General features: G+C 65.1%; 40 protein-coding genes and 1 pseudogene (1 of these 41 cut by a window edge). 17 read left to right on the top strand and 24 right to left on the bottom strand.

Going from position 1 to position 49,020, the window contains the following annotated elements; genetic code table 11:
* A partial coding sequence (locus tag PVZ80_RS06780) for an aldehyde dehydrogenase family protein (RefSeq protein WP_273863578.1) occupies positions 1 to 1,316 on the bottom strand: 1,316 nt, incomplete at its 3' end.
* A 267-nt stretch (positions 1,317 to 1,583) separates the two neighbouring features.
* Between PVZ80_RS06780 and PVZ80_RS06775 the strand changes: the two genes are divergently transcribed.
* On the top strand, positions 1,584 to 2,441 hold the full coding sequence (locus PVZ80_RS06775; RefSeq protein WP_124355081.1) for a GNAT family N-acetyltransferase: 858 nt from the start codon (positions 1,584 to 1,586) through the stop codon (positions 2,439 to 2,441).
* A 61-nt stretch (positions 2,442 to 2,502) separates the two neighbouring features.
* On the top strand, positions 2,503 to 3,228 hold the full coding sequence (locus tag PVZ80_RS06770) for a cupin domain-containing protein (protein WP_041983640.1): 726 nt from the start codon (positions 2,503 to 2,505) through the stop codon (positions 3,226 to 3,228).
* A gap of 68 nt (positions 3,229 to 3,296) precedes the next feature.
* On the opposite strand, the gene PVZ80_RS06765 is transcribed toward PVZ80_RS06770, so the two are convergent.
* The 9 genes and pseudogenes from PVZ80_RS06765 to PVZ80_RS06725 form a co-directional block, all read right to left on the bottom strand.
* Positions 3,297 to 3,545: a hypothetical protein gene (locus PVZ80_RS06765; protein ID WP_041983638.1), complete on the bottom strand. Its 249-nt coding sequence runs from the start codon at positions 3,543 to 3,545 to the stop codon at positions 3,297 to 3,299.
* A 195-nt stretch (positions 3,546 to 3,740) separates the two neighbouring features.
* Positions 3,741 to 4,640: a polysaccharide deacetylase family protein gene (locus PVZ80_RS06760; RefSeq protein ID WP_028684093.1), complete on the bottom strand. Its 900-nt coding sequence runs from the start codon at positions 4,638 to 4,640 to the stop codon at positions 3,741 to 3,743.
* Positions 4,641 to 4,797: 157 nt separating this feature from the next.
* Positions 4,798 to 5,484 carry a phosphoribosyltransferase gene (locus PVZ80_RS06755; protein ID WP_038632651.1) on the bottom strand — a complete coding sequence of 229 codons (687 nt, stop codon included), beginning with the start codon at positions 5,482 to 5,484 and terminating at the stop codon, positions 4,798 to 4,800.
* A gap of 23 nt (positions 5,485 to 5,507) precedes the next feature.
* Positions 5,508 to 6,398, bottom strand: a complete 891-nt coding sequence (locus tag PVZ80_RS06750; protein WP_016705147.1) for a universal stress protein — start codon at positions 6,396 to 6,398, stop codon at positions 5,508 to 5,510.
* A 130-nt stretch (positions 6,399 to 6,528) separates the two neighbouring features.
* On the bottom strand, positions 6,529 to 7,296 hold the full coding sequence (locus tag PVZ80_RS06745) for an ABC transporter permease (RefSeq protein ID WP_124313635.1): 768 nt from the start codon (positions 7,294 to 7,296) through the stop codon (positions 6,529 to 6,531).
* Positions 7,296 to 8,495, bottom strand: a complete 1,200-nt coding sequence (locus PVZ80_RS06740) for an ABC transporter substrate-binding protein (RefSeq protein WP_273863577.1) — start codon at positions 8,493 to 8,495, stop codon at positions 7,296 to 7,298. Before PVZ80_RS06740 ends, PVZ80_RS06745 begins: the two co-directional genes overlap by 1 nt.
* A 141-nt stretch (positions 8,496 to 8,636) precedes the next feature.
* On the bottom strand, positions 8,637 to 9,443 hold the full coding sequence (locus PVZ80_RS06735) for an ABC transporter ATP-binding protein (RefSeq protein WP_016705144.1): 807 nt from the start codon (positions 9,441 to 9,443) through the stop codon (positions 8,637 to 8,639).
* Positions 9,440 to 10,509, bottom strand: a pseudogene (locus PVZ80_RS06730) (acyl-CoA dehydrogenase family protein). The gene PVZ80_RS06735 and the pseudogene PVZ80_RS06730 overlap by 4 nt, the downstream one beginning before the upstream one ends.
* A 63-nt stretch (positions 10,510 to 10,572) precedes the next feature.
* Entirely contained in the window at positions 10,573 to 11,133 is a 561-nt protein-coding gene (locus PVZ80_RS06725; protein ID WP_273863575.1) for a carboxymuconolactone decarboxylase family protein, read from the bottom strand.
* 104 nt (positions 11,134 to 11,237) lie between these two features.
* Here PVZ80_RS06725 and PVZ80_RS06720 point away from each other — a divergent pair, with 104 nt between their 5' ends.
* Entirely contained in the window at positions 11,238 to 12,161 is a 924-nt protein-coding gene (locus PVZ80_RS06720; protein WP_101282560.1) for an AraC family transcriptional regulator, read from the top strand.
* A 24-nt stretch (positions 12,162 to 12,185) separates the two neighbouring features.
* Here the strand turns inward: PVZ80_RS06720 and PVZ80_RS06715 are convergent, their stop codons facing one another.
* Positions 12,186 to 13,133, bottom strand: a complete 948-nt coding sequence (locus PVZ80_RS06715) for an ABC transporter substrate-binding protein (RefSeq protein WP_273863574.1) — start codon at positions 13,131 to 13,133, stop codon at positions 12,186 to 12,188.
* A 338-nt stretch (positions 13,134 to 13,471) separates the two neighbouring features.
* Here PVZ80_RS06715 and PVZ80_RS06710 point away from each other — a divergent pair, with 338 nt between their 5' ends.
* From PVZ80_RS06710 to PVZ80_RS06690, 5 genes are all read left to right on the top strand, one after another.
* Entirely contained in the window at positions 13,472 to 14,464 is a 993-nt protein-coding gene (locus PVZ80_RS06710; RefSeq protein WP_273863573.1) for an aliphatic sulfonate ABC transporter substrate-binding protein, read from the top strand.
* 64 nt (positions 14,465 to 14,528) lie between these two features.
* Positions 14,529 to 15,377 carry an ABC transporter permease gene (locus PVZ80_RS06705; protein ID WP_009049195.1) on the top strand — a complete coding sequence of 283 codons (849 nt, stop codon included), beginning with the start codon at positions 14,529 to 14,531 and terminating at the stop codon, positions 15,375 to 15,377.
* A gap of 18 nt (positions 15,378 to 15,395) precedes the next feature.
* The gene (locus PVZ80_RS06700; RefSeq protein ID WP_016705137.1) at positions 15,396 to 16,109 is read left to right on the top strand and encodes an ABC transporter ATP-binding protein; all 714 of its coding nucleotides are present in this window, start codon (positions 15,396 to 15,398) and stop codon (positions 16,107 to 16,109) included.
* A gap of 133 nt (positions 16,110 to 16,242) precedes the next feature.
* Entirely contained in the window at positions 16,243 to 16,404 is a 162-nt protein-coding gene (locus tag PVZ80_RS06695; RefSeq protein ID WP_009049197.1) for a hypothetical protein, read from the top strand.
* A 53-nt stretch (positions 16,405 to 16,457) separates the two neighbouring features.
* Positions 16,458 to 17,048 (top strand): helix-turn-helix domain-containing protein, encoded by a 591-nt coding sequence (locus PVZ80_RS06690; protein ID WP_371356831.1) that lies wholly within the window; start codon positions 16,458 to 16,460, stop codon positions 17,046 to 17,048.
* 142 nt (positions 17,049 to 17,190) lie between these two features.
* Here PVZ80_RS06690 and PVZ80_RS06685 read toward each other — a convergent pair whose 3' ends face one another.
* Positions 17,191 to 17,700, bottom strand: a complete 510-nt coding sequence (locus PVZ80_RS06685) for a hypothetical protein (RefSeq protein ID WP_273863572.1) — start codon at positions 17,698 to 17,700, stop codon at positions 17,191 to 17,193.
* Between the two features lie 66 nt (positions 17,701 to 17,766).
* Between PVZ80_RS06685 and PVZ80_RS06680 the strand changes: the two genes are divergently transcribed.
* Positions 17,767 to 17,940: a hypothetical protein gene (locus PVZ80_RS06680; protein ID WP_155499990.1), complete on the top strand. Its 174-nt coding sequence runs from the start codon at positions 17,767 to 17,769 to the stop codon at positions 17,938 to 17,940.
* Between the two features lie 129 nt (positions 17,941 to 18,069).
* On the opposite strand, the gene PVZ80_RS06675 is transcribed toward PVZ80_RS06680, so the two are convergent.
* Positions 18,070 to 18,285, bottom strand: coding sequence for a TOBE domain-containing protein (locus PVZ80_RS06675; RefSeq protein ID WP_009049200.1), 216 nt, complete (start codon positions 18,283 to 18,285; stop codon positions 18,070 to 18,072).
* A gap of 207 nt (positions 18,286 to 18,492) precedes the next feature.
* On the opposite strand from PVZ80_RS06675, the gene PVZ80_RS06670 reads away from it, so the two are divergent.
* From PVZ80_RS06670 to PVZ80_RS06645, 6 genes are all read left to right on the top strand, one after another.
* Positions 18,493 to 19,314 (top strand): aldo/keto reductase, encoded by an 822-nt coding sequence (locus PVZ80_RS06670; RefSeq protein WP_009049201.1) that lies wholly within the window; start codon positions 18,493 to 18,495, stop codon positions 19,312 to 19,314.
* Positions 19,315 to 19,460: 146 nt separating this feature from the next.
* Positions 19,461 to 22,289, top strand: coding sequence for a response regulator (locus PVZ80_RS06665; protein WP_028684101.1), 2,829 nt, complete (start codon positions 19,461 to 19,463; stop codon positions 22,287 to 22,289).
* A complete protein-coding gene (locus PVZ80_RS06660) occupies positions 22,276 to 23,466 on the top strand; it encodes an EAL domain-containing response regulator (protein ID WP_009049203.1) in 1,191 nt (396 codons plus the stop codon). The genes PVZ80_RS06665 and PVZ80_RS06660 overlap by 14 nt, the downstream gene beginning before the upstream one ends.
* A gap of 111 nt (positions 23,467 to 23,577) precedes the next feature.
* Positions 23,578 to 26,793 (top strand): hybrid sensor histidine kinase/response regulator, encoded by a 3,216-nt coding sequence (locus PVZ80_RS06655; protein ID WP_273863571.1) that lies wholly within the window; start codon positions 23,578 to 23,580, stop codon positions 26,791 to 26,793.
* A 74-nt stretch (positions 26,794 to 26,867) separates the two neighbouring features.
* Positions 26,868 to 27,515, top strand: coding sequence for a response regulator (locus PVZ80_RS06650; RefSeq protein ID WP_009049205.1), 648 nt, complete (start codon positions 26,868 to 26,870; stop codon positions 27,513 to 27,515).
* A gap of 43 nt (positions 27,516 to 27,558) precedes the next feature.
* Complete coding sequence (locus tag PVZ80_RS06645; protein WP_028684103.1) at positions 27,559 to 27,972, top strand: TIGR03067 domain-containing protein; 414 nt, start codon at positions 27,559 to 27,561, stop codon at positions 27,970 to 27,972.
* A 25-nt stretch (positions 27,973 to 27,997) separates the two neighbouring features.
* On the opposite strand, the gene PVZ80_RS06640 is transcribed toward PVZ80_RS06645, so the two are convergent.
* Positions 27,998 to 28,624, bottom strand: coding sequence for a TetR/AcrR family transcriptional regulator (locus PVZ80_RS06640; protein WP_009049207.1), 627 nt, complete (start codon positions 28,622 to 28,624; stop codon positions 27,998 to 28,000).
* A gap of 73 nt (positions 28,625 to 28,697) precedes the next feature.
* On the opposite strand from PVZ80_RS06640, the gene PVZ80_RS06635 reads away from it, so the two are divergent.
* The gene (locus PVZ80_RS06635; RefSeq protein ID WP_273863570.1) at positions 28,698 to 29,906 is read left to right on the top strand and encodes a serine hydrolase domain-containing protein; all 1,209 of its coding nucleotides are present in this window, start codon (positions 28,698 to 28,700) and stop codon (positions 29,904 to 29,906) included.
* Here PVZ80_RS06635 and PVZ80_RS06630 read toward each other — a convergent pair.
* Both PVZ80_RS06630 and PVZ80_RS06625 read right to left on the bottom strand, forming a co-directional pair.
* On the bottom strand, positions 29,891 to 32,179 hold the full coding sequence (locus PVZ80_RS06630) for an ATP-dependent DNA helicase (protein WP_273863569.1): 2,289 nt from the start codon (positions 32,177 to 32,179) through the stop codon (positions 29,891 to 29,893). The two genes, PVZ80_RS06635 and PVZ80_RS06630, sit on opposite strands and share 16 nt — an antisense overlap.
* On the bottom strand, positions 32,176 to 33,828 hold the full coding sequence (locus tag PVZ80_RS06625) for a VRR-NUC domain-containing protein (protein WP_273863568.1): 1,653 nt from the start codon (positions 33,826 to 33,828) through the stop codon (positions 32,176 to 32,178). Before PVZ80_RS06625 ends, PVZ80_RS06630 begins: the two co-directional genes overlap by 4 nt.
* A gap of 218 nt (positions 33,829 to 34,046) precedes the next feature.
* Here PVZ80_RS06625 and PVZ80_RS06620 point away from each other — a divergent pair, with 218 nt between their 5' ends.
* The gene (locus PVZ80_RS06620; protein ID WP_273863567.1) at positions 34,047 to 34,271 is read left to right on the top strand and encodes a YgdI/YgdR family lipoprotein; all 225 of its coding nucleotides are present in this window, start codon (positions 34,047 to 34,049) and stop codon (positions 34,269 to 34,271) included.
* Positions 34,272 to 34,292: 21 nt separating this feature from the next.
* Here PVZ80_RS06620 and PVZ80_RS06615 read toward each other — a convergent pair whose 3' ends face one another.
* The 8 genes from PVZ80_RS06615 to PVZ80_RS06580 all read right to left on the bottom strand — a co-directional run.
* Positions 34,293 to 34,685 carry a hypothetical protein gene (locus PVZ80_RS06615; RefSeq protein WP_016705125.1) on the bottom strand — a complete coding sequence of 131 codons (393 nt, stop codon included), beginning with the start codon at positions 34,683 to 34,685 and terminating at the stop codon, positions 34,293 to 34,295.
* 311 nt (positions 34,686 to 34,996) lie between these two features.
* The gene (locus tag PVZ80_RS06610) at positions 34,997 to 36,850 is read right to left on the bottom strand and encodes a polyurethane esterase (protein WP_273863566.1); all 1,854 of its coding nucleotides are present in this window, start codon (positions 36,848 to 36,850) and stop codon (positions 34,997 to 34,999) included.
* A gap of 106 nt (positions 36,851 to 36,956) precedes the next feature.
* A complete protein-coding gene (locus tag PVZ80_RS06605) occupies positions 36,957 to 38,657 on the bottom strand; it encodes a polyurethane esterase (protein WP_103330678.1) in 1,701 nt (566 codons plus the stop codon).
* Positions 38,658 to 38,694: 37 nt separating this feature from the next.
* Entirely contained in the window at positions 38,695 to 41,778 is a 3,084-nt protein-coding gene (locus PVZ80_RS06600) for an autotransporter serine protease (RefSeq protein ID WP_273863565.1), read from the bottom strand.
* Positions 41,779 to 41,974: 196 nt separating this feature from the next.
* Positions 41,975 to 44,962 (bottom strand): autotransporter serine peptidase EprS, encoded by a 2,988-nt coding sequence (gene eprS / locus PVZ80_RS06595; RefSeq protein WP_273863564.1) that lies wholly within the window; start codon positions 44,960 to 44,962, stop codon positions 41,975 to 41,977.
* A 73-nt stretch (positions 44,963 to 45,035) separates the two neighbouring features.
* Positions 45,036 to 46,391: a TolC family outer membrane protein gene (locus PVZ80_RS06590; protein ID WP_009049216.1), complete on the bottom strand. Its 1,356-nt coding sequence runs from the start codon at positions 46,389 to 46,391 to the stop codon at positions 45,036 to 45,038.
* 2 nt (positions 46,392 to 46,393) lie between these two features.
* On the bottom strand, positions 46,394 to 47,710 hold the full coding sequence (locus PVZ80_RS06585) for an HlyD family type I secretion periplasmic adaptor subunit (protein WP_009049217.1): 1,317 nt from the start codon (positions 47,708 to 47,710) through the stop codon (positions 46,394 to 46,396).
* Positions 47,711 to 47,724: 14 nt separating this feature from the next.
* Positions 47,725 to 49,020, bottom strand: partial view of a type I secretion system permease/ATPase gene (locus tag PVZ80_RS06580; RefSeq protein WP_273863563.1) — the 3' portion only. 531 nt of this gene lie beyond the right edge of the window; only the last 1,296 of its 1,827 coding nucleotides appear in the window; its start codon lies off the right edge, out of view; the stop codon is at positions 47,725 to 47,727.

Raw genomic sequence — 49,020 nt, 5'->3', positions numbered from 1 at the left:
TCCAGGCGCCGGACCAGGCGCAGGGCGCGGTTGATGTCGGCGGTGTGCACCCCGGCGGCCAGGCCGTAGGTGGCGTGCTCGGCCAGGCCCAGGGCCTCGGCTTCGTCGTCGAAGGCCTGCACCGTCAGCACCGGGCCGAAGATCTCCTCGCAGACCGCCGGATTGCTGTTGTCCAGGCCGGTCAGCAGGGTCGGCTGGTAATAGGCGCCGCCCAGGCCATCGAACAAGCCGCCGCCACAGAGCACCTCGGCGCCGGCCTGGCGCGAACGCTGGACGATGCCGTCGATGCGGTTGGCCTGCTGCCGGGAAATGATCGGCGACAGCGTGCTGGCCGACGACCAGGTCGGCCCCGGGCGCAATTGTTCGAAGTACGTCCGCAGGTGCTCGACGAAGGGCTGCATGATCGAGCGTTCGATCAGCAGCCGCGAACCGGAGACACAGACCTGCCCGGCGTTGCCGGTAATGGCCATGGCCACGGTGCGCGCGGTCCTGGCGATGTCCGGCACGTCGGCGAACACCAGTTGCGGGCTCTTGCCGCCCAGCTCCAGGGTCACCGGCTTGGGCCCGACCAGGGCGCAGGTGGACATGATGCTCGAACCGGTGGCGGTGGAGCCGGTAAAGGTCACCTTGGCCACCCGCGGATGGCGACACAGGGCATCGCCAGTGACCCGGCCGTCGCCCTGTACCACGTTGAAGATGCCCGCCGGGATCCCCGCTTGCAGCGCCAGTTCGGCGAAACGCAGGCTGGAGTACGGCGTCAGTTCCGACGGCTTGAGCACCACCGCGTTACCGGCGGCCAGGGCCGGGGCGACTTTCCACGAGGCCATGCTCAGCGGGAAATTCCACGGCGCGATGGCGGCGATCACCCCATAGGGTTCGGCGATCTGCATGCCCAGGCGGTCGGTCTGGGTGGCGGCCAGCGAACCGCCGTGCTTGTCCGCCAGCTCGGCGAAAAAGCGGATACCTTCGGCGACATAAGGAATGTCCCAGGCGATCACGTCCTGGTGCGGGCGGGTCGAACCCACGGCCTCCAGCGGCGCGAGGATCGCCGCGTCTGCTTCCACCAGGTCGGCCCAGCGCCGCATCACCCGCGCCCGCTCCCGGGGCGGACGGCTGGCCCAGTCGGAGCGGGCGAAGGCCTGCCAGGCGTTGTTCACCGCCTCGTCCACCCATTCGGCGTCGGCGATCGGCAACTGCCCGTAGGCCTGGCCGTCCGACGGGCGCAAGACTTCCAGCCCGGGCGCGGCGTCGCGGTACTGGCCGGCGATGAAATGAGCGCTGCGCACAGCGACAAGACGAGGATCGAAGCTATCCATGGAGCACTCCACTAAAGGCGGCAATAAGGTCGGCGAAGGCCGGTCCGGAAGGTGAAAACCAGGCCTCCATCCTAGGAAAAAAGCGCAAGCATTTGCTGCCGACCTTATGCCCCTTTTAAGTAGTTACTGTGGTCTGCCGGCCGCTCTTTTAGGGATTCTGCCGAATCGCTGCCGGGCTCTTGCCAGGTCTCGGCGCAGATGGGATACAGACGCATCGCCGCACAGCAAAGCCGACGATCGCGCTTATCTTTTCCACGGAGTCTTGCCATGTCCGCCACCCCTCGCCCTGCTTATGTGTATCGCCCGATGACTGTCGCCGACCTGCCGGCGGCCCACGCCCTGTCGGTGCAATTGAAGTGGCCCCATCGCCTGGAAGACTGGGCGATGTTGCAGCGGGTCAGCCAGGGCTTCGTGGTGGAAGACGGCGAACGCCTGATCGGCAGCGCCTTCGCCTGCCTCCAGGGTGACTACGCCACCATCGGCCTGGTGATCGTCAGCAACGACTACCAGGGCCAGGGCATCGGCCGCGCCCTGATGGAAAAGGCCCTGCACGCCTGCGGGTCGCGCACGCCAATCCTCAACGCCACCCTGGCCGGCGCGCCGCTGTATGCCAGCCAGGGCTTCGTCGAGTTCGGCATGATCCAGCAGCATCAGGGCCAGGCACAGGCGCCTGAGGTCGGCTCCCTGCCCGCCGGCGAAAGCTGCCGGCCGCTGCGCAAGGCCGACCGCCTGCGCCAGCTGAGCCTGGCCAACGCCGGCAGCGGCCTGGACCGCCAGCAGGTACTGGAAGACCTGTTCGCGGTGGTCGAGCACGGCGTCGGCATCGAGCGCGACGGCCAGTTGCGCGCCTTCGCCCTGCTGCGGCCGTTCGGCCGTGGTCGCTGCATCGGCCCAGTGATTGCAGAAAACCCCGAGCAGGCCCGGCAGATGATCGCCAGCCTGCTGAGCAAGGTTCCCGATGCCTTCGTGCGCATCGACATTCCGGCCGACTGCGGCCTGGCCGACTGGCTGCAAAGCGCTGGCCTGAAACAGGTCGACCAGGTCGCGCAGATGGCCCGCGGCACTCCGCCTCGGGCGCTTGGCGGCGTTCGCCAGTTCGCCCTGGTGACCCAGGCCATCGGCTGATCCACAACGCCGCGGGCGCCCGCCGCGCGGCACCTTTTCCACTTCCCAGAGAGTCATCTGTATGTCCACACCCGCCGCTTTGCTGCTGGCAGGCGCCGACGGTCACTTCGACGCCAGCCTGTTCACCCCCGCTGCCCTGGGCAGCCACGACCCTTTCGGCGCCGATCGGCTGGTCGCCTACAACGGCAGCGACGGGATTGCCGCCGGTGTCGTGCGCACCAGCGCAAGTTTTGCCATCGAGGATTTCCCCCACATCGAAATGCTCGTGGTGCACGCCGGCAAGGTGCTGCTCTACAGCGCCGGGCCGTCTGCGGAACCAGCCCTGGAACTGGCCCCGGGCGCCAGCGCGGTGATCGGCCGCGGCAGCACCTTCAAGCTCGAGGCCGAACCCGGCACGCTCTGGGCCTTCTGCGCGGTGAAACGCGCCGCCGCGGGCGCCGAACCGGGCCTGACGCTGCTTGACCCGCGGGCCATGCTCTCGCCTTCGGCGGCCCCCGAGCCGCAGATCCTGATCGGCCCGGAACCGCAATGCCGCTCGCGCAACGCCTTCGAGGACGACACCTGCGACCTGCGGATCGGTGTCTGGGACTCCACGCCTTACCGCCGCCATGGCCGGCCCCACAAGCTCCATGAGCTGATGCACCTGGTGGAAGGCAGCGTGACCCTCGAGGGTGCGGATGGCAGCCGACTGACCGCCGGCCCCGGCGCTACGCTGTTCGTTGCCCAGGGCACGCCCTGCGCGTGGCACAGCACGGCCTATGTGCGCAAGTTCTATGCGGTGAAGTAACGCCCGGCACAAACGACAACGGCGCCCAAGGGCGCCGTTGTCATATCGGGCGAAAACCGCCCTGCGACTCAATCGTCATCGTCGTCATCGTCACGGTCGCGACGATAGCGCCCGTCCTTGTCCCGCCGGTCGTAGCGGCGGTCGTAACGGTCGTCGTCATGATCGCGGTCGCGGTAGTAGTCGCGGTCATAACGACTGTGGTCGCGCCAGCGGTCATGGTCGCGATCGTAGCGCCGGCCGTCGTCCCAATGGGGGTAGCAGCCACCCAGCAGCAGCGTGGAGCAAAGGGTCAGGGTGAGTGTCGCGAATCGCTTCATGGGAAGTGTCCTAGAACCTGGGTCAGAACGATGGGTTGGCAAAGCAGCCCGGCAACGCGCCGGGCCCTGTGCGAACCGGCGGCGCCGGCGCCTGCAACCCCCCATGTGACTGTAAAACCAGAGATTTATTCGATCCTGGCAAGGCACTGGCGGACCGACGGTCATGTCTTGTCCCATGCGAACGGTCACGCCTGCTCAATGGGAATTCCTGTCCCACAGCCAGTTCCACAGCCCCGGCAACCGCACCGGCTGCTCGCTGCTGCTGACGGTGCGGGCCATGACCGCCCGTTGCAGCGCCGCGGTATCGTCGTAGAACGGCTTGGGCGCGGTCCGAAGGCCATTGGCCTGAGCGCTGTCGAGCAGGATCTGCAGGTATTCCCGGGTATGCCGGGCGGTGTAGCGATTGAGGTCGTGGAAGGTCACCACCACCGGGATCGCTCCGTCCACCGTCGGCAACTGGCCCAGGGCAATGCGTTCGCGCACCTCCGACAGCTGGCGCAGCATGTTGGCCCGGCGCCGTGGGCTGGCGTTGAACCCCCAGACCTTGCCGTCGTTGGCGCTGAGGTCGGTCAGCAACACATGCAGGCCATGCCGTTGATAGGCGGCGAAGGTGCGCTTGTCGTAGTTCCAGAATGGCGGGCGCACCAGGTTCGGCGGCACGCCGGTGATCAGCGCGATATCGGCGCTGCCGTCGTTCAGGGACGTCTCCAGTTCCTGCGGGTCGAGCGAGCGATGGTTGGTGTGCCTCGGCGTGGCGGTATGAAAGCCCAGCACATGGCCCTCGGCGTGCTCGCGGGCCATTATCCGCCGCCCGATGTCGCTGCCGCCGGCCCGCGAGGCGCGGGTCTGGACGAAGAACACCGCCTTGATCGCCGGTTGCAGCGGGTTGTCGAGCAGGTCGTCGAGTACCCGTTCGGTCGGGTTATAAAGGCTGGAAGCGCTGGGGCCGTCGTCGAAGGTCAGCAGAAAGCGGATCGGCGCCTGAACGCGCAAGCGTTGCTCGGTCTGCGCGGTCATTTCGATGGGGGCAGCGATGCAACCGGCCAGGCCGGCGGCGAGTAGCACTGCGCAGAGAACCTTGAAGCCTCGTTTCATGTTTTGCCCTGTGTCGGACCGTTGCGGTCGTCACCTCAATGGCAAAAATCCCTCGCCCATGGATCCCTCGCCCGGCCTGCACGCAGCGCCGGGCACAGCTTGGAGGGGCAACCAGGGTTTTGGTTCCGGGGCGCCCGGTTTCAGGCCGCCGAGACGTTCATACCGCAGCGCCTTCGCACGGCCGCTGCCAGGCCTGTTGCAACAGTTCGATCACCTCCTCGTCCGAGGTCTGGGCAAAGTCCGCATAGCCGTTGCCGATCGACACGAACCACAGCGGAGTGATCGGGCAGATCAGCTCGTCGACCTCGAAACTCAGGGTGTCCACGGTTTCCTGCGGCGCCAGGGGCACGGCCACCACTATCCGCGCCGGGTGCTGCAGGCGCGTGGCCTGGACCGCGGCGTGCATCGAGGCACCGGTGGCCAGCCCGTCGTCCACCAGGATCACCACCTGGCCACGCAGGTCGGGCGCGGCCCGGTCGCCGCGGTAGACCCGATCGCGGCGCTGCAATTCCTGGGTTTCTCGCTGGGTCACCGCTTGCAGCGCGGCATCACCGATGTGATGACCGTTCAGGACGTCCTGATTGAGGATGCGGATGCCGCCGCTGGCGATGGCGCCCATCGCCAGTTCTTCATGACCGGGCACGCCGAGCTTGCGCACCAGCATCAGGTCCAGCCGCACCTCCAGGGCCCGGGCGATTTCCCAGGCCACCGGCACCCCGCCCCGGGGCAACGCCAGCACGATCACCTCGGGCCGGCGACTGTATTTCTGCAACGGCGCGACCAGCCCCTGCCCGGCGGCCTGGCGGTTGCGCAAGGTCATCTGCAATGACGGATATTCGCTCATGTCTCACCTCCCCAGGCGCCCGGCTACAGCGCCAGCAGGCTGCAGGGCAGCTGATACAGCGCGTGCTCGGTGGTACTGCCCACCAGTTTCTCCAGGCCCTCGCGATGCACACGGCCCATGACCAGCACGTCGGCCTGGTTCTCGGTGACGAAATTGGCCAGCACCGTGACCGGCTGCCCAAGGATGAAATGCCGCCGTTCCTCGGGCACGCCGTAGCGCTCGGCGAGTTCGAGGAAGGCTTTTTCCAGGGTGACCCGCAGTTCCCGGGTCAGGTCCGCCAGCACCAGGCCACCGCCCCCGGCATCGCCCAGGTAGACCGACGACACGTCATAGGCGTGCAACAGGTGCAGCTCGGCATTGCACTGCAGGGCCAGGCTGTTGGCTTCGTGGATGATCCGGTCGTTGAGCCCGTTGTGCTGGTACTCCGGCCGCGACGGGTCGACCGCCGCCACCACCATTTGCGGCAAGGTATGGCCGTGGCGGCCCATCAGGTACAGCGGTACCGGGCACCGGCGCAGCAGGTGCCAGTCCATCGGCGTGAGAAAGGCGCGTTTGAGCGCCGGTTCGTGCTGCACGTCCTTGATCAGCAGGTCGGGCTGGATTTCCGCGACGTGCTGCAGGATTTCCTCCAGCAGGTCGTCGGCCCAGGTCACCTCGCCGTTGACCGTGACGCCATGGCCACGCAGCCGATGCACCTCCTCCTGCAACCAGTTCTGATGTTCCAGGCGATAACGTTCGCGCGCCTCATTGCGCACGTGGTGCTCGAACAGGGAAAGAATCGACACCGGCTTCAGCAAGGCCGCGATATGCAGAGTCGCGCCGCTGGCCTTGGCCAGGGCGGCTGCACGCGGGATCGCCGGGGATTGGCGCATTGCCGGGTCGATGACCAGCAACAAGCGTTGGTACTGGCTCATGGCGCACCTCCAGATAGGCTGGACGCCCACGCCGGCCACCGGCGCCTCTTTATAAACGCCGGTGCGTCAACGCCGGATCGAACGCCAGCATGACTTCAGACTTCCCACTGACAATGCGCCCGTCGCGGCGTTACGGCAAGTGCGTCCAGCGTCGGTGCAGACCGCGGGCCAGGCTGTCCAGGGCAAAGCCCAGGGCGCCGATCAGCAGCACCATGGCCATCAGTTCCGAATAGGCCAGGCGGTCGCGGGTATCGAGGATGAAATAGCCCAGGCCGGCGCTGACGCCAAGCATTTCGCAGGGCACCAGGACGATCCACAAAATGCCGATGGCCAGGCGCACGCCGGTCAGCACATGGCCCAGCACCCCGGGCAGGATCACCTTGCGCAGGGTTTCCCAGCGGGTGGCGCTGAGGCTGCGGCTCAGTTGCAGCCAGCGCGGGTCGAGCTGGCGCACCCCGGCCGCGGTGTTGAGCAGGATCGGCCAGACCGCGGCGAAGGCCAGCAGGAAGTAGATCGGCTGGTCCCCTACCCCCATCAGCATCACCACCACCGGCATCCACGACAGCGGCGAGATCATCCGCAGGAACTGGAACGCCGGGGTGGTGGCCGCCTCCAGGTGGCGGTAGCTGCCAATCAGCAGGCCCAGGGGCACGCCGACCAGCAAGGCCAGGGCCAGGCCAACCAGGATGCGCTTGAGGCTGACCAGCACATGCTCGTACAGCTCGGCGCGGCCCAGCAGTTCCAGCAGGCTGGCCAGGGTCGCCGCCGGCGAAAAGCGCGCCGCCAGCCCCTCGGTGCTGCCGAACAGGCGCACGCCCAGCCACCACAACAGCAGCAGGCACAACAGCCCGCCCACGCCCAGCAGCCAAGGCAGGTTCGATGCGGATCGCTTGGCCATCAGAGGCTGAACTCCTCGCTGCGTTCGAAGCTGTCGGGCAAGCCGAATGCCTTGAGCCCGCCGACCGACGCGATGGCGTTGCGCACGAAGCGCTCGTCCACCAGGTCGCGGGCGGTGTGCTGCGGGTCGAGGCTGGCCAGGAAACCCTTGTCGCCTTCGATCAGGGTGTCCTTGAGGCGCTTGACCAGCTCCTCGGTGTAGCTGGGGAACGGGTACGGCTGAAAGTCGATGCGCTGCTCGTCCCACTGCGCGTGCTGGATCGCGCCGTCGGCCAGGTATTGCTGGCGCTCGCCGGCACTCGGCGCCAGCACCCGGCTCAGCACCTGCGGCGCATGCGGGGTGTAGCGGTTGGCGCCGTCCCGGGACAGCAGCCGGGCCGCCTCGGCGCGGTTGTCGCGGGTCCACAGCTGCGCCTTGACGATGGCGTTGACCACCTTCTGCGACCATTCGGGGCGGTTGTTCAGGTCCTGCTCGTGCATGAACACCACGCAGCAGGCGTGGTTGCGCCAGATATCCCCGGTAAAGCGCTGCACCCGGCCGACCTTGAGTTCCTCGGCCAGGGCATTGAACGGCTCGGCGACGATGTAGCCGGCGATGCGCTTGCTGGCCAGGGCCGGCGGCATGTCCGACGGCGGCAGCACCAGCAGGTTGACCTCGTTGGCCGCCAGCGGGCTGCTGGCCGGCCGGCTCACCGGGGTCAGGCCGTTGTCGCGCAGCAGTTGCTGCACCACCACGTTGTGAATCGAGTACCAGAACGGAATCGCCAGCGCCTGCCCGCCCAGTTGCCGAACCTCGCTGATGCCCGGCGCCACCGTCAGGCCGGAGCCGCCAACGTGGTTCCAGGCCACCACCTTGGCCGGCACCTTGCTGCCATAACGGGCCCAGACGGTCATCGGCGACAGCAGGTGGATCACATTGACCTGCCCGGAAATGAACGCCTCGATCACCTGCGCCCAGCTGCGCAACAGCACCGGGCGCTCGGAGCGGATGCCCTCGGCCTCGAACAGGCCGTTGTTATGGGCCACCAGCAAGGGCGTGGCGTCGGTGATCGGCAGGTAACCGATGCGCACCGGCGCGTCCGGCTCCGCGGCGGCGCGGGCCTGCAGGCTACCCAGCAACGGCAAGGCGCCGCCGGCTGTGAGCAAGGCGCTGAGTTTGAGGAAGTCGCGACGGCTGTGAGTGAAGTCATCCAGGCACATGGTGTATCTCCGACAATTCGGGCAAGGGTTTGGCCGCGATCTCCTGTAGGAGCGAAGCTTGCTCGCGAAAAACCTCAACGTTGACGGGGTGTCTGGGACACTGCGCCGCTCTGACGTTTTTATCGCGAGCAAGCTTCGCTCCTACAGGGGTAGAGGCTGCGGTAAGGCTTGGGGTTGTGCAGTGCGGCTCGCCCGCCGAAGGGTTTTGAGAATCTCGATACGCAGGGTGCCCAGCTCTTCCACCAGCTCGGCACGCGGCTGAGGCAGGTCGATGCGCCACTCGCCGAGGGTTCGCGCCGGGCTGTTACCCAGTAGCAGAATGCGCTCGGAAAGCAGCAGGGCTTCGTCGATGTCGTGGGTGATCAATAACGCCGCGGTGCGGTGCTCGGCGATCACCTTGAGCAGCAGTTGCTGCATGTCGGCGCGGGTCACTTCGTCCAGCGCGCCGAAGGGCTCGTCGAGCAACAGCACCTGCGGCTGGCGCGCCAGGCAACGGGCCAGCGCGGTGCGCTGGGCCATGCCGCCGGACAGCTGCGCCGGGTAGTGCCCGCGGGCGTGCTGCAGGCCGACCTCGGCGATTGCCTGGTCGACCCGCGCCTGGCGCTGCTGGGCGCTCAGCGCCGGCTGGCGGGCGAAGTCGAGGCCGAAGGCGACGTTGTGTTCCAGGTTCAGCCAGGGCAACAGGCTGGGGTCCTGGAAAGCCACGGCCACCCGTGGATGCGGGCCGTCCAGCGTTTGCCCCAGCAGGCTGACGCTGCCACCCTGAGGCGCCTGCAAGCCGGCCAGGACCCGCAACAGGCTGGATTTGCCAACGCCGCTGGGGCCGAGGATCGACACCACCTCCCCCGGCTGCAAGCGCAGGTCGAAGCCTTCCAGCACCGCTTGCCAGCCGTGTTCGCCGGGGTAGCCGAGGCTGACCTGCCGGGCTTCGAGCAAGGCCGCGCTCATGCCGCCGCGTCCCGCGCCTGGCGCTGCAACTCGGCGCGCAACTGCACCAGGCTCGGCGTGACGACCGGCACGAAGGCCGACTCGCGCCAGCGTCGGGCAAAGCCGCTGCCATGTTCGCTCAGGTAGGCCTTGCCGCCACTGGCCTGCAACTCCAGCTGCACGGCATTGGCGACGGCTTCGGCCAGGGCGATGCGCAGCCGGAACAGCGCCGCGGGCTGGGTCAGGAAACGCCCCTCCAGCAGGCCGCGCTTGAGCTCATCGACGCGCGCCTCCAACTGCTGGCGTTGCTCCTGCAAGGGCTCGCGCAGGATCGAACGGCCGCTGTGCAAATGGGTTTGCACTTCATCCAGCGCGCGCCGCGCCAGGCCGATGGCCATGCCACATTGCAGGCCGAGAAACGCCGGGCGCACCGCCGGCAGAAAGACCTTGGCGTCCTCGTGCAGCAACCAGTCATGGCCAACCTCGACCTGTTGCAACTCCAGCGCCGCGGTGTTGCTCGACTGCAAGCCCATCAGTTGCAAGTCCTCCGAGCGTTGCAGGCCAGCCAGGGTCGCGGGAATCGCCAGGACAAAGGGCGCGCCACCCTCTTCGTGCTCGATGGCCGCGGCCACCACAAAACCGCTCTTGCGCAGATTGGTGACCCAGTGCAGGGCCCGTTCAGGCACCAGCCGCCGGCTTGTGGCAACGCACGGACTTGCAGGGCCTCGATGCCCGAGAGGAACTTCATGGCGTTCGACAGCCCGGTGGCTCCCGCCAACTTGCCGCTGAGCAGGTCCGGCAACAGACGCTCGCGCAAGGCCGCGTTGGGGCTGTGCAGCAAGTATTCGATAAAGGCCCGCTGGCCCCAGAACACAAAGGCCGCCGCCAGGGAATGGCTGGCCACCGCGGCCACCGCTTCCACGGCAGCGCCCAGGTCGCCGTCGCTACCGCCCTGCCCAGGCGGGATGCCAATCCGCAGCACCTGGGCCTCGGCCAGTCGCGCCAGCACCTGCTGTGGGTCGCAGTGGCCCAGATCCAGGGCCTGGGCCTCGGCGTCCAGCCATTGACTCAATGCGGGGTCGAGCATGTGGTTTTCTCCTTTTCTACGCGGCAGCGGCCCACCGGCCGTGCCTTGAATCCAGCCGCTGCATCATTGCTGCGGCGCTTGCCAGCGGTACTTGGCCAGTTCCGGGTTCAGCGGCGTGCGGGCGAACACGTTGGCGAAGTTGCACAGGGTCGCCAGGCTCACCCCGAGAATCACCTCCAGGGCATTGCCCTCGCTGTAGCCGGCGGCCTTGAACGCTGTGAACGTCGAATCGCTGACATTGCCGCGGGTGGCGATCACCTCGGCGGCGAAGGCAGCCAGCTCCTGCAGCTTTTCCTCCGGCAAGGGGCTGCGCTCACGCAACGCGCTGATCACTTCGTCCGGCAGCTTGGCCTTGTTCTGCGCCACCGCAGTGTGCCCGGCCACGCAGAAATCGCAACCGTGGGTGGTGGCCGCCACCAGCTGCACCACTTCCCGTTCGGCCAGGCTCAGCTCAGCCTTGCCATTGAGCGCCGATACCGTAACGTAGGTCTCCAGCGCCGCCGGGGCATTGGCCAGGATGCCCAGCAGATTGGGGATGAAGCCCGAGTTGTTCTGGGCGTTCTGCAAAAATGGCCGGGCCGCTTCGGGAGCGCTTTGCAGGCTGTGTAGAGTGATGCGCGACATGCGGTGGACTCCTGTTGTGTAGGTGTCCGGCCAGTCTGTTGGTTATAAGAATTTCGATCCATATTCTAAAGTAGCGATTACTTGCTCCTGAGTGTTTCCATTAGATGATTTCGTCCAGCCCACTGGTTGATTGGTTATTAGAAAGCCTCGAACTCGACGCCAGCCTGTTCCATGTCGGCCGTTACTGCGGCGGCTGGCACGCCAGCACCCACGGCCTAGCCCGGGCCAGCTTCCACCTGATCGTGCAAGGCCATTGCTGGCTGCATATCGAGGGCCAGGAGCAGGCCCAGCGCCTGAATGCCGGGGATGCGCTGTTCCTGCTGCGCGACCTGGACTATCGCCTGTCCAGCGCCGAACAGCGTAGTGCCGCCCATGAACTGCCACGCAGGGCCATGCAGGCGTTCGACGCTCACGCAAAAGATCAGGCCGAAGATGGCGTGGGCCTGGTCTGCGGTTTCTTTCACTTCAGCTCCGGGCTGTCGTCGCTGATCATCGACGGCCTGCCGGACTGGATCGTACTGCGCGCCGGCGACCCGTCCCTGAGCGCGGCCCGGGCGCTGTTCGAGCTGATCCTGGAAGAATGCCAGCGCATACCCGCGCCCTCTTCGGCGCTGCTGGAACGCCTGAGCCATCTGCTGTTCCTCTATGTGCTGCGCCAGCAGGTGGCCGACAACCAGGGCCTCGGCGGACTGGTGGCGCTGGCCCGGCATCCGGCCTTCGCCGCGCTGCTGGAACAGCTGATCGAACACCCCGAACAGCCCTGGCCCCTGGAAAGCATGGCGGCCTGCACCGGGCTGTCGCGCTCGGCCTTCTTCAAGCGCTTCAACGAACTGGCCGGGCAATCCCCGGGCCAGGTCCTGCTGGCGCTGCGCATGCGCCACGCCTGCCAGTTGCTCAAGGCCAACCACACCGTGGAACAGGCCGGCGCGGCGGTGGGTTATCAATCGGTGGCGGCCTTTACCCGGGCCTTCGCCAAGGCCGTAGGCGTGCAGCCGGGAGCCTATCGCCGCCAGCACGAAGGACGCTGACGCTCGGCAGTCCTCAGCGTTCGCTTACGGGTTCAGCGCCTGGGTAAAGGACGTATCGACAACAGTCGCGGTGGCCAATGGCGCCGGCAGCGCCTTGACCTTGAACAGGAAGTCCGCGGTGCTTTGCAGGTCGGCGGCGGCCTGTTGGTCCACCGGGCCGACGCTCATGTGCGCCTGGCGCAACCAATGGCGGGAGACGTTCGGGTCGAGGTTGGCCTTTTTCGCCCACAGGTCGGCGTACTGGTCGGTGTGGCTGTCGACCCAGGCGCGGGCCTGTTTCAGGCGGCCGAGGAAGTCGGCGATGGCGGCGCGCTTGCTGTCGATGGCCGGGGTCGAGGCGGCGATGGCGCTGAGGCCGGGCATCAGGTTCTTCGCGGTGAGGATCGGCCGCGCGCCGGAGAACAGGATCTGTTGCGAGATATAGGGTTCCCACACCGGGAAGGCGTCGATGCTGCCCTGGGGCAAGGCCGCGGCGGCATCGATCGGCATCAGCTTGATGAACTCGACATGGTCCTCCGGCAGGCCGGCCTGCTCCAGGGCGCGCAGGGTCAGTTGCTGGCTCCAGGCGCCGGGCCAGTAGGCGACCTTCTTGCCCTTGAGGTCGGCGATGGTTTGCACCGACGAGTCCTTGGGCACCAGCAAGGCGATGGTGTCCGGGTTCTGTCGCGAGACGCCGATCAGCTTCACCGGCGCCTGTTTCGCGGCGAGGAACAGAAAGCCCGAATCGCCGAGGAACCCCAGGTCCAGGGCGCCGATGTTCAAGGCTTCGGCCAGCGGCGCGGCGGCCTGGAAGTGTTTCCAGTCGACCTTGTAGGGCGCGCCTTCGAGCACACCCGAGGCCTCCACCGAGGCTCGCACGTTGTAGTAGTTCTGATCGCCGACATGCAGGACCAGCGGCTCGGCGGCCTGGACCAGGGGTACCGCGAACAGGGTGCTGAAGAGCAGGCGGCGCAAGCGTCGGGAGAGCGTCATGGGAAATTCCTGGATGATTGGAAAAGCGGATTTTCTAGAACATAACGCTCTTAGAATCCGGTTTTGAAATTCTGTTAACGCATAAGCTCATAGCCGCTTCTGCATCCGCAACCCGTAGCTGTTGATAGAGAAACAGCAAGGCAACAGGCTGTTGGCCAGGCAACATCGCCTGAAGCTTCTTTCTCCTGGCAACGCCTGGAAACCGCCCTTCCCCGGTCTATGGCACAGAGCCTGCAATATTCCTTTCCGGCAGGACTCACCCCTGCCTTCCGTTACTTTTGAAATAAGAGACGGAAATAACAACATTGCCCTCTCGCCGCCTTGTCCGGAGCCGCTCCATGAAACCCGTCTTCCGCTTCCCCCTGGCCCGCGCCAGGTACCTGCTCGGCGCCTGCGCCCTGGCGCTTAGCCTGCAACCCCTGGCCCAGGCCGCGGAAAGCCCGCCGGCCGAAGTGCACCTGGACTACGCCTATTACTCGCCGGTCAGCCTGGTGCTCAAGCGCTTCGGCTTTCTCGAGAAGGCCCTGCCCCAGACCAAGGTCAGCTGGGTCCTCAGCCAGGGCAGCAACCGCTCCCTGGAATACCTCAACAGCGGCGGCGTCGACTTCGCCTCCTCCGCCAGCCTGGCGGCGGTGCTGAGCCGGGCCAACGGCAGCCCGATCAAGTCGGTGTACGTCTACAGCCGCGCCGAATGGACCGCCCTGGTGGTGCGCAAGGATTCGCCGTACCGGACAGTCGCCGACCTCAAGGGCAAGAAGATCGCCGCCACCAAGGGCACCGATCCCTACCTGTTCACCCTGCGCAGCCTGCAACAGGCCGGGCTGAAAAAAGACGATGTGGAGCTGGTGCACCTGCAGCACCCGGACGGCCGCACCGCCCTGGAAAAAGGCGACGTCGACGCCTGGGCCGGCCTCGACCCGCATATGGCCGCCAGCGAAGTACAGGCCGGCTCGCGCCTGCTGTACCGCAACAGCGCCTTCAACAGCTACGGCGTGATCAGCGTCACCGAGCAGTACGCCAAGGAGCATCCGCAGACCATCGCCACCGTGCTCGCCGCCTACGAGCAGGCCCGCGAATGGTCGCTCAAGCACCCGGACGAGTTGGCCAAGCTGCTGGCGGACGAATCCGGCCTGCCGCTGGAAGTGGCCCGGCTGCAACTGTCGCGCACCGACCTCGGCAGCCCGCAGTTGAGTGCCGAGGATGTGCTGGCCTCCAAGGCCGCCGCGCCGATCCTGGTCTCCGAGGAACTGGTGCGCCGCGGGGTGAACGTCGATCAGGTGATCGACCAGTTGCTCGACACCGGCGTCAAGCAGGCCGTGGCCCGTCAATAACCTACCGCCCAGGCGACAACCGAGCCCGCGCCTGACGCGGATTCGGCGTTGCCGGAGAATCGCCATGAGCAGCGACAGCAACAACCTCTCGACCCGCCTGGCCTTGTCCGCGCCGGGCAAGCTCCCGCGCTTCAACCCCGTCCGCTGGCGCCTGCGCCTCAAGGGCCTGGCCTTGCCGATAGCGATCATCCTGCTGCTGGAGATCGTGGTGCGAATCGGCTGGCTGCCGTCGTACCAGATGCCGGCCCCCAGCGAGATCGCCCTGACCCTCGGCGACCTGGCCCAAGGCGCGCTGTGGAAACACATCGGCGCCAGCCTGCTGCGGGTGCTGCTGGGCTTTGCCATCGGCGCCAGCCTGGCCCTGGTATTCGCCGCCTGGGTCGGCCTGAGCCGGGAAGCCGAAGCCTACCTGGAGCCGACCTTCGCCGGCCTGCGTTCGATCCCCAGCCTGGCCTGGGTGCCGTTGCTCCTGCTGTGGCTGGGCATCGACGAGACCTCGAAGGTGGTGCTGATCGCCATCGGCGCCTTCTTCCCGGTGTACCTCAATGGCGTGGCGGCGATTCGCGATATCGACCGCAAGCTGGTGGAGGTCGGTCATATGTACGGTTTCGGCCGGCGCCGGCTGGTGCGGCGGATTCTCCTGCCAGCCGCCCTGCCCGGCCTGTTCACCGGCTTGCGCAGCGGCATGAGCCTGGCCTGGATGTTCCTGGTGGCCGCCGAACTGATCGCCGCCACCAAGGGCCTGGGTTATCTGCTCAGCGACGGCCGGGAAACCTCGCGGCCGGACATCGTGCTGGCGGCGATCATCGTCCTCGCCGTGCTCGGCAAGCTCAGCGACGGCCTTCTCGCCGGCCTGGAAAAACGCTGCCTGGCCTGGCGCGACACCTTCAATGGCCAAGGCAGCCATGACTAACGCACAGAGAATCGAGCCATGACCCAAGCCCTGCTGGATATCCACGTGGAGCGCAAGACCTTCGCCACCACCACCGTCCTCGACGATATCCACCTGCAATTGCAGCCGCGGGAAACCGTCAGCCTGCTGGGCCCCAGCGGCTGCGGCAAAAGCACCTTGCTGCGGATCGTCGCCGGCCTGGAGAAGGACTTCCAGGGGCAACTGCTGAGCCATACCGAACGCCTGGCCTTTGTCTTCCAGGAGCCGCGGCTGATGCCCTGGCTGACGGTGGAACAGAACATCGGCTTCAGCGACGACAAGCATTACGACCGGGCCTGGGTCGCGCAACTGATCGAGGAAGTCGGCCTCGCGGGTTTTGCCCAGGCCCTGCCCAAGGCGCTGTCCGGCGGCATGGCGCAGCGGGTGGCGATTGCCCGCGGCCTGTACTCGCGGCCGCAGGTGCTGCTGCTCGACGAGCCCTTCAGCGCGGTGGACGCCTTTACCCGGATGAAACTGCAGGACCTGCTGCTGCAACTGGCCGAGCGTCACGCCATCGCCCTGCTGCTGGTGACCCACGATGTCGACGAGGCGCTGTACCTGAGCGACCGGGTGCTGGTGATGGACAACCGCCCCAGCCGTATTCGCCAGGAACTGGCGGTGCAACTGAGCCACCCGCGGGACCGTCGCGACCCGCTGCTGGCGCGCCTCAAGGCGTTGGCCCTGACCGAATTGCACAAGGCCCATGTGATTTGAGCGGGCGTTGTTACGGGCTCGAAAGCTAAGAACACAAAGGAATTAATAAATAAATAATCAGTATTTATGGTTATAAAAATAACCACGTACTCTCAGCTCATCCCGCCCATTGGTCACGACAGTGAAGTGCCTTATGAAACCGACTGACAACGTTATCGACTTCGCCCAGTTCCGCAAACGCAAGCAGGCCCAGCAACTGGCCCGGGCCATGTGGGAGCTGTACGCGCGCAATGCCGGTTACCAGGCGTTCCAGTGGATTCAGGCGGCCCAGCCGACCAGGACATACCACGCGTGAGCGTCCAGGAGCCCTCGCGCTTTCTAGCGAGCGCCGACGAACCCGGCCTTGATTTGAGCCACCTGGAAACTCAGGAAGAAGACCCCATCAGCGAGCGGGTCGCGCAGAACCTGCAACGCCTGCGCAGCAAGCGTCATCTGTCCCTGGATGCCCTGGCCCGCCAGTGCGGGGTCAGCCGGGCGATGCTGGCGCAGATCGAGTCCGGGCGCAGCGTGCCGTCGATCAAGGTGCTGTGCAAGATCGCCAAGGGCCTGAAGGTGTCGGTCGCGGCCTTTCTCGAACACCGCGCCTTCGAAGGTGTGGCGGTGCTGCCATCGAGCCAGAGCAAACGCCTGGTCAGCGCCAACGGCGCCTTTGTCAGCCGCGCCCTGTTCCCCTTCGACGTGGCGCGCCAGTCGGAATTCTACGAACTGCGCCTGAGCCCGCTCGGCGAAGACCAGTCCGAAGGACACGGACCGGGGGTCCAGGAAAACCTGGTAGTGTCCCAGGGCGTACTGGAAATCAGCGTCAACCAGGAACGCTACCTGCTCTCCACCGGCGACTCGATCCTGTTCTACGCCGACCAGCCGCACCGCTACCGCAACCCGGCCGACAGCGAGGCGGTGGCCTACCTGGTGGTGACCTATCCGGAACGCCTGGACTGAACCAGCCGGGACTGTGCTGACAGGGCGGGTCCTGCGGCCCCGATCGCAGGCTGCGCCAGCGGCTACGAATGCCAATAGTCCCTCTATAGAAAAAGCCCGGCGGGATCATCCCGGCCGGGCTTTTTTGTGCCGCCGCGAGGAATCAGCAGGTGCAGCACATCATCGGCATGCCGTTGCAGCTCATCATCATTGGCATGCCGCAGTCGTTCATCATCTTCATCATCAGGGCGCAGCAGCTTTTCATCATGTCCATGTTCATGCCGGCCATCGGCATGATCTTGCACATCATGCAGTCGGCTTCGAGGGTGCATTCCATCACGCACTTCATCGACGGCATCGGCATGCCCATCATCGGCATTGGCATCATGGCGCCCATCATCGGCATGGCCATGCTCGCCTGGGACATGCACATCATGCTCATGTTGGCGCAATGCATCATCATCGGCATGCCGCAGTTCATCATCATCTGCATCATTTGCGCGCTGTTCTTGAACATGGCCATGTCCATGCCCGCGGCCGGCGTCATCTTGCACAGCATGCCGTCGTCCATCATTTCGCAGCTCATGGTCGCCATCATCATCGGCATGCCCATCATCGGCATCATCGGCATGTTGGCGTTCATCGGCATTTGCATCTGCATGGCATTCATCATGGTGAAACTCCCTAAGCGATTCGATAGTTGGACGAAGCTGATGGGGCGGATTCTAGGGAGTGGCGAATGCCGCACAAGATGCCGATCGAACAGCAATCGCGGCTGCCGGGGCAGCTTCAGCGCAGCCGTTCGCGCGGGATTTTCCGCTTGAGCAGCCAGATGGATTTCATCGCGGACGGGAGCAGGACCGCAGCGTGTTTTCCGCTGCGATGGATATGCGCGAATCAGCGCATTCAATAACCCAAAGAAATAATCATTCTAAGGAGGCCCGACTTTTCTCGGGAAAGGCGGCTTGCCACCCTTGCCGGTGCCCCTGTGGCAGGGTTCGGCGAGCGTGGCAAGCGAGGTGCAGGGTCGGGATCGAAAGCCTCAGAGCTTGGCGATCGACACTTCAGTGGATTTGACGAAGGCGATGACCTCGCTGCCGACCTTCAATTCCAGGTCGCGCACCGAGCGCGTGGTGATCACCGAGGTGACGATGCCCGAGGCGGTCTGCACATCGATTTCCGAGACCACCTGGCCTTCATGGATCTCCTTGATGACGCCCTTGAACTGATTGCGAACGTTGATTGCCTTGATGGTCATGGTGAGCCTTCCTGTCTGGGGTGGGCACTGGCGCATCGCCGTGCAGGCCTCTAAGGTGCCCTGTGTTTTCAGACATTAAAAGGAATAAATAGTAGTTATTTTATTCCTTAAATGAATATAAAAGATCGCCTCCCTCACTTCGTTACCTTGACCGGCAACCGCGCCTTTGCTTCTCTGGGTCCTTGCTAACCCTTTCAGGAGATTGTCATGCGAACACTCGATCTGGCGGGCGTGCCCGTCCCGGTGATTGGCCAGGGTACCTGGCGCATGGGCGAGGAGCGCCACCAGCGCAACGCCGAGATTGCCGCATTGCAGGCCGGTATCGAACGGGGCATGAGCCTGATCGATACCGCCGAGATGTACGCCGAGGGCGGCGCGGAGGAAGTGGTTGGCGCCGCCATCACCGGCCAGCGCGACCGGGTGTTCCTGGTCAGCAAGGTGTACCCGCACAACGCCAGCCGCAAAGGCATTCCCCAAGCCTGCGACCGCAGCCTGCGGCGCCTGGGGACCGACTATATCGATCTGTACCTGCTGCATTGGCGTGGCCAATACCCTCTTGAAGAAACGCTGGAAGCCTTCGAACGCCTGCGCGAAGACGGCAAGATCGGCCGCTGGGGCGTTTCCAATTTCGACCTCGATGACCTCGAGGAACTGGCGAGCCCGGCCTGCGCCACCAACCAGGTGCTGTACAACATCGAGGAACGCGGCATCGAATTCGACCTGCTGCCCGCCGCGCAACAGCAGCGCTTGCCGCTCATGGCTTACTGCCCTATCGCCCAGGCCGGCAAGCTGCTGCGCCACCCCGCGCTGCAGCAGGTCGCCGAACGCCATGGCGTGACCACGGCCCAGGTTTCCCTGGCCTGGGTCCTGCGCCAGGAAGGTGTGATCGCCATTCCCAAGGCGGTGCACCCCGAGCATGTCCGGCTGAACGCCGAGGCGGCCGGGTTGCGCTTGCACGACGAAGACCTGGCGGCCATCGACCAGGCCTTCCCCGCGCCACTGCGCAAGCAGCGACTGGCAGTGGTCTGATCCGGTCGCGAGCGGCACCGCAGCGAAAAAACCTGGCACCCGTGCCAGGCTCTTTTCGTCGTCGACAAGGCTGGAAGCGGCGAAATACCAGCGACTTTAAGGATCGTCCTATCCCGGATTAAGGAGGGTTTATTTAGAGTGGGTCCATGAGATTAAAGACCTACCTTCATCAGATCAGTCCCGTATTTTCCAGTCCTGAAGCCGCTAGCAGGTTGCTGCGTCTTTTCGCGCTCATTCTTTTGGTTGGTATCCTCGGAGCCGTCTACAACTTCCTCAATTCCACCCTCAGCAACGACATTTCCCGGCGCCGCGGCTACATGAGCAGCGCCATCGCCGAAGCCCAGACCTTCTTCACCAGCCGCGAGGCCTTGCTGGAAAGCCTCAGCCTGTCCGCGGTACGCCGCTCCAAGCAGGCCCAGGCCCTGGTGTACCTGCCCTCCACCGAAGAACTGCACCTGCAACTGGGCGACCTCGATGACCCATGGAGCATCTGGCTAAGCGTGCGCATGCGCGAATACTTCAAGGCCAAGCAGGTCAACCTGCTGTATGTGAGCCCCGGTCCCGAGGCCCGGGTCATGCGCCTCTACAGCAGCAACCCGACCTCCCCCAACCTGCCCAGGACCATCCTCTCCAAGCTTGAGGCGCTCAACCATGGAGAGCATCCGGACACCAACGAGCTGTGGCTCACCGACCCGTCCACGCAGACTTCGCAGCTGTACATTTTCACCCGGCTCGACGAGCGCACCGATGACTCCGGCTGGCTGGGCCTGGAAATGGATGGGCGGGAAGTGCTCAAGGCCCTCAGCGACCAGAGCGCCGGCGAGTTCATGATGTTCAACTCCGAAGGCGCGCTGCTGTTCACCAACACTCCGGCCGGACGCCTGGGGCAGGCCCTGCAGCAACTGCAAGGCAGCAACTTCTTCGGTTTTGTCGGCAGCCGCTGGTGGCCCGATCACCTGGTGATCCGCAAGCAACTGATGACCTCCGACTGGCAACTGGTCTACTCCTTCAGCCTGCAGTCGCTGCTGATCGCGCTCTGGCCCCAGCTGGCCGGCGCCCTGGTGTTCTGCCTGTTCAGCATCAGCCTGATCTGCCTGCTGACCCGCCGCATCGAGCACCGCTTCATCACTCCTGCGCTGAGCCGTATCCAGGCCCTGGTCGAGAGCGAGCTGTTCAGCCGCGACGTGATCCAGACCGCGCCCGTGGCCTTGTGCGTGCTGCGGCGTACCGATGGCCAGGTGGTCCTGGAAAACACCCTGGCGCAGCAGTGGCTGGGCGACGGCATCGAACGGGAAATACTCTGCGCCGGCTGGATCCAGCAAGCCTTCAAGAGCCACGAACCGAACCGCTTCGACTACTTCGAGACCGCCGATGGGCGCCACCTTTACCTGAGCTCCGCGCCCACCCGCTACAAGGGCGAAGACGTGTTGTTCTGCGCCTTCAGCGACATCAGTGCGCGCAAGCAGGTGGAAGCCGCGCTGGAAGAAGCCCGGCAGATGGCCGACGCCGCCAACGAAGCCAAGACCCTGTTCCTCGCCACCATGAGCCATGAAATACGCACCCCGCTGTATGGCGTGCTGGGCACCCTGGAGCTGCTCGCGCGTACCCAGCTGGATACCCAGCAGCGCGACTACCTGCGCGCCATCGAGTGTTCTTCCTCGACCCTGTTGCAGCTGATCTGCGATGTGCTGGACGTGTCCAAGATCGAAGCCGGGCAACTGGCCCTGGAGCTGAATGAGTTCTCGCCGCTGGACCTGGTCCACGAGCTGATCCAGGGCTATTCCGCCGCCGCGTCGAACAAGGGCCTGCTGCTCTATTCCTGCGTGGACCCGCAGATCCCCGAGCGCCTGATCGGCGACGTCACCCGCATCCGGCAGATCCTCAGCAACCTACTCAACAACGCAGTGAAGTTCACCGACCTGGGGCGCATCGTGCTGCGGGTCAACCTGCTGAGCCGCGATGGCGAGCGCTCCAGCATCCTGTGGCAGGTTTCCGACACCGGCAAAGGCATTGCCCAGGATCATCAGCCACTGATATTCGAACCCTTCTATCAAACCGGCGGCAATACCAACGTGGTGGCGGGCACTGGTCTGGGCCTACCTATCTGCCAGCGCCTCACGCAATTGATGAACGGCAGCCTGCGCATGGTCAGCGAACTGGGGCTGGGCAGCAGCTTCTCCCTCACCCTGCCCCTGGAAGCCGCGATCGATGGGCCGGTCACCCTGCCCGCCACCCAGCTGCTGCCGGAAACCATCTATGTGATGTCCAGCGTGCGGGAGCTCGCGGAGTCCATCGGCGGCTGGCTGCGCCAGTGGGGAGCCCGGGTGCAGCTGTGCCATCCCTCGAAGATCGCCCCGACCAGCGATTGCCTGCTGGTGGAGGTCCACCCCGGCGAACTGGAACAACGCCTGCAACCGGACTGGCCCGGTCCGCTGATCCTCGCCACCGGCACCGGCAACAACGAACCGCAGGTTCGTACCGGGTGCTGGCACGTGAACCTGAACCACCTGCGCTCCATTCACCAGGCGGTCAGCCAGGCCCAGGGGCTGTGGGTGGCCAAGGCCGAGAGCCACAACGAACACTGGACGCTGAAGCAACTGGAACTGAAGGTGCTGGTGGCCGAAGACAACGTCATCAACCAGTTGATCCTCAGGGATCAGCTCGAAGAGCTGGGCTGCAGCGTGGAGCTTGCGTCGAACGGCGAGGAAGCCCTGTCGATGTGGAACCCCGAGCGGTTCGACCTGGTCCTCACTGACGTCAACATGCCCGTGATGAATGGCTATGAACTGGCCAAGGAGTTGCGACGCCGTGGCTGTACGGTCCCGATCATCGGTGCCACGGCCAACGCGATGCGTGGAGAAGAAGAGCAATGTCTGGCGGCCGGAATGAACCATTGCCTGGTCAAACCTTTTGCATTACGCGCCCTGTTCAATTACCTAGCGCCCTATGAAAGAGCGAAGAATGAAGCCCTGTAGCATATTGATCGTTGAAGACCATCCCTTCCAGCACATGTACCTGCAGCATCTGTTCGGTGAGCTGGGCCCCTATTACCTGGAAGGCGCACGGGATGGCGAAGAGGCGCTGGAACGCTTGAAATGGCGCAAGTTCGACCTGGTGCTCACCGACCTGTTGATGCCGGGAATGGATGGCGTGCAGTTCATCCAGGGACTGGCGGCCCTGCACTCCAAGCCGGCGCTGGCGATCATGAGCTCGGCTTCGCGGCGCATGCTGATGAGCGCCAGCCTGGTCGCCAAGAACCTCGGGGTGAAAGTCATCGGCCTGATTTCGAAACCGGTGAACCTCGCCGCCCTGCAAACCCTGACCACCCAGCTGAGCATCTCGCAGCCGAGCTCGCCACGCCCCTTGCCGACCGCCATGCTCAATCGGGCCGCGCTGGCCCAGGCCATCCAGGAAGAGCAGTTCGAGGCCTGGTTCCAACCCAAGAAATCGCTGTTCAACGGCCGCATCGTCGCCGCCGAAGCCCTGGTCCGCTGGATGCATCCGACACAGGGCATGCTGCTCCCCGACGCCTTCCTGCCCGCCCTCAAGTCCTTCGATCTCGAGGAGGAGCTGCTGTGGCTGGTCTTGCGCCAGGCGATCCAGGCCCAGGCCCGCTGGCGCCAGCATGACTACGATATTCCGGTGTCGATCAACCTGCCGACCCATCTGCTCAACAGCCACGACCTGGCGGACCGCCTGTTCGACTTTGTCATGGAACATCAGGGCGTACCGGGGCAGATCTGTTTCGAACTCATGGAATGTTCGGTGCCCCAGGACATCAGTAACTTCTATGCCGGCGCCTGCCGCTTGCGCATCAAGGGCTTCGGCCTGTCCCAGGACGACTTCGGCAAGGGCTACAGCTCGTACATGAACCTGGTTTCCACCCCGTTCACCGAGCTGAAGATCGATCGCGCCCTGGTCCAGGGATGCCATGCCAGCGAAGAACTGACCAAGGCCCTGACCAGCATCATTGCCCTGGGTCGCCAACTGGGCCTGACCGTGGTCGCCGAAGGCGTGGAAAGCGCCGAGGAGTTGGCGCTGTTGCGCAAGATCGACTGTAGCCAGGTGCAGGGGTTCCTGATCTCTCGCGCAGTCCCCTCCGAACAGTTTCAACAGCTGCTGGTGAACGACGGTCCAGCCGCCAGTTATTGAACCGAGGACACCCACCCTTCAGGATTACATGCCCCACATCACTGACAAGTCGTTGTTTAAAGGTAAAATCCTCAAGGCTTCGACTTTTTCATGTTTTTTTGGATACCAGTGATGAACCACCAGGACACGCTTCTCGAGAATCTGAAACGATACTCGACTCGCCTGAACAAGGGATTGTTGATTTTTCTCGGCTTGACCCTGCTGTTGATCGCCATCAGTTACTGGTCGTCGCACAAACTGCTCGAAGAACAACACGACAGGTTCAAGGCGCACTTTGCGCGGATGATGGAAGACATCCGCGAACATGAAGACTTCCTCCGTGGCGTCGCCGTACAAGGCACCCAGGTCCCCTTGCGCTCCAGCGACTCGGGTTCGTACCTGAAAAGCGCCTTGCCCGAAGAGGGATTGCACAACTACCTGGGCCAGGAATTCGCCTTTTCCACGCCCTTCAGCCTGTCCGTCAACCAACAGAACATCGCACCTGACACCTTGGCCAGGCTATCCGATCTGGGAGAGCACCTGACCGATTACTACAGCGCCTTCTGGTCCACTTCCCATTACCAGTCACCGCCGTTTTTTCTGTTCGATGTCGAGGACAGCTTCAATATCGGCATTCCGGCAGCCGGGCATTCACGAGACCCGCTCTGGAAAAACGACACCCCCAACAAGGCACTCGTCCTGCAAACACTCAAGCTGCTGCTGGCGAACGATCCGGCACGGGCCGATGGCGTGGTCGATTGGGAACCCCTGGTCCCGCATCAAGCCAACGAGGCCCCCGTCCGGCTGCTGGCCTATGTCAGCGCCCACCTCGGGCCGCAAGGGTCAGGCGTCCAGGACGCCGGCAACCCGGTCGGCATTGCGTCGCTGTTGAGCATGGACCTGGTCAGTGACATCAAGCGACTCATGCCGTGGTCGACCTATGACCATGTGACCCTGATCGCCCCCTCCGGCAAGGTGCTGAGCGGTTCGCTGCAACCGGGCAACGTGCTGCATGACGGGCTGAACATCACCGGCGACGGCATGGTCTTCAAAGTCTCGAGCAACTCCGCCGAGCCCTGGACCGCCCTCTACACCATCGGTTTCAAGAGCTACTTCAACTACACCCTGTGGCCCTTGCCGGTCTTGCTGGCCTTGCTGATCGGCGGCATCGGCTGTGGCTGGCTGGTCAGTCGCCGGTATCAGTCGCGCATCGTCAAACCGGTCTACGAGGCTTACCAACGCACCGCCGAAAGCGAGGCCTTCAGCCGGGCCGTGATCGATAGCGCGCCCACCGGCCTGTGCGTGGTGCGTCGCTCGGACTTCAAGGTCCTGCTGGAAAACCGCAAAGCCCAGCAGTGGCAAGGCAGCACAAAACTGCGGATGGCCCTGGAGAACCGGCAGGACCTGTCCGTCGCCGGTGAAACCCGGCTGGACATTGACGGTACCCACCTGCAGGTAGGGTTCGTGCCCACCCGTTACCAGGGCGAGGATGCCGTGCTTTGTGCCTTCCACGACGTGACCAGCCATATCGAGGGCGCGGCCATGCTGGAACAGGCGCGACGCTCCGCCGATGCGGCGAGCGAAGCCAAGACCCTGTTCCTAGCCACCATGAGCCACGAAATACGCACCCCGCTCTACGGCGTGCTGGGCACCCTGGAACTGCTCGGGCTGACGCGCCTGGATGCGCGGCAGCGCGAACACCTGCAAACCATCCAGCGCTCGTCCAGCACCCTGTTCCAATTGATCAGCGATGTGCTGGACATTTCCAAGATCGAATCCGGGCAGATGGCGATCGAGTCCCAGGCGTTCTGCCCGTTGCAGATGATCGAGGACACGCTGCATGCCTACAGTGTCTTCGCCGAAAACAAGGGCTTGCTGCTGTACGCCTGTGTCGATGCAACGTTGCCCGACCAGTTGCAGGGCGACCCGATACGGATCCGCCAGATCCTCAACAACCTGCTCAGCAATGCCATCAAGTTCACCGACACCGGCCGTGTCGTGCTGCGGGTCAGGGTCCTGGAATCCGTGGAGGGCCAGGCCAGCCTGGAATGGCAGGTCACCGACTCCGGCATCGGCATCTCGCCAGCCCAGCAGGAGCGGCTGTTCGACACCTTCTACCAGGTACGCGACGCTTCCAGCGAGGCCGGTGCCGGGCTCGGCCTGGCGATATGCCGCTGGTTGACAGAAATGATGGACGGCCAGATACGCGTGGTCAGCGAGCCCGGCCTGGGCAGCAGCTTCTCGCTGCGGCTGGGGCTGAAGGTCATGCCGGGCTCGCTGGATGGCTGCGCGGACATCCTGCCAACCACCCAGGCGGTGTATGTGCGGGCGCCCGCCGTGGAGCTGACGCAGAGCACCTGCGACTGGCTGAATCGCCTCGGCGTGGTCGCCAAGCCATTGCCGGCCTTTGTCGAAGAGTCGCGCCAGGCCAACCTGCTGGTCGATGTCCTGCCCTCCGACAACCTGCCCGCCTGGGCCGGCCCCCGGGTCCTGTGCGCCAGCGGCGAACACCCGCCGGCACAGCCAAAGCCAGGCTGCAGCGTGGATGCCCATGATGTGCGGGCCATTGCCAGGGCCGTCTCCCTGACCCTGCATGGGAAAACCATTGCGCCCGCCGCTCCCGAATACGACCTGAGCAGCAGGCTCGGCCTGCATATACTGGTGGCCGAGGACAACGCGATCAATCAGGCGATCATCAAGGAGCAACTCGAAGCCCTGGGCTGCACGGTGACCGCCGCCTCCAACGGCGAAGAAGCCTTGCAGCTCTGGCAGCCGCAGGTGTTCGACCTGGTGCTGACCGATGTGAACATGCCGCTGCTCAACGGTTATGAACTGACCCGGGCCCTGCGTGAGCGCGACCGGGAGGTTCCGATCGTCGGGGTCACGGCCAATGCCCTGCGCGAAGAAGGTGCCCGCTGCATGGCCGTCGGCATGAATGCCTGGCTGGTCAAACCCTTGAGCCTGCAGACGCTGCACCACTACCTGTCGAATCTCTGCGCGAACGCGCCTGCCCAGGAACCGCAACCGATGATCGATGCAACGCCTCCCCCCGCGACCGGCGACACCATGATCGAGCTGTCTCCGAAAATGCGTGCGCTGTTCATTACCACCATGCGCCAGGATATCCAGAGCGTGACCGACGCCCTCGACGCCCAGGATGCCAAGCGGCTCGCCGAGCGACTGCACAGCGCCGCCGGCGCGCTGGGTGCCGTGCAGTTGAGCGCACTGGCGAAAAACTGTGCCGAACTGGAGTCCCGGATACTGCAAAGCGCGACGACTTCTTCCGTGACCCTTGAGGTGAAAAGCCTGATACAAAGCTTGACGGATATTCTTAATGCACTTGAATGAGACGCGACAAGATTTGATGAACGCAATCCCTTATTCTTTCTCCTTACCAACCGGCGTATTACGAGTGGCTAGTCATGGAAAAATTTAAAGTAGTCATCGCCGACGATCACCCGATTGTTCTGCTCGGCGTTCGCGAGTTGATGGAACGAGAAAGCAACTTTGAAATAGTCGGTGAAGCCATCAGCTCACAGGGCTTGATCGAAATCCTCGAGCAACAACCGGTCGATATCGTCATTACCGATTACAACATGCCCGGGGATTCTCCCTACGGCGACGGCCTCAAGCTGGTCGAGTACCTCAAGCGCCACTTCCCGCGCCTGCAGGTACTGATCCTGACCATGATCTCCAACCAGTTGATCCTTACACGCCTGCATGAGCTGGGGGTGGTCGGGGTGATCCAGAAAAGCCAGCTGCACAATGAAATCCAGGTGGCGCTCAAGACCATCGTCGAAAGAGGTTCCTATCAGAGTATCGAACCTGCGCCGAGCTCGGTCATCGAGTCCAATGCAAGCATCGACGACCGGATTTCCATGCTCTCGCCCAAGGAGTTTGAAATCCTGCGGCTGTTCGTTTCCGGCAAGAGCGTCAGTGACATTGCCCGAAGCCAGAACCGCAGTTCGAAGACCATCAGCGCACAGAAAATCTCCGCCATGCGCAAGCTGGAAGTCGAGAGCGACCAGGACCTGCTGACGTACTGCATCGGTCGCAACATCTTCAACTGACCCCGCCCCTTTCACCCAGCAAAGACAGAAGGCCCGAGCAGCGATGACCGGCGACGACCAGTTCGATCTGCAACAGCTTCAAGGTGCCTGGGAACAGGTGGAGTACGAGGACAACGGGGTCAGCAACCCACCTGACGAACATGGCGCCCCAGGCGCCCTTACCCTGATCCAGGGGCAAGGGTTCCGTGTCGTGACGCTTGAAGGCGAGCTGTTGCTCGCGGGTAGTTTTACCCTCGATACCCGGACCACGCCGAAGTCCATTACCTGGGTCGATTCCATGGGTGCCGATACCGGCAAGCACTTGCCGGCCAGCTATCGACTCGAAGGCGATGAGTTCGTCTTCATCGCCGCGGACGAGGGCCAACCCAGGCCCACCGAGTTCCGCACCGGGCCGGGTGAAACCCTGCGCCGGTTCATCCGCGTCTCACAGGACGGCACAGGCCTCGGCAACCGCTGAGGCTCGCTTATTGGCGGGCATCCCGTCAGGCCCTGGCCCGCTGTATTTCCCGTCCCGCCAACTCGCCGATCGCCAGCAACGCTGCGCAATCCGCGCCATCCTGGGCCTGTACCGACATGCCTTGAATGATCGCCCCGATATACCGGGCCAGCGCCACGGCCTGGGTATCGGCGCGCAGTTGCCCGCTGGCGATGCCCTGCTCGATATGCGCTTCAAAGGCCTGGAGGGTGTTGGCCCTCAGGGCACTGACAAATTCACGAATAGCATCGTTTTCCACCGCGCAGGTCAGGGTCGCGGTGGAGATCATGCAGCCCCGCGGCCGGCCCGGCAGGCTGTACTCATGGGCCGCCTCGCGCAGCAGGCGGAGAAAACCGTCCACCACGTCCGCCTCCTCGCGCAGTGCCCGCTCGGCAAAGGCGCCGGTGCTGCGCTGGTAATGCAGCAGCGCCTGCTGGTAAAGCTCGGCCTTGGACCTGAACGCGGCATACAGGCTTTGCACCGTGATGCCCATGGCCGCCGACAACTCCGGCATCGAGGCGCCTTCATAACCCAGGCGCCAGAACACCTCGGCCGCCAGGGCCAGGACCTGGTCGCGATCAAAGGCAATCGGCCGTCCACGACGGCGCACCACGGCAGCAGGGTTATTTATCATAGTGATCACTATTGAAATTAGAACGAATGCCGGTTAATCATAACGAACACTGTGATTATAGAGGCTTCCTCCCATGGATCGAACCTGTAAAGGTCTGCTTGCCCTGGCCGCCACCCTCGGCGCTTCGCTGGCCAGTGCTGCCACGCCGGACGAGGAACTCGGCAGGCGCATGGACACGGCCATCGAACGAGCCATCGACGAACAGCGGATCGTCGGCACCGTGGTGGTGGTGATGCGCGACGGCCAGGTGGTGTACCAGCGCGCCGCCGGTTTCGCCGACCGCGAAGCGGCCCGGCCCATGACCGGCGACACCATTCTGCGCCTGGCGTCCATCACCAAGCCCATGGTGTCCGCGGTCGCCATGCGCCTGGTGGAACAGGGCACGCTGTCGTTGGACGACACAGTCAGCCAATGGCTGCCGGATTTCCGCCCAACGCTGGCCGATGGCACGCAACCGCCGATCACCCTCAAGCAGTTGCTGACCCACACTGCGGGCCTGAGCTACGGCTTTCTCGAGGCCGAGCACGGGGCGTATCGCACGGCGGGGGTGTCGGATGGCCTGGCCGAACCGGGCATGAGCCTGGAAGACAACCTCAAACGCATTGCCAGCGTGCCCTTGAGTTATCCGCCGGGCACGCAATGGCGCTATTCCATGGCCATCGACGTACTGGGCGCCGTGCTGGAAAAGGCCAGCGGCAAAAGCCTGCCGACCCTGACCGAGGAGCTGGTCACCAAGCCTCTGGACATGAACGACACCGCGTTCTCGGTCAAGGATCCTGCCCGCCTCGGCGCGGTGTACCGCGATGACCGTCCGCGGCCGAGCCGGATGCAGGACGAAGCGGCGATCAGGGTCGGCGAAAGTACCACGCGGTTCTCCCTCCAGCGGATCTTCGACCCGCGGTCCTACCCCTCCGGTGGCGCCGGCATGGCCGGTACCGCCATGGATGTGGCGCGTTTTCTCGACACCTTGCGCCAGGGTGGCGGCCCGCTGCTTTCCGCGCGCAGCGTGCAGGCGATGATGACCGATCAGGTCGGCGCCCAGGCCCAGACCCAGGGGCCGGGCTGGGGCTTCGGCTACGGCTGGGCGGTGCTGGACGATCCGGCCCTGGCCGGCACCCCGCAATCCAGGGGCACCCTGCAATGGGGCGGCGCCTACGGCCACAGTTGGTTCGTCGACCCTCAGGCCAGGCTGACCGTGGTGGCGCTGACCAACACCGCTTTCGAGGGCATGTCGGGGGCCTTTACCCGGGAGATCCGCGACGCCGCCTACCCGGCGCCCTGAAGCGCCTCGCCGCCCGGGGCGTCGAGCGACCACCAGCCCGGCAGCAATTGCCGGACCCTGGGCTCGGCGAACCGGTCGTCGATCAGCATCACCACGCCACGGTCCTGCTGGCTGCGAATCACCCGGCCCGCGGCCTGCACCACCTTCTGCAGGCCGGGGTACAGGTAGGTGTAGTCGTAACCGGCGCCAAAAATCGCCGCCATGCGCTGTTTCAACTGCTCGTTCACCGGGTTCAACTGGGCCAGGCCGAGGGTGGCGATAAAGGCGCCGATCAAGCGCGAACCCGGCAGGTCGATGCCCTCGCCGAACGCCCCGCCCAGCACGGCGAAACCCACTCCCTGGCCATCGGCGTCGAAGCGCTCGAGAAACGCCTGGCGTTGCCCTTCATCCATCCCGCGGGACTGCTGCCACAGAGGAATATCCGGGTGCTGTTCGGCCAGCAGGCTGGCCACCTGTTGCAAGTAATCGAAGCTGCTGAAGAACGCCAGGTAATTGCCGGGGCGCCGGCGGAACTGGCTGGCGATCAGCTCGACGATGGGCGCCAGGGACGCCTGGCGATGGGCAAAACGGGTGGAGATCCGGCTGACGATATGTACATCCAGCTGCGCGACACTGAACGGCGACTCGACATCCACCCACACCGTGGTCTCCGGCAGCCCCAGCAGGTCGCGGTAGTAATGCCAGGGATTGAGCGTCGCCGAGAACAGCACCGTACTGCGCGCCGCACTCAACCGCGGCGCCAGGAAGCCCGCCGGCACCACGTTGCGCAGGCACAACTCGGACAGGCTGCGGCGGGCATTGAGTTCGCGCTTGCTGATATCGAACAGGAACTGCTCGTCGAACAGTTCGGCCACCCGGGCGAATTGCAGGGCGTCGAAATAGAAGCCCTGCAACCGACTGTCCAGCCCTTGCGGATGGTCGTTGAGGTAATCGCCGATCGCCGAGATACACAGCGACAGCGCCTTGAGCAACGGGGCCGGCGCCTGGTCATAGGCCTGGTACGGCCGCGACTGCTCCTTGTGCAAGGCATTCCATTCGCGGTTGAGCCGTTGCAGCGGCTTCTTCAGCGGCTCCGGGGCAACCTGGCGCACGTTGTGCAACTGGTACTGGTCGAGGCTGGCGCTGTACATCGAGCGCCCGCGCTCCACCAGGTTATGGGCTTCGTCCACCAGCGCGGCGACCTTCCATTGGTTGGCCTGCGCCAGGCCGAACAGCAAGGCGCTGAAATCGAAGTAGTAGTTGTAGTCCGCCACCAGCAGATCGCTCCAGCGGGCCATTTCCTGGCTCAGGTAATACGGGCACAGCCCATGCTCCAGGGCGATCTCGCGCACCGCCTGCTGGTCCAGCAGCGACACCTGGCTCGCCGCCTGCCGCGCCGCCGGCAGACGGTCGTAGAAACCCTTGGCCAACGGACAGGACTCGCCATGACAGGCCAGTTCCGGATGCTCGCAGGCCTTGTCCCGGGCCACCAGTTCCAGCACTCGCAACGGCAGCCCGGGGCGGCGCTCGAACAGCACCTCGGCGGCATCCAGCGCCAGTTTGCGTCCCGGGGTCTTGGCGGTGAGGAAGAACAGCTTGTCCAGTTGCTGCCCCGGCATCGCCTTGAGCATGGGAAACACCGTGCCCAGGGTCTTGCCGATCCCGGTCGGTGCCTGGGCCATCAGGCAGCGCCCGGTGCTCACCGCCTTGTACACCGACTCGGCCAGGCTGCGCTGCCCCGGACGGAAGTCGGGATGGGGGAAACTCAACGCCGCCATGGCCTGGTCGCGGGCGTGCCGGTGGGCCAGTTCCTGTTCGGCCCATTGCAGGAACAGGCTGCATTGCTGGTTGAAGAACTGCTCCAGGGCCTCGGCCCCGTGCTCTTCCACCAGCGACGTCTCGCGCTCGCTGAGGATGTCGAAGTACACCAAGGCCAGACGGATGCTGCTCAGTTGCAACTGCTGGCACAGCAGCCAGCCATAGATTTTCGCCTGGGCCCAATGCAGCTGGCGATGGTTGGCCGGCATGCGCTCCAGGTCGCCGCGGTAGGTCTTGATCTCTTCCAGCAGGTTGGCGTCCGGGTCGTAGCCGTCCGCCCTGCCCTTGACGGTCAACGCGCCGAAGCTGCCTTCGAGGGACACTTCGCTCCGATAGTTCGCGCTGCGCCGCGCCGCCACCGTGCGGTGGCCCTGGATGCCTTCCAGCGCGGTGGGCGACGGGGTGAAGCGCAGGTCGAGGTCGCCGACCTTGGCGGTGAATTCGCACAGCGCCCGTACCGCGATGCGGTAGTTCACGCGCCCTGCTCCGCCCATTGCACGTAGCAGACCGCCACCGGCATCTGGTGCTGCTGGCAGAACTCCAGCCAGCGCAGCTGGTTGTCCTGCAGGCGGTCGCCAGGGCCCTTGACCTCGATCATCCGGTAGGTTTTCTGCTGCGGCCAGAACTGGATCAGGTCCGGCATGCCGGCGCGGTTGGCCTTGATGTCCTGCAGCAGGCGGTCGAACCAGTGCTTGAGGTGCTCGGCCGGCAGGCAGGCCAGGGCCTGCTCCAGCAGCTCTTCGCTGAGGGCGCCCCAGAACACGAAAGGCGATTGCACGCTCCATTTGTCGAGGTAACGCTGGCGGATGGTCTGCACATAACGCCCGTCATCCAGCTCCGCCAGGCAGGCCTGGAACAGCTCGGTGCGCCGGCTGTGGAAGTCCTCGCTCAACAGGTCCGCCGGGCCGCGCTGGAACGGATGGAAGAACGCCCCGGGCAGCGGCGCGAAGATCGCCGGCCAGCAGAGCAGCCCGAACAGCGAATTGATCAGGCTGTTCTCCACGTAGTGCACCGGCGCCTGCTCCTCGTGGAGATGGGCCTGCACATGGAGTTCCACCGACAGCTCTGGATCGACCCGCGGCAGGCTGAGGTCCAGGCGCAGCGTCGGCCGGGTGCCGCCACGCGGCGTGGCCGGGCCGCCGAGTTTGCGTCGCAGCCTGGGCAGCAGGCGCAGCAGTTGCTGCTGCTCAGCCGCGTTGTACGGGGCCAGTGCCGCCGCCTCGGCCAGGGCCAGCGCCTGCGGGTAATCGCCGCTGCGCTCGAAGACGCGGATCAGCCGCGCTCTCGCCCCGGGGTCAGCGCAGTCCTGATAGATGGCAGCCGCCAGCGGCCATTCGGCTAGCCGCTCACAGTGCTGGCCCAGCAGGAACAGCAGCTTGGCCCGGCGCCGCTGCAGCCAGGGATTGTCGCTGGCGAACGCCTGGATGCCCGCCAGCACCTCGTCCAGCGCCGCGCCGCTTTCGAAGCACTGCCGGCAATCCTCCAGGTACAGGAAACCCTCGACATCGGCGCGGCTGCGCAGGGCCCGGGCGTCGTCGCGGAACTCGACCTTCTCGTAGGTGAAGATGCCCAGGTCGGCCAGCACGAACTCCGACCAGTCCTGGTACAGGTTGCCGAAGAACATCAGGCGCAAGCGGTCGCACAGCGCCATGACCGTCAGGCTGCACACCCCGTCTTCCAGCCCCGGGCACCATTGGTCCAGGCTCCGTGGCTCGTCGAACAGCGGCGCCAGCGCCGCCAGCCAGTCGGACTTGCGGGCCTTCGGCTGTTCGATCACCGGGCGAAAACCGTGGAGGATTTCCGCCTTCTGCAACAGGTTGAACAGCTCTTCCAGGGTCAGCGGCGCGTGTTCGTCGACCCAGCCCAGGCGCACCAGCGGTGCGACGGCCGCGCGGGTATCACCGATTTCTTCATAGACCAGCCGGGACATGCGAAAATGACAGCCCTTGCGCATGATCATGCGCACCAGCAGGGCCTGGGATGGCTGGGCCAGGGCCGCGAAGTCGGCAATGAAGCTAAGCTCTTCAGGTGACAGCACATCGGCGTAGCGCAGCTCGAGCCAGGCCAGCACCTGCTGGAAGTTGTGCAGGTAATAAAGAGGGTTTTCCAGAGGGTTGGAAGTCACAGGACAAGCGCGCCGCAAAGAGGTGGATACTGGTTATGCATACAGATAACAGCTGCCGACCTGCCCTGGCAAACACTATTGGATAAGTGGCGTTACAGGTTTTTTTACGGGGCCGCAGAACTTTCTTGCGGTTAATCACACCAAGGGCGGATAGCCATATAGTCGCGAGCCGCCAATCATGGGTGGACTCACAGAGATTCATGAAGAGAGGTTTGTCTATGAACGTCAAATACCTGGGCCTGCCGTTGGCCGTTGCAGCCTTCCTGGCACTGGGCGGCTGCGCCTCGCCGACCGTGGTGACCCTGCAGAACGGCACGCAATACCTGACCAAGGACATGCCTAACGCCAAGACCACCGATGGGTTCTACGAATTCGAAGACATCGCCGGCAAGAAGATCCGCATCAAGGCGGCCGATGTCGCCACCGTCCGCCAGGAGGACTGAGCCGATCGAACCTGGTCGCCCTCAGGGCGACCAGGGTGCCGAATTCTGCCCCGGCACGCTGTTATCGCAGGAAATGTATCGCTGTTCCCCACGCTTCTGCAGCTCTCCACGCACCCGCTGGCAACGCTCGAATTCCCGGGCGGCCGCATTATCGATGCTGATATTGCCGGTGGTTTCAGGCTTTTTACCCTCCCCCAGAGTCACGCTCGCCCAAGGCCGTTCCGCGTCGATATGAAAGCGGCTGCTCGGCTCGGGCTCTACTTGCTTGTCGGTGGCCGGCGCAGCGGCCGGGAGCTGGTCCGGGGTCACGCCGTAGCGCTTCAGGATCGATTGCTGAGGCAAGTCCTCGGCCATTACGCTGCCTGCTATCAGGACCAGCGCCAGACCGATGCCATACCTCTGGTTATCACTCACCTTGTAGTTCTCCTGCTGTTCACTGTTGCCGTTGAATGAGCATTGGCCGCTACCTGGGCTGCGGCCGCCTGCCTTGATAACGCGCCAACTCCTGCGGACTTTAATGGCCCTGGAACGCACGCGCGCCATCACCCCGCCTGGCGCTGAGTCGATGCTCTATCGAGCGCCGCGTCGCAGCTGGGCAGGTATTGGAGTCATTTCCAGGCTTGCGGGTCACCCTACGGGCGAATCCCCTTGCTTTGGCGAGAAGTGCTGCCGAGGGAAAGTCCGTGACCGCGCGAGGCAAAATCGCCACCTCGCGCGGTCAGTGCTCAGGCGATGGTGATACTCGCGCCGTTGAGGCTGTCCAGGCTCACCCCTACCAGGGTCACCGAGTCGCCACCGAAGGTCAGCAGGGTATCGTTGCCCACGGTGCTGGCGTGGGCGCGGAAGTCGTCGTTGGCGACCACGCCTTCGACGCCGAGGAACACCAGTTTGTCGCTGCTCTGGTAGCCCAGCACGCGGTCCTGGCCGAAGTCGCCGCTGAACAGGAAGATATTGCCGCCGCCGCCCGCCTGCAGCAAATCGTTACCCGCGCCACCGACCAGCACATCGTTGCCCTGGCCGCCGATCAGGTGGTCATCGCCGTCCAGGCCGAACAGCCAGTCGCCGCCAGCGTGGGCGGTCAGGGTATTGGCCGCGGCGTCGCCCTTCACCGAAGAGGCGTACTGGGTCAGGTTGCTCCCCGCCAGCAGGCCTTTGTCGGTGACGCTGTGGGTCACGTCGTCCTTGAACAGCCCCCAGAGGAAGCCCGGCTCCTTGCTGGTGATCGCACCGATATCGCGGGTGATGCTGATGCCGCCATTGGCATCGCGCACATACAGGGTGCCGGCGCCGTCGTTGGCGAAGCTGAAGTTCTTCACCGACTGCTGCAGGTCCAGGGTGTTGTTGCCCTGCCCACCCAGCAGGATGTTGTAGCCACCGGCGTCGCGGAAGGTGTCGTTGCCGGCGCGGCCTTCCAGGTAGTCGTTGCCCTGGCCGCCCTGGATCAGGTCGTTGCTGTCGGTGCCGATGATGAAGGTGCTGCCCTTGTGGGTCTCGGCATTGCGGTTGAGGTCCTGGACCCAGGTGGTGGCCCGGGCCGGGTCCGACAGGTTGGCGACGATGATGGTCGAGTCCTTGCTCGTCAGGTCGTAGAACTTCGACTCGAGGATCCGCGTCATGCCGTCGCCGTAGCCGGTGGGCAGGTGCGACAGCCAGGTCGGAATATTCAGGATGGAAAACGGCAGCAGGTTCCAGGCCGCCGAAGCGTAATGGTCGTTGAAGCTGACGATGTTGTTGGTCGCCGATTCCTGCGCCGTGTCGTGCACGCCGAGGGACGCCAGGTTGAACGAAGAGCCGTCGAGGGCGCGGAACACCGGGTCGTTTTCGTAGCCGATGTTCAACACCTTGTCCCCCGCGCTCTGGGTCGGCGAGGCGTAGGCGACATAGCTGGCATCCTGGTAGAACCCCGACCAGTGATCGCCGCTCAGGTCCGCCAGGCTGTTGACCGCCAGGCCGCCGAGGCTGTGGCCGCTGACCAGGATGTCCTTGCCCGTCAGGCCGTTGGCCTGGGCGAAGGCCGCGACATCGGCGAGCAGCTTGCCGAAGGCTTCGCCGGCGTAGTTCTTCGCGTAGTCCTTGGGCCCGAACGCCGCCATCAGGTCGTTGATCACATCGCCGATGGAGTCGCCGATCACCGATTCACGGGGGCCGCTGGTACCGCGAAAGGCAATGCCGATGGAGGTCAGGTGGCCCTGGTCGTCGTACTTGCCGAGCACTTCCGCCTGGGCGGTGGTGTAGCCGGCCTTTTCCCCGTAGTAGGTGCCCCTGAAGTCGGTCTTGCCGTCGTAGCCCAACTGGGAAGCGCCGATCGGCGTCCAGCCGGCCTTTTGCACCGCCTCCAGCGCGGCTTTCTCCGAGTCGGGGTTCCAGGGCAGCCCGGGAATCACCCCTTGCGAATCGCTGCTGCCGATCAGCGCCGTGACCAGGGTCGCCGGTAGGCCGAGGCCGAAACCGTACTGCTGATAACCGGCGGAAAAGCCGTTATCGAGGTTGTGGTAGGAATACAGCGTGATCGCCAGCGCATCGGAAAACAGCGCCTTTGAATCTTCTGTGCCGAGGTTTTTGTAGTCATACACACCCATGGTATTGCCTCTCTTTGTTGTTGAACTTTATTCGAGATAGCTCACGCGGACGGGACGCCCTCAACAGACGCCCCGCCCTTAGTGCAATGCCTTTTGCCGCTCTTATCTAGGCGAAGACGATCCCCCCTGCGGAGAGACTGTCCGGCGCGACCCCGACCAGCGTCACGGCGTAGTCGCCGACGCTGAGCAAGGTGTCCTGGCCGTTCTGTGACAGGTGCTGCGTGTAGTCGTAGCCCTGCCCCGCGCCCGCCACGCCCATGAACACCAGCTTGTCGCTGCCCTGGTAGCCATGGATCGCGTCGAAGCCGAAGGCGCCGCTGAACAGGAAGGTGTTGGCCCCGCCGCCACTGGAGTACATGACATCGTTGCCGGCACCGCCGACAAAGGTCACGTCGCTCTTGTCGCTGCGCAGCACATCGTCGCCCCCATGTCCAAACAACCAGTCGCCATCGACGCTGGCCACCAGCGCATTACCGTAGGCGTCGCCATTGAGCGAGTGGTTGTAAGGGGTCAGCTGGTTGCCGGCCAGCAGGCCCTGGTCGGTCACGCTGTGGGTCACCTCCTTGCTGAACAGGCCCCAGGCAAAACCCGGCTCCTTGCTCACCAGCGCACCGATGTCGCGGGTCATGCTGATGCCGCCATAGGCATCGCGCACGTACAGGCTGCCGTCGCCATCGTTGACCACGCTGAACTTGCCCAACGACTGCTGCAGGTCGAAGACGTTATGCCCCTTGCCGCCCAGCAGGATGTTGTAGCCACCCTCGTCGCGGAAGGTGTCGTTGCCGTCGCGGCCCTCGATGAAGTCGTTGCCGCGCCCGCCCTTGAGCAGATCATTGCCATCGGTGCCGAAGATAAAGGTACTGCCCTTGTGCGGCTCGGCATTGCGATTGAGGTCCTCGACCCAGGTCTTGCCGCGACTGCTCTCGGACAGCGTGGAGACGATCAGGGTCGAGTCCTTGCCGGTCAGGTCGTAGAACGCCGAATCGACCACCCGGTTCAAGCCATCGGCGTAACCCGCGGAGCCGTGGGCCTTCCACGACAGCGGGTTGAGGATGCTCTGCGGCAGCAGGTTCTCCAGGGTCGACGCATAGTGCTCGTTGAAGTTGACGATGTTGTTGGTCGCCGACGCCTGGACCTTGTCATGGCTACCCAGGGACGAGGCATTGAAGGTGGTGCCGTCGAGCACCCTGAACACCGGGTCGTTTTCGTAGCCGATGTTCAGCACCTTGTCCCCCGGGCTCTGGGTCGGCGAGGCGAACGCCACATAGCGGGCGTCGGCGTAGAAACCGCCCCAGTGCTCGCCGCTCAGCTCGGCCAGGCTGTTGACCCCCAGGCCGCCCAGGCTGTGGCCGCTGACCAGCACATCCTGGCCGCTCAGGCCCTGGGCCTTGGCGAACTCGGCGACGCTGGCGAACAACTTGTCGAAGGCATTCTTGCTGTAGTTCGCCGCGTAACCCACCGGCCCGACCGCCGCCAGCAGGTTGTTCTTGATGTCGCCCAGGGTATCGCTCAAGCCCAGCCCGCCGGTGCCGCGAAAGGCGATGCCGATCGACAGCAGCTTGCCGGCCTCGTCATAACGTCCCAGCACTTCCACTTCGGCGCTGGTGAAGCCCGGCTGCTCGCCGAAGAAGGTGCCCTGGGGCCCGACCTTGCCCTGATACCCCAGCCGCTCGGCACCAATCGCCGTCCAGCCCGACGCCAGCGGCTGCCCGGTGGGCGTGTAGGCATAGAGCGTCAACGCCAGGGCATCGCTGTACAACGCCTTGCCCGCCTCGCCCTTGAAACTCCGGTAATCGAATACACCCATGTTGTGTCTCACTCTTATAGTCATTGGCCCGCAGGCCTCAGAACTGCCAGTCGAGGGTCAGGCCGACCCCGTGACTCTTGTCCCGAGAACCCAGCAGGCCGTTGTAGTCCAGGTTTACCCGGGTATCGCGCCCCAGCAACAGGCCGGCGCGAGCCCCGACCACAGCGGCGTTACGATCCAGCGCAACGCTCTGTATGTTGAACGAACCACCATTGGCAAAAGCCAGGTGCTGATCCGAGCTGGTGTCGCTCAGGTTGTGCTGCCAGCCGAGGGTGCCGGCCAGTTCCAGCTGCCGGGCATCGGACAGGGCGAAGCGTTTGCTGGCCCGCAGGCCGAGGGTCGAGAGCACCGCGTCGCGGTTGTCATCGCCACTGCGCAGGGCGGTGGCCCCGCCTTTTTCGCGGAAGCTGTCGCTGCCCACATGCACGTAGGCCAGATTGACGAAGGGCTCCAGGGCCACGCCTGGCAACGCGACTTGCCACGCCGCTTCGGTGAACAGCTGGGCGGTCTGGGCGTCACGCTTGACCTTCTGCCGGTCGGAGAACTCGCCGTATTGCAGGTCGCGCTTCACATCGATGCGATGCCAGCTGTAGGAACCGCCGACGCTCAGGCGCACGGCATCCAGCTGGTGGCCCAGGTAGGCACCCAGGTGATAGCTGTCCACCGAGGCCGAGGAATGGGTGCCATCGCCCATGCTCAGGGAACTGTCGCTGTAGCCGGTGAACAGGCCGAGACGGGTGTCCTCGGCGATCAAGCCATCGACCCCGGCGAGCAGGCCGCCGATCGAGCTGGTGTAGTTGGCATGGTCATAACCGCCGTCGGACTTGCCCCAGGCCCCCAGCACCTTGAACCACACGTTGTTGTCGCTGGCCGCGGGCGCCGACGAATCGAGCAGGCCGTCCTGACGCAGACGGTCGCCCACCGCATCGCGCAACTGGCGGCTGTCGTTGATCAGCAGCGTGCCGATGGCCGGATGGATCTCCCCGGTCAATTGCTGGAAGGCCTGTTGCGCGCTGGCGGCGTTTTCCGACAGCAGCAGGCTTTCATACACCGGATTGCCCGCCCCCAGTTGCTCGGCGGCGGCCGCCACGGAGCGCTGGTTCGGGGTCAGGCCGACATCGCTGAAGGACGTCGCGTTACGCGCGACCTGCAACTGCACGCCGGTGGCCGAGTAATCGAGGCTGCCACCAATGAACAGGTAGTTCGGCGCCACCGAACCGAAACGGCCTTCGACGCCACCGGCCGCCTGCAGGATGTTGTATTGGCGGCCCAGCAGGCTTTGCGCCTCGCGGGCGCTGAGCAGGGTCGGGCTGTTCTCCAGGGCCAGGGTCACGTTGGCTCCTTCCACAGTGGCCTTGCCGCCGGCGACTATCTGGTCGCTGCTGGTCGGCGACAGCTCCACCGCGTAGGTCGAACCCGGTTGCAGGATCACGTCGCCCGCCACCTGCAAGGTGCCGATGGAGTTGCCCGGCGCCACGGTACCGCCGCGGTTGGCGGTCAGCGCGGCGATGCGCCCGTTGCCACCGAGGATGCCGCTGTCATTGACCGTCACGGCAGACGCCAGCGAACCATTGATGGCCAGGCGTCCCTGATTGACCAGGGTCGGGCCGCTGTAGCTGTTGTTGCCGGTCAGCACCAGGGTGCCGATGCCCTGCTTGGTCAGGCCGCCGTGGCCGGAAATGTCGTTGCGCCAGACATCCAGCCCGCAAGACAGGCCAGTGCACAGGCGCTCGGTGGGTTTGCCGGCATCCACCACGGCGCCGATGCCGGGCAGATCGACGACGAACTGGCCGGAGCCATAGGCGCCTTCGACCCGGAACTCCTGGGGAATGTCCGCTTCGGTGACGAACATGCCCGGGCCGTCGATGCCCTTTTGCAGGTTGATCATGCCCCAGCCGTACAGCGCGTCGATGCCCGGATCGCCCATGTCGGTGGCGGTGGTCCTCAGCACCGTGGCGATCTGCGAAGCGCTCATGTACGGAAAGCGCTCCATTAGCACCGCCGCCGCGCCCGCCACATGGGGCGCGGCCATGGAGGTGCCGCTCTTGTTGGCGTAGCCAATGGTCATGTCGTCGAGGTTGGTGCCGCCGATCACCGCACTGTAGACCCGCGTACCCGGCGCCGAGACACAGAAGCTCGCGGTGTAGCCGCAGCGCGAGGAGAAGGTGCTGAGGGTGTAGGGATTGGGGCTGGCGGTGTCCGGGTTCACCTGCAAGGCCGCTACCGTCATCCAGTTCGGCGCGATTTCCGGCACGAAATAGGCCAGGCCGGCGATGGCGTCCGGGTTGTTCAGGTTGTAGTCGTTACCGGCGGCGAAGATGGTCAGCACGCCACCGCGAGCGGCGTCGATCGCCCCGCTGTAGGCGCCACCCTGGCGGGTGCCCAGCAGCGGCTGGATCTGGTCGAACTGCAACTGGGCGTCCTGCACGGTGAAGTGCGGGAAGGCCGGGTCGCGACCGCCCTGGTCGAAGCGATCGGTGATGCCGATGCCCCAGCTGTTGTTGATGATCCGCGCGCCGCTGTTCACCAGGGCGTCCCAGCCGGCTCGGTAGACCGCGCCGTCGTTGCCGAGAATGATCCCGTCCTCGGGGCCCGGGTCGCCGTTCTCGGCGCTGATGATCTGCGCGTCGAAGGCCACGCCATGCATCGGCCCGCCGTCGCGGCTGCCAGCGGCGATCCCGCCGACGTGGGTGCCGTGGGAGCCGAGCTTGCCGTCGGAACCCACCGAAGGCGTGCCGTCATAACGGAAGGCATCGCCGGCTTTGACCGGAATGTAGGGGTCGGTGTATTCGCGGATGCCGCTGGTGACCAGGGTGATCACCTTGTTGTTGCCGCTGAATTCCGGGTGCTGGGCATACACCGGCTGGTCGAAGATCCCCAGCTTGACGCCCTTGCCGGTATAACCGGCGGCATACGCCTGCTCGGCGTGGATCGCCCCCAGCCCCCATTCGGCATTGAACTCGGCACTGCGCCAACTGCCGGGATCGCCCGGCTTGCCGCCTTCCACATAAGGCGCGGCCTGGGCGCCACCCGCCACGGCCAGGCCACAGATCAAAGCGCCGCAGGAGGCGCGCACCAGGCTGTTGGCTGCCGGAGCAGCCCCCGTAAAGCTGTATTTCATCGGTACCTTCCTTAGTTGCCTTGCTGGAAATAGTTGCCTTGCTAGAAACAATTACCTTGATAGAAACACCGCGCCAGACCCGACGCGGCTGGTTTTACCGAACAGCCGGCCCGCCAACGGCGAGCCGTGCTGTGCCGATAGCTGCTGTGCCGTGCCGACGCGACCTTGCGTCAGCACGGCGGTGTCAAAAGCCGGGTCAGAACTGCCAGTTCAGGCTCAGCCCTGCCCCGTGGTTCTTCTCGCGGCTGGCCAGCTGGCCGTTGTAGTCCAGGCTCAGGCGCAGGTCGCGACTCAACGCCAGGCCGGCATGGGCGCCGACCAGCGCGGCATTGCGCGGCAGCGAGGTGCTTTCGACGCTGAACGGCGTGCCACCGGACGCAAAGGCCAGGTGCTCTTCGGCCCGGGTGTTGCTCAGGTTGTGCTGCCAGCCCAGGGAGCCGGAAAGGTCCAGGCGGGTTTGCCCGGACAGTTCGAGGCTTTTCAGGGCACGCAGGCCGAGGGTGCTGAGTGCGGCTTCGCGGCTGTCGCTGCCGCCTTTCAACGCGGCGGCATCGCCCTTCTCGCTGAAGCTGTCGCGGTGCAGGTGCACGTAGGCCAGGTTGGCGAAGGGTTCCAGGGCCAGCGCCGGCAGGTCCAGGCGATAAGCCGCTTCGCCGAAGACCTGGCTGGTGCGGGCATCGACCTTGGCTTTCTGCTTGCCGCTGACTTCGCCGAACTGCAGGTCGCGCTTGACGTCGGCGCGATGCCAGCTGTGGGCCGCGCCCGCGCTCAGGCGCCAGGCGCCCAGCTCGTGGCCGAGGTAGGTGCCCAGGTGATAGCTGTCCACGGAGGCCTTGGAATGGGTACCGCCGCCCATGCTCAGGGAGCTGTCGCTGTAGCCGGCGAAGGCGCCCAGGCGCGTGCTGTCGCTGAGTGCGCCGTCGGCCCCCAGCAGCAACCCGCCGATGGACGTGTTGTAGCCCTCGGTGTAGTGGTCGCCGTCGTTCTTGCCCCAGGCGCCCAGCACCTTGAGCCAGAGGTTGCCCTCGCTCTGCACCACCGCGCCCGGTACCTGCAGACGCTCGCCAACTGCCTCGCGCAGCTGACGGCTGTCGTTGAGCAGCATCGAGCCCAGCGCCGGGTAGATTTCCCCGGACAGTTGCTGGAACGCCTGTTGCGCCACACCGGCGCTCGGCGAGCGCAGCAGGCTTTCATACACCGGGTTGCCCGCCCCCAGCTGCTCGGCGGCGGCCGCCACCGAGCGCTGGTTCGGGGTCAGGCCGACACTGGCGAACGAGGTGGCGTTACGCCCGATGCTCAGTTGCACGCCACTGGCGGAATAATCGAGGCTGCCACCGAGGAACAGGTAGTTCGGCTCCACCGAGCCGAAGCGCCCGTCGATCCCGTTCGCCGCCTGGAGGATCTGGTACTGGCTGCCGATCAGGCTTTGCGTCTGTTCCAGGCTGAGCAGCTGCGGGCTGTTTTCCAGGGCCAGGGTGACCCCGGCGCCGTTGAGGGTGGCCTTGCCGCCGGCGACGATGCGGTCGCTGCTGGTGGGCGACAGCTCCACGGCATAGGTCGAGCCCGGCTGGAAGGTCACGTCCCCCGCCACCTGCAAGGTACCGATGGAGTTGCCCGGGGCCACCGTGGCGCCGCTGTTGGCCAGCAACGCGCCGATGCGGCCGGAACCGCCAAGGGTGCCGCCGTCATTGACCGTAACGCTGGAGGCCAGCGAGCCATTGACCGTCAGCAAACCGCCATTGACCGTAGTCGCCCCGCGATAGCTGTTGTTGCCGCTGAGCACCAGCCAGCCGGCGCCGGACTTGACCAGGCTGCCCTCGTACACCCGCTGCGCCGCGGCCGCGTCGCGGGCCATGCCGACGGCGTAGTCGGTCTTGTCCTGCTGGCTGGCGCCGGCGCCGAGGCCGTTTTCCCAGCCCTTGTCCTTCAGGGTCTGTTGCCAGGCCGCGTGCTCGGCGGCGTCTTCGCTTTGACGCTGCAGCAGCGCCTTGTCCGAGATGTCGTTGCTCCAGACATCGCCCTGCCCGGCGCCCAGGTTGGCGTCGAACGCCCCCAGCAACTGCCCGGGGCCGCGCATGGCCCGCTCCAGGTTGGGCACGCCCCAGCCGACCAGGCGGGTGGGCGCCTCGGTGATCGAACCGTCCAGCTGGGTGGCGGTGGTCAGCAGCACCTCCAGGGCCTGCTGGTTATTCATGTAGGGATAACGCTCCATCACCAGGGCCAGCGCGCCCGTGGCATGGGGCGCGGCCATCGAGGTGCCGGACTTGGTGGCGTAACCGCCGCCCGGCACGGTGCTGGAGATCAACCGCCCGGGCGCGGCCACGCACCAGTACTTGGCGATGCCGCACTGGTTGTAGCGCTGCTGGTTATTCGCATCCAGGCCGGACACCGCCAGCCAGTGGCCTTCCAGCTCCGGCTGGAAGTACGGCAGCGCCGCGCGCACGCTGGCGTTGGCGTAACCGCTGTTGCCGGCGCTGAACACATTGATCACGCCCTGGCGCGATATATCGGCGGCCGCGTCCAGCCAGGTGCCCTGGCCATAGTGCTGGGCATAGGCGGCGTGCAGGTCGCCCAGGGTCTGGTAGCTGACACCCGGCGGCTGGCTGCCCCAGCTGTTGTTGATGGCGCGCACCCCGGCATCCGCCAGGGCCCCGTACACCGCCTTGAAATACTGCGGGTCCGGGGTCGGGCCGAACAGAAAGCTGTCGTTCTTGTTGGTGTTGCCCACGTAGACCTGGGCATTGAAGGCCACGCCGTGCATGCCAACGCCATCGCGGGCCGCGCCCATGGTGCCGGTGACATGGGTGCCATGGCTGTCGTTGTTGCCGTTGAGCCCCCCGAAGACGCTGAACGGCGAGCCATCGACATAAGTGCCGCTGGCGGTGACCCCGTGGAAGCGCTCGGGCGATGCTTCGCCGTGGCTGGCGTCGAAGCCCGAGTCGAGGGCGCCGATCTTCACCCCGCTGCCGGTGATGCCGGCGGCATAGGCGGAGCTGGCGCGCATGCGTTCCAGGCCCCAGTCCTGGGTGTATTCGGCCGATTGCCAGCTGGCCGGCACCCCCAACTGGCCGGTTTCCTGGTACTGCGCCTGGACCATGCCGGGCAGTGCCACCGCCGATAGCGTGGAACAGGCCAGCAACGAGCGGCGACTCAGCGCCTTGAGCTGATAAAAGCGTCTATCCATGTGATGACTTCTCGTTTTTTGTTTTTGTCGAAAATGTCAGGTCGGGCCGCCCTCGGCCGCCTTGTTTGTCAGTTCATGAGCCGGGCCTGAAGGCTTCGTCGACCCGGGCCAGGTCATCTTCACGCAGGGTGCCTGCGTAGTAGTGCAACTTGGTCCAGGCCATCAAATAGTCGTAACGGGCCTGCGCCAGGTCGCGGCGTGTGGTGTACAGCTGTTGCTCGGCGTTCAGCGCATCGAGGTTGACCCGTTCGCCGCCGAGGATGCTCTGCTTGGTCGAGATCACCAGGGCCTCGGCCGAGGTCAGCGCCTTCTGATAAGCGCGCAGCTTGCTGACCCCGGACAGGCAGGCGCTGAACTGGCGCCGCAGCTCGATCAGGGTGGTGCGGGTCTGCGAATCCAGCTCGTACTCGGCCTGCTCCATGGTCCGGCTGGCCTGGCGGGTGGCCGCCGAGACCCCGCCACCGGCGTACAGCGGCATGCTGATTTCGATGCCGATGGTGTTGGTGTCGTAGCGCTGGTTGTAGGTGTTGCCGCTTTCCGACTCGACCCGGCGCGAGGTGGCATAGGCACTGAGCCGCGGCAGGTGGCCGGCGCGGTTGCGCTCGATCTCGTAACGCGCCACTTCCACGGCGTGGCGCTGGGAGGCCAGGTTCGGGTTGTTGCTGATCGCAAGTTCATGCCAGGCGTCGTAGTTGGCCGGCGACAGGGTGAAGGACTCGAAACGGTCGCGCAGCGGGTCGAGGTCGCGGATGTCCACGGTCGGCACGCCGATCAACGCCCCCAGCTCGCGCAGCGCCGCGTCCTGCTCGTCGCGGGCCTCGATCTCCTCGGCGGTGGCCAGCTCGTAGCGCGATTCCGCTTCGAGGATGTCGGTGCGGGTGCCCTCGCCCTGGCGAAACATGTGCTCGTTCTGCTGGAACTGCTGTTCGAAGGCCTTCTTCTTGGCCTGGGCGATCTCGATCTGATCCTGGGCGAACAGCGCCTGGGTGTAAAAGGTCAGCACCCGTACCAGCAGCTCCTGGCTCTTGCCGCGAAAGTTCTCGTCGGCGAACAGCGCCTGGGCCACGCCCTTGCGGTAGGAGGCATAGGCCTCGTAGTCGATCAGCGGCTGTTGCAGGGTGAAGGTCGAGCCGTAGCTGTCGTAGTTGCGGTCATCGTGGCTGGTGCCGCCGCGGCCGTCGGGCACGGTGGCCTCGGAGTTGTTGCGGCCCTTGTTGTAGCTGTAGTTGAGTTTCGGCAGCAGCCCGGCGCGACCGATGATGCGGTTTTCCAGGCCGGCATCGCGCTCCTTGATCGCCCCGAGGAACACCGGGTCGTTGCGCAGGGCCTGTTCGTAGACCTGGAACGGCCCCATGGCCTGGGCGTTGGTGCATACCAGCAAAGCGACTGTAGCTCCGAAGATGGAAAGCTGACTCATGCGACGGAACATCCTTATTCCTCGGTCAATGCGGAACCCGCCCGGTCGAGCAGGGGTTTGAACAGGTAATTGAGCAGCGAGCGCTCGCCGGTGCGGACGAACATCTCCGCCGGCATGCCCGGCTTGATCACCAGGCCGTTGAGCTTTTCCATGGCCTGGTCGCTGACGCTGCTGCGCAGCACGTAATAAGGCACCCCAGTCTTTTCATCGACCATCTGGTCGGCGGAGATCAGGCTGACCTCGCCGGACACCCGCGGCGTGCGGCTCTGGTTGAAGGCGGTGAACAGGATGTCCACCGGCAAGTGGCTGCCGACCTTGTCGATCAGGTTCACCGGCAGGTGCCCTTCCACTTCCAGGCGCGTGCCCTGGGGCACGATCTCCAGCAGGTTTTCCCCGGGGCGGACCACGGCGCCTTCGGTGTGCACCCCGAGGTTGACCGCAATGCCGTCGGCCGGGGCGAGGATTTCGCTGTGTTGCAGGTCGAAACCGGCCGAGGTCAGTTGCTGTTCCAGGGTCAGGCTTTTCAGTTGGGCGTCGGCCAGCTGGCTGCGCACTTCCTTCTGGTACTCCTCGCTGTGCTGCTGCAGCTTGAGCCGCGATTCGAGAATGCCCTGCTCCACCCGCCCGCTTTCGCCGGTGTTCTGCGCCAGTTCCTGCTGCACCTGGGACAGTTGGCGCTGGTACTCCATCAAGCGGTTGCGCGGGATATAGCCGTTGTCCGCCAGGGGCTGCAAGTTGGCCAACTGCTGGCGCAGGGACTCAGCCTGGTTGTTGAGGTCGGTGCGCGCCCGGCGCATCCCCGCCAGTTGCGCGGTGGCGCCTTCGATACTGGCGCGGATCCCCGCCTGCTCGCGGGCGAAAGCCTCGCGCCGGCTGCTGAACAGTTGCCGCTGGCCTTCCAGGACCAGGGCCAGGCGTGGATCGGGATCGGCGCTCAGGGCCTCAGGAAAGTTCACCTGCTTGAGGTTGTCGCGCTCGCTCTGCCAGCGTGCCAGGCTGGCCCAGGCCATGCGGTACTGCGCTTGCAGCGACTGCACATCGGCCTCGACCTGGGTCTGGTCCAGGCGGAACAGCGGCTGGCCCTGCTTCACCGCCTCGCCTTCACGCACCAGGATCCGGCTGACCACGCCACCGCTCATGGATTGCACGGCCTTGCGCTTGCCCGAGACCACCACCGTGCCTTGCACCGGGATGCCCTGGTCCAGCGGCGCCAGGGCCGCCCAGAGAAAAAAGCTGCCGGCGCCGGCCAACGCCAGCACCCAACCCATACGCGCGAAAAACCGCGCATCGCGCTCGGGACGTTCCGGCGCATAACCTTGTTCGATCATCATTTCGCTGTCCTTGCTCATGCGCCTGGGTTCCGTGTCGGGGCCTGATACTGGCGGCTCATGCTCAAGCCGCCCGGGGCCGTCGGGGCCGAGGTTTTTTCCCGCTGCTGCTGCTGCTGCTGTTCCTGGGGCTGGGCCTGGTGTTGATTTTGTGCCTGAGCCTGGGCACCGCTGGACAGCGCCTTGAGCACCTCCTGGCTCGGGCCGAAGGCCTGCAGGCACCCTTCGTTGAGCACCAGCAGCTTGTCGGCCTGGGCCAGCGCCGAGGAACGATGGGTCACCAGGATCACGCTGGTGCCCTGGGCCTTCATCTGCGCGATGGCGGACGCCAGGGCGCTTTCGCCCACGGTGTCGAGGTTGGAGTTCGGTTCGTCGAGCACCACCAGCCGCGGCTGGCCATACAGCGCCCGGGCCAGGGCCACGCGCTGCTTCTGGCCGCCGGACAGGCCGCTGCCGTCATCGCCCAGCAAGGTGTCGTAGCCCTGGGGCAGGCGCAGGATCAGTTCGTGCACGCCCGCCTGTTGCGCGGCCTGCACCACCTTCTGCGGGTCGGCCTCCTGAAAGCGCGCGATGTTCTCGGCGATGCTCCCGGAAAACAGCTCGATGTCCTGGGGCAGGTAACCGATGTAGGGCCCCAGTTCGTTGCGGTTCCAGCGATGGATATCGGCGCCGTCCAGGCGCACCGTGCCGGCCAGGGTCGGCCATACGCCCACCAGCACCCGGGCCAGTGTGGATTTGCCGGAACCGGAAGCGCCGAGCACCCCCAGCACCTCCCCCGCTCCGAGGTTGAAACTGACCTGCTGCAAGGTCGCCATGCGCTTGCCTGGCGGGCCGGCGCTGACCTGTTCGAAACTCACCTGGCCCTTGGGCGCGGGCAACGACATCGCCGTGTCGCTCGGCGGAAAGGCCTGCAGCAGCGAGTCCAGGCGCTGGTAGGCCAGCTTGGCGGAACTCCACTGCTTCCACACGGCGATCAACTGGTCGATCGGGCTCAGCACCCGGCCCATCAGGATCGAGCCGGCGATCATCATGCCGGCGGTCATGTCGCCCTTGATCACCAGCAAGGCGCCCAGGCCCAGCACCAGCGATTGCAGGCACAGGCGCAGGGTCTTGCTCAGCGAGCTGATGACCGCGCCGGTGTCGCTGGCCTGGTTCTGCAGGCCGAGAAAGCGCGAATGCACCTCGAACCAGCGCTTGCGCAGCGCGCCGAGCATGCCCATGGCCTGGATGGTCTCGGCGTTATGCAGGTGGCTGGTGGCCAGTTGCGTGGACTTCTGCGAATAGCCGCTGGCCTCGCCCAAGGGCTTCTTGGT

Source organism: Pseudomonas sp. B3G-3, assembly GCF_028640915.1.
GTDB lineage: Bacteria > Pseudomonadota > Gammaproteobacteria > Pseudomonadales > Pseudomonadaceae > Aquipseudomonas > Aquipseudomonas chlororaphis_I.
Note: the sequence above shows the minus strand (reverse complement) of the source record. Positions and strands in the feature narration are given on the sequence as shown.

Bases quoted from the DNA above. Each gene is read 5' to 3' on its own strand.
- PVZ80_RS06775 (WP_124355081.1), top strand. From the start codon at position 1,584: ATGTCCGCCACCCCTCGCCCTGCTTATGTGTATCGCCCGATGACTGTC.
- PVZ80_RS06770 (WP_041983640.1), top strand. From the start codon at position 2,503: ATGTCCACACCCGCCGCTTTGCTGCTGGCAGGCGCCGACGGTCACTTC.
- PVZ80_RS06765 (WP_041983638.1), bottom strand. From the start codon at position 3,545: ATGAAGCGATTCGCGACACTCACCCTGACCCTTTGCTCCACGCTGCTG.
- PVZ80_RS06760 (WP_028684093.1), bottom strand. From the start codon at position 4,640: ATGAAACGAGGCTTCAAGGTTCTCTGCGCAGTGCTACTCGCCGCCGGC.
- PVZ80_RS06755 (WP_038632651.1), bottom strand. From the start codon at position 5,484: ATGAGCGAATATCCGTCATTGCAGATGACCTTGCGCAACCGCCAGGCC.
- PVZ80_RS06750 (WP_016705147.1), bottom strand. From the start codon at position 6,398: ATGAGCCAGTACCAACGCTTGTTGCTGGTCATCGACCCGGCAATGCGC.
- PVZ80_RS06745 (WP_124313635.1), bottom strand. From the start codon at position 7,296: ATGGCCAAGCGATCCGCATCGAACCTGCCTTGGCTGCTGGGCGTGGGC.
- PVZ80_RS06740 (WP_273863577.1), bottom strand. From the start codon at position 8,495: ATGTGCCTGGATGACTTCACTCACAGCCGTCGCGACTTCCTCAAACTC.
- PVZ80_RS06735 (WP_016705144.1), bottom strand. From the start codon at position 9,443: ATGAGCGCGGCCTTGCTCGAAGCCCGGCAGGTCAGCCTCGGCTACCCC.
- PVZ80_RS06725 (WP_273863575.1), bottom strand. From the start codon at position 11,133: ATGTCGCGCATCACTCTACACAGCCTGCAAAGCGCTCCCGAAGCGGCC.
- PVZ80_RS06720 (WP_101282560.1), top strand. From the start codon at position 11,238: ATGATTTCGTCCAGCCCACTGGTTGATTGGTTATTAGAAAGCCTCGAA.
- PVZ80_RS06715 (WP_273863574.1), bottom strand. From the start codon at position 13,133: ATGACGCTCTCCCGACGCTTGCGCCGCCTGCTCTTCAGCACCCTGTTC.
- PVZ80_RS06710 (WP_273863573.1), top strand. From the start codon at position 13,472: ATGAAACCCGTCTTCCGCTTCCCCCTGGCCCGCGCCAGGTACCTGCTC.
- PVZ80_RS06705 (WP_009049195.1), top strand. From the start codon at position 14,529: ATGAGCAGCGACAGCAACAACCTCTCGACCCGCCTGGCCTTGTCCGCG.
- PVZ80_RS06700 (WP_016705137.1), top strand. From the start codon at position 15,396: ATGACCCAAGCCCTGCTGGATATCCACGTGGAGCGCAAGACCTTCGCC.
- PVZ80_RS06695 (WP_009049197.1), top strand. From the start codon at position 16,243: ATGAAACCGACTGACAACGTTATCGACTTCGCCCAGTTCCGCAAACGC.
- PVZ80_RS06685 (WP_273863572.1), bottom strand. From the start codon at position 17,700: ATGATGAATGCCATGCAGATGCAAATGCCGATGAACGCCAACATGCCG.
- PVZ80_RS06680 (WP_155499990.1), top strand. From the start codon at position 17,767: ATGCCGCACAAGATGCCGATCGAACAGCAATCGCGGCTGCCGGGGCAG.
- PVZ80_RS06675 (WP_009049200.1), bottom strand. From the start codon at position 18,285: ATGACCATCAAGGCAATCAACGTTCGCAATCAGTTCAAGGGCGTCATC.
- PVZ80_RS06670 (WP_009049201.1), top strand. From the start codon at position 18,493: ATGCGAACACTCGATCTGGCGGGCGTGCCCGTCCCGGTGATTGGCCAG.
- PVZ80_RS06665 (WP_028684101.1), top strand. From the start codon at position 19,461: ATGAGATTAAAGACCTACCTTCATCAGATCAGTCCCGTATTTTCCAGT.
- PVZ80_RS06660 (WP_009049203.1), top strand. From the start codon at position 22,276: ATGAAGCCCTGTAGCATATTGATCGTTGAAGACCATCCCTTCCAGCAC.
- PVZ80_RS06655 (WP_273863571.1), top strand. From the start codon at position 23,578: ATGAACCACCAGGACACGCTTCTCGAGAATCTGAAACGATACTCGACT.
- PVZ80_RS06650 (WP_009049205.1), top strand. From the start codon at position 26,868: ATGGAAAAATTTAAAGTAGTCATCGCCGACGATCACCCGATTGTTCTG.
- PVZ80_RS06645 (WP_028684103.1), top strand. From the start codon at position 27,559: ATGACCGGCGACGACCAGTTCGATCTGCAACAGCTTCAAGGTGCCTGG.
- PVZ80_RS06640 (WP_009049207.1), bottom strand. From the start codon at position 28,624: ATGATAAATAACCCTGCTGCCGTGGTGCGCCGTCGTGGACGGCCGATT.
- PVZ80_RS06635 (WP_273863570.1), top strand. From the start codon at position 28,698: ATGGATCGAACCTGTAAAGGTCTGCTTGCCCTGGCCGCCACCCTCGGC.
- PVZ80_RS06620 (WP_273863567.1), top strand. From the start codon at position 34,047: ATGAACGTCAAATACCTGGGCCTGCCGTTGGCCGTTGCAGCCTTCCTG.
- PVZ80_RS06610 (WP_273863566.1), bottom strand. From the start codon at position 36,850: ATGGGTGTGTATGACTACAAAAACCTCGGCACAGAAGATTCAAAGGCG.
- PVZ80_RS06605 (WP_103330678.1), bottom strand. From the start codon at position 38,657: ATGGGTGTATTCGATTACCGGAGTTTCAAGGGCGAGGCGGGCAAGGCG.
- PVZ80_RS06600 (WP_273863565.1), bottom strand. From the start codon at position 41,778: ATGAAATACAGCTTTACGGGGGCTGCTCCGGCAGCCAACAGCCTGGTG.
- eprS (WP_273863564.1), bottom strand. From the start codon at position 44,962: ATGGATAGACGCTTTTATCAGCTCAAGGCGCTGAGTCGCCGCTCGTTG.
- PVZ80_RS06590 (WP_009049216.1), bottom strand. From the start codon at position 46,391: ATGTTCCGTCGCATGAGTCAGCTTTCCATCTTCGGAGCTACAGTCGCT.
- PVZ80_RS06585 (WP_009049217.1), bottom strand. From the start codon at position 47,710: ATGATGATCGAACAAGGTTATGCGCCGGAACGTCCCGAGCGCGATGCG.